This window comes from Arthrobacter arabinosi, from assembly GCF_054511115.1.
The window spans coordinates 1-57,671 of the sequence record NZ_JBTNDF010000005.1 but is presented as its reverse complement, the minus strand read 5'-3'; the positions used below and the strand labels follow the sequence as shown (position 1 = coordinate 57,671).

Here is a 57,671-nt window from a genome sequence, read left to right as displayed (position 1 = left end):
GCTGGTAGTGCAGCTCGAACTGGTTCTCGGCCAACGCAGTGCGCAGCTCCTGGAGGGTCCTCAGCTTCCGCGCGCCGCCGTCGTCGTCCATCGCGTCGTAGACGTGGTGACCGCTGCGGCTGGACTTGGCCCGGAACATGGCGATATCCGCCTTGCGCATCAGGAGTTCGATGTCCGTGCCGTTCTCCGGCGTGAGTGCGATGCCGATACTCACGCTGGTCTTCAGTGAGGCCGTGCCGATCCGGACCGGTTCCGAGAGTTCGGCCTCCAGGCGCCGCGCCACTTTGAGTGCCTGATCCGTCTCCACCCCGTCGAGGAACACAGCGAACTCGTCGCCGCCGAGGCGTGCGAGGAGGTCGTTCGGTCTCAGCGGCCTGGCGAAGCGCTCAGCAACCTGGACGAGGAGGGCGTCCCCGACATTGTGCCCCAGTGCGTCATTGACGTCCTTGAAGCGGTCGAGGTCCAGGAAGAACAGGGCGCCGGAGCGCCGTCCACCCAGCCGCCCGCGGAGATCGGTGACGAGCCCGCGGCGGTTCGGCAGACCGGTCAGATCATCCGTGGTGGCGAGGGCGGTGAGCATGCGGTTCCGGAACAGGAGAGGCACCGCGGCCAGCAGGAGGGCGAGGGCGGCGAAGGCCTGCGCGAGGGGCGCGATCGGGACCTGGCAGCCGATGAGCAGGACGGCGACGGCCGAGGTGGTGGACAGCAGCAGGGCGGTGGCAGCGGGGAGACCGCGGTTCCGTTGGCGGAAATCCGCGGTGCCGCTCCGCGCGACGCCGTCCACCCAGAGGGCGATGGCAGCGGCCCCCAGTATCCAGCCGGCGTCGACCACGGAGCCGACGGTGTACTCCTGGACGCCCGCGGCGTAGGCGATGTCCGCCGCGGCGAAGAGTGTCAGTCCGGCGACCAGCAGCAGCCAGCGTGGCCCGAGATCGAGCCCGCGGGAGGCCAGCAGGCCGCCGACAACGGTGATGAGCAGGAGATCGAGCAGGGGATAGATGACGACGACGACCACCCCGAACGTCGTGCCCCCTCCGGCCCCTGCGTGCAGGACCGGCGTGAGGATCATGGCCATGAGGGATGCGGCGGCCAGCGCTCCCACCAGGCTGTCCAGCAGCAGGGACCACGTCACGCGCTTGAGCTTCCGCACGATCACCGAGAGGGCGCCGAACATCAGCGGGTAGAAGGAGAAGTACGCGATATCGGCGGCGGATACGTCGGTGAGGGCCTGCTGCCCGTCCAGCACGGAGAGATAATAGACGTCGCCGACCGCGCGTGCAGTCACGGCCGCGGCGCCGAACACCACCTGCCACTGCGCCAGGCGTGTCCGCAGGAGCGCGCCGGCGCACACGGCGACGGCGGCGACTTCCACGATGATGCCGAGCCGTGTGCCGGCGATGTCGACGTGGACGAGGTCCCCGAGCAGGAGGCCCACGAGGTACAGCGCCGCCAGGACGATCGTCGCGATCACCGGGACCCGGGAGATCCCCATCCGGAACCGGCCAGTCCTGCGGGGCGCACGGGTGTCAGCACGCATCAGGTACTTCCTTTCCTTCACCATCAGGGCCCTGACCGTGGAAGCTCGAGCCTACGGCCGTCGCCGTGCCCCGAACCGCGATACGGGCTGCTACGGCCGAACCCACGGGGAAAACTGGCGATTTGCTGCGTCACACGGCACCTGACCGAGGGCGCCGCAAAAAAGTTCCGTCAAGTGCTAACACCCTGAGGGGTCCGTTCCGATAGCTACCGGTGCAGGCCCATGGATGGGCCGGCGATAGCGACCCTTTCACGGAGGAATACATCATGGGTTTCCAGATCAACACCAACACCGCGGCCAACACCGCATACCGCAACCTCTCCAGCACCCAGGGCGACATGTCCAAGTCGCTCGAGAAGCTGTCCAGCGGTCTCCGTATCAACCGTGCAGCCGACGACGCCGCCGGCCTGGCGATCTCCGAGGGCCTGCGCTCGCAGATCGGTGGCCTGGGGGTTGCAGCCCGCAACGCCCAGGACGGCATCAGCGTGGTCCAGACCGCTGAAGGTGCACTGTCCGAGGTCCACAGCATCCTGCAGCGTGTCCGCGACCTGGCTGTCCAGTCGGGCAACGACTCGAACAACGACAAGGCACGCGAGGCCATCAAGACCGAGGTCGATGCTCTGGGTGAGGAGCTCACGAGGATCGCGAAGTCCACCAACTTCAACGGGACGGACCTGCTGAGCGCGGCAGGCGCGACCGAGGGTGCCTTGACGTTCCAGGTAGGTGCGGGTTCGGACGCTGCAAACGATCAGATCACTGTCGCAAGGACCGACATCGAGGCAGTCGCAACGGCCGTCAAGGGCCTGACCTTCACCAGCGCAGCCGATGCGCTGACATCCATCGCGGCTCTCGACACCCAGATCGAGACTGTCTCGACGGAGCGCTCCAAGCTCGGTGCCGTGCAGAACCGCTTCGAGTCCGCGATCAACAGCATCAACGTCTCGCAGGAGAACCTCTCGGCGGCCAAGTCCCGCATCACCGACACCGACATGGCGAAGGAGATGGCGGACTTCACTCGTGCGAACATCCTCTCGCAGGCCGGTACCGCGATGCTCGCGCAGGCCAACCAGATGAACCAGGGTGTCCTTCAGCTCCTCCGCTAGACGGTGAGTATGTAGGCGAAGAGTGCACGGTGGCGGGACCGATCCTGGACCGAGAGGTCCCGCCACCGTGCATTCGCCTGCACGGCACCACCCCTCCGACAGGCTTCCAGCACAGACCCGTTCCACCCGAGAGGTAGACCCATGGCGTTCTCCATCGACGGCATCGCGAGCGGGCTGGACACCACGAACATGATCAACCAGCTCATGCAGCTGGAAGCCCGCCCGCAGACCATCCTCAGGGCGAAGGCCACCTCGACCCAGGGCTTCGTCACCGCCCTGCAGCAGCTCAACACCCGCCTGAGCTCCCTGACCGAGCTCGCCACGAAGACCGCGAAGCCCGCAGCCCTCGACCTCTACAAGGTCGCCAGCAGCTCCGACGCCGCCACCGCCACGGCCACGTCGTCGGCAGGCGCCGGCACCCTCGACTTCACCATCCGGCAGCTCGCGCAATCACAGTCCTCCGTCACTGTGGCCATGACGACCTTCTCGCCGGCCGCTTCCAGCCTGACCCTGCGGGCGAAGGACGGCACCACCACCGAGATCGCCACCAGCGGCACCCTCGACGACGTCGTCGCCTCCGTCAACAAGGCCGGCGTCGGCATCACCGCCACGAAGGTCAGCGCCGGGACCGACGCCGCCGGCGTCCAGCAGTACCGCCTCCAGTTCACGGCGCGGGAACCCGGCGCCGGGCACGGCTTCGCGGTCTTCCGCGGGACAGCCGCCGACGTCACCGCCGGCACCGCGACCGACCTCTTCGCCGAACCCGGCGCGGCCACCGTCCGCGCCGCACAGGACGCCGAGGTGGTCCTCTGGGGCGGCACCGCCGCCGAGCAGATCGTCACGTCGTCGTCGAACACCTTCACGGACATCCTCCCGGGCGTCTCCGTCACCGTCGCCAAGACCACCACCGACCCGGTGTCCGTGACGGTCTCCCGCGACGCCGAGGCCACCACCACGAAGGCGAAGGAGCTCGTGGACGCCCTGCGCAGCGTCTTCTCCTTCGTGGAGACGAACACGAAGGTCACACCGGGTGCGACGGCCAGTGCCGCCCCGACGTCGGGCCGGTTCACCGGCGACAGCGCCGTCCGCGGAATCACCCAGTCGATGCTCACCGCGGCGACGGCGCCCGTCAACAGCCGGTCGACGTCGGAACTCGGCATCACGCTCACGCGCTCCGGGACCGTCGAGTTCGACGCCGAGAAGTTCGCCGCAGCGCTCGCGAAGGACCCGGCGGCCGTGAAGGACGCCCTCACGCAGCTCTCGACGCGCGTCGCGGAGGCCGGCAAGGCAGCGTCGGACAAGTACGACGGCGAGCTCACACGGCGGATCAAGAGCCAGGAATCGACGGTCCGCAGCCTCAACGACCAGGTGTCCGGCTGGGACTCCCGGCTCGAGAAACGCCGGGCGACCCTGGAGCGCACCTACTCGGCGCTCGAGGTCCAACTCTCACAACTTCAATCACAGGGGGACTGGCTGTCGTCCCAGCTGGCAGGCCTCCCCACGGGAAGCGGGCTCTAGATGCTGCAGATGAACGGATACCAGGCCAAGCGCTCGCAGTACGTGCAGGACGCCGTGCTCTCGGCGACGCCCGCCGGGCTGCTGACCATGCTCTACGACCGGCTGCTGCTCGACCTCGCGCGCGCCGGCGTCGCTCAGGAGACGGGGGAATGGTCGGTGGCTTCGGAGAACCTGCTGCATGCCCAGGACATCGTCGGCGAGCTGATGTCCTCGCTGCGCACCGATGTCTGGGACGGCGCGGCCGGGCTCATGTCCGTCTACACCTATGTGCGGCAGACCCTGATCGAGGCCAACACCCGGCGGGACCGCACCAGGACGGCGGAGTGTGCCGAGATCCTCGAGCCGCTGCGCCAGGCCTGGCACGAAGCGGCCAGCACCGGCCAGGCTCCCGCCGGCACCGCACCACTGTTCCCTCAGGACCAGGACGCGCCCCGCTCCCTCGGAGTGCTCGGTGTCGGCTGAGCCCGACAACCCGACGGCGCCGGCTGACCCCGACAGCCCGACGGCGACCGCAGCCCTCACAGCCTGGACGGCCGTCCTCGACGCGCTCGAGGCCGCGCTCGGGACTGCACTCGACGCCGCGGGCGACGACACCGCCGCGGGAGACATCGCAGCCGGTGACATCAGACGCCAGACCGCCGTCCTCGCCGGCTGGACACCACCGCAGGTCGACGGCCCCATCCCCGCCGAACTCCTGCCGCGGGCTCGGCGCATCAGCGAACGTCAGCGGGCGGCTCTTGCACAGCTGACCGCAGACGCCGACACCCTGCGGCGCCACCGGTCCGCCCTCGGATCCGTGCAGGCGGCGACAGCGCCGCGGCAGTCCGCCGTCTACCTCGACGTCACGGGCTGAAAGCTTCTTCGCAAGCGCCTTACAACTGCCGGGCACATGTCCGATAGTTCCCGGTGAGCATGGATCGCTCACCCCCAGGCCATGGATCGGCCGCTCAGCCGTGCAAGAAGAGGTTCTGCCGCCGTGCTCGATTCCGTGTCCTCGCTCGCCCTGCGCAGCGCCCTCGACGGGCTCGCCCTGCGCCAGCGCGTCACAGCGAACAACATCGCCAACGTCAACACCCCCGGCTTCCATGCGCAGCGGGTCAGCTTCGAGGACGCCCTCGCACGGTCCGTGTCGATGGGCAACGGCAGCGTGCAGGCCACCACTGACACCTCCCTCGAACCCACCCGGCTCAACGGCAGCAACGTCAACATGGACACGGAGACCCTCTCCAACATCGACACCGTGCTGCGCTTCCAGTTCGCGGCCCGCGCCGTGGAGGGCCCCTTCACCAGCATCCGCACCGCCCTGAGGACCAACTGATGACCTTCGACGCCATCGGCATCTCCGGCACGGGGCTCACCCTGCACCGCAAGTGGCTCGACGCCGTCGCCGACAACATGGCCAACGCCAACACGGTCACCTCGACCGACGGCGCCGCCTTCCAGCAGCGCTACGTCACGGCGCGCGCCGACGGGAACGGGCAGGGCGCGTACGTCGCCGGGACCGAGTTCGGCAGCGCCGAGGGCCGCCTGGTCCACGAACCCACCCACCCCCTCGCGGATGCGGACGGCTACGTCCGCTACCCCGACATCGACATGAGCGCCCAGATGGGGCAGCTCATCATGGCGCAGCGCGGCTACCAGGCCAACGCCGCCGTCGTCGACCGCGCCAAAGCCACCTACGAAGCAGCCCTCCAGATCGGACGCTCCTGATGCCCGTCCCCGCCATCGGCGCCGTCCAGCCCGCCGCCACCTCCTACCTGCCGTCCGTCGGTGCCGTGTCCGACGCCGGCGGCGAGGGGTTCGCGACCTCCCTCACCTCCGCCGTCGACGACCTGCAGGGCCTGCAGTCGACGTCGAACGAGCTCGCCGTGCAGGCCGTCACCGGTGACCTCACCGACATCCACAATGCGACGCTCGCCTCGACACGCGCCCAGGTCACCCTGGAACTCGTCGCGGCCGTCCGGAACAAGGGCGTCGACGCCTTCAACGAGATCATGAGGATGCAGGCCTGATGCCCACGCCCCTGTCCGCCGCCGCCACCCGCCTGGGTGACGCCGTGAAAGCCTTCACCATCGCCCAGCGCACCATCGCCATCATCGGCGTCGCCGTGCTCGTACTCGGCGGGATCGCCCTGACCTCCTGGCTGTCCAAGCCCTCCTACACGCCGCTGTTCTCCGGTCTGAGCGGGGAGGACGCCAGCACCATCGTCGACCAGCTGCAGACCGACGGCGTGCCCTACGAACTGACCCAGGGCGGGGGCACCATCCTCGTCCCCGAGGGCGCCGTGTACGACCAGCGGATCAAGGCGGCCTCCGCGGGCCTGCCGTCGTCCTCCACCGGAGGCTACTCACTGCTCGACGACATGGGGGTCACGTCCTCCGAGTTCCAGCAGTCCACCACCTACAAGCGGGCGCTCGAGGGGGAGCTCGCCGCGACGGTCTCCGCGATCGACGGCGTCAAGGCTGCGACGGTCCGCCTCGCCATCCCCGAGGACACCGTGTTCGTGGCCGAACAGGGCAAGCCGACGGCGTCGGTCTTCGTCGAGACCAACCCGGGTGCCAGCCTGTCGAGCGACCAGGTGCAGGCGATCACGCACCTCACCTCCGCCTCGATCGACCGCATGGACGCCGCGGACGTCGCCGTGATCGACTCCGAGGGCCGGGTGCTCTCCGCAGTCGGCGTCGGTGCGACGGGCGGCAGCGACCAGCAGGCATCGGACTACGAGCAGCGCATCCAGGCGTCCGTGCAGGCCATGCTCGACCGCGTGGTCGGGGTCGGCAACGCCACCGTCGCCGTCGCCGCGGACATGAAGCGTGAGAGTGCCGAGCGCGTCGAGGAGAGCTTCACGACGCCGGAGAACGCACCCGCGCTCAACGAGTCCACCTCCACCGAGGAGTACGAGGGAGCCGGAGGCGGCCAGGCCGGTGTCCTGGGACCGGACAACATCGCCGTGCCGGAGGGCACCACCGACGGCGACGGCACCTTCAACTCCGTGACGAGCACGCGCAACAACGCGGTGAACAAGACCACGGAGTCCACCACGGTGCCCGCCGGCGGCGTCAACCGCCAGACCATCTCGGTCGCGGTGAACCGCGGCGCCACCGCCAACATGGACGTCGCGGCGCTCACCGCGGTCGTCTCGAGCGCCGCCGGGATCGACACGGCGCGCGGAGACGTGGTGACGGTCGAGGAGCTGCCGTTCAGCGACACCGGATCGAAAGCCGCCGCGGATGCTCTCGCCGACGCGAAAGCGGCCGACGCCGCCCAGCAGCGCGCCGACCTCATCCGGACCCTGTCCATCGTGGCGGCCATCCTCTTCGTCGCCATCGTGGCGCTCATCATCTACGCACGCCGGTCCCGCCGCCAGCGGCGCGAACCGCTCGACCTCGGGGAGCTGCAGGGCGTCTACCCGGCGATCCCTGCGCCGGCTGCGCCCGTGGTCGACCCCGCCATCGCCCTCCTCACCCCGCTGGAGCCGGCCCCGAACACCACCACGATCGATGTCGCCGCGGTGCAGAACGCACTGGCGGCCACCGCGGCGGAATCCGACCTCGAGCGCATGCGTGCGGAGGTCGACGCCCTCGCCTCCCAGGACCCGGCGAAGACGGCCGAGTTCCTGCGCAGCATGATGGATGACAGGCAGAGCGTATGAGCACCCTCGCCCGCACCTCCCTGACCGGGACCCAGAAGGCGGCGATGGTGCTCATGCAGCTGGACCAGCACCGGGCGGCGGACGTCCTCAAGCAGATGTCCGAGGCCGAGGCCGAGGAGATCGTCGCGGAGATCGTCCGCCTGCGCCGCGTCGAACCCGCCGCGGCCGAGGAGGCGCTCGCCGAGTTCCACGAGCTCTCCACCAGCGGCCGACGCCGGACGCGCGGCGGCATGGACGTGGCCATCGGCCTCCTCGAATCCTCGTTCGGCACGGAGCGCGCGGCAGGCGTGGTGGGGCGCCTGGCCTCGACGGCGGCCGGCAAGTCCTTCGAATTCCTCGACAGCGTGGAACCCGGTCAGATCCAGACGGTCCTCGAGGGCGAGCTGCCGCAGACCATCGCCCTGGTCCTCGCGCACCTCAAGCCCGAACGCGCGTCGACCGTCCTCGCCGGGCTGAACCAGGACACCGGAACCGACGTGGCCCAGTGCATCGCCACCATGGGTTCCGCGACACCCGAGGCCGTGGCCATCGTGGCCGACACCATCAAGATCAGGGCCGGCGCCGTCGCGGCACCGCGCCGGGGCACGACGGCGATCGGCGGCATCCAGCCCCTGGTCGACATCATCAACCGGGCCGACATCAGCACCGAACGCGCGCTGCTCGAGGGCCTCGAACACCGCGACCCGGCGCTGGCCGAGGAGGTCCGCGCCCGCATGCTGACCTTCGCGGACATCGTCAACCTCGAGCGCCGCGACGTCCAGCAGGTGCTCCGCGGCATCGACTCCGCGGTCCTCGCGCTCGCGATGAAGGGTGCCGCCGAAGCCGTGGTGACCGTGATCCGCTCCAACGTGTCGGAGCGCAACCGGGAGCTCCTCGACGACGAGATCCGTGCCATCGGGCCGGTCCGCATGTCGCAGGTCGAGGAAGCCCGTGCGGAGGTGGTGCGTGCCATCCGCGACCTCGAGGCACTGGGCACCATCACCATCCAGCGCGGGGACGAGGACGAATATGTCGACTGACGCCCTGACCCCCTTCGCCTTCCCCCGCCTCGGCACCGGCCAGTCCTCCCACGTGGCCGTCGCTCAGGGCCACGCCGCCGGTTACGCCGACGGGTTGGCCCTCGCCCGCGCCGAACTCGCGGAGCACCGGGCACGGCTCGACGCCGAGCAGGCCGCCGCCCGCGCACACGCGGACGCCGTCCTCGCGCAGCGCCTGGAGGTCCTCGACACAGCTGCGCGGGCCCTCGACGCGCGGATCGCCCCGGTCCTCGACGAGGCCCGCACCCGCATCCTCGACGCCGCTGTCCACATCACCGAGGCCCTGCTCGGCCGCGCCCTCGAGGACGGCCCGTCCTCGGCGCGCGCCGCCGTCGCGCGCGCCCTCCGGGGGGCGGACGGCGAGGAGGTGCGCGTTGTACGCCTGCATCCCGCGGACCTGGCCGTCCTCGCACCGCGCGACACTCCGGCTGCTGTCACCCTTGTCCCCGATGCGTCCCTCCAGCGGGGCGACGCCGTGGCGGAGTGCCCGAACGGGCATGTGGACGCCCGCCTGGGTACTGCCCTCGCCCGCGTGCGGTCGGCCCTCGCCGGGGGTACCGCGTGAGCCTCACCCTCGAGGACGCCGTCGGGCATGCGCTCGCCGCCGCCGCACCCCAGCGGTTCGGCAGGGTCGCCTCCGTGGTGGGCCTCGGCATCGACGTCGCCGGCCTCGACTGCGCCATCGGGGACGTCGTCACGATCGGCGATCCCGACGACGGTTCGGGAACCGTCGACGCCGAGGTGGTCGCCGCCTCGCTCACCGGCCTGCGCTGCATGCCGTACTCCCACCTCGCCGGAATCCAGGCGGGAGCCCCCGTGCGCGCCCACGGGGGGCCACTGCTGGTACCTGTGGGACCGGGGCTGCTGGGGCGCGTGCTCGACGGCGTGGGGCGGCCCATCGACGGGCGCGGCCCGCTGACCGACGTCATTTGGGTGTCCCTGGGCAACACCCCGCCGCCCGCCCTGGAACGCACGCGCATCACCGAACCCCTCCAGCTCGGCGTGCGGGTGATGGACACGCTCACCACGGTGGGACGCGGGCAGCGCATGGGTCTGTTCGCCGGGTCAGGGGTCGGGAAGTCCTCGCTGCTGTCGATGATCGCCCGGGGCACGGACGCCGCCGTCTCGGTGATCGCCCTGGTGGGCGAGCGCGGCCGCGAGGTCCGGGAGTTCCTCGAGGACGATCTCGGTGCCGAAGGCCTCGCCCGGTCGATCGTGGTGGTCTCGACGTCGGACGAACCGGCACTCCTGCGCCTGCGCGCGGCGTTCGTCGCCACACGGATCGCGGAGGCGTTCCGCGACGGCGGCGCCGACGTCATGCTCATGATGGACTCGCTCACCCGCGTCGCGATGGCGCAGCGTGAGATCGGACTCAGCGTCGGCGAACCCCCCGCGACCCGCGGTTACCCGCCGTCCACCTTCTCCCTCCTCGCGCAGCTCCTGGAACGCGCGGGGACGGGAGCATCAGGATCCGTGACCGGCATGTACACCGTGCTCGTGGACGGCGACGACCACAACGAGCCGGTCGCCGACGCTGCACGGTCCATCCTCGACGGGCATGTGGTGCTCGACCGCAAACTCGCCGTCGCCGGGCATTTCCCGTCGATCGACCCGCTGGCCTCGATCTCCCGGGTGGCGTCCCGCGTCACCACGCGCGAGCAGGCCGCGGTCGCCGGCCTGCTGCGCAGGACCCTCGCCGCGCGGAAGGCCGCCCAGGACCTCATCGACGTCGGTGCGTACGCCCGCGGGTCGAATCCGCTGGTGGACGCCGCACTGAACCACGAGGTCGGGATCAACGCGTTCCTGCAGCAGCGGATGGACGAGCAGACCCCGTCCGGCGACGCCTGGAACCGCCTGACACACCTCACCGCATCGATGGGAGTCTCCTGATGGCACGACAGTTCCCCCTCGCGGGCCTGCTCCGGCTGCGCCAGCTGCGCGAGGACGAAGCCGCGGGATCCCTGGCCGCAGCGAACGAACGCCTCCGGGCATCGCGCGACCGCGCGGATGTCCTCAGCGACGCCCTCGACGGCACGGACATCAGCCCCGCCGGCTCGGCGTCCCTGTATGCGGTGGCCGCGGCCCGGGCGTCGGCACGCAGCATGTTCGCCGACCTGCACGCCCTCGAAGCGCACCTGCAGGGTGAGCAGCACCGCGCCCAGGACCAGTACCGCGCGGCACGCGCGGCGACCATGGGCCTCGAGAAGCTCGAGGACCGCCACCGGGACACGGAGGCTGCCGCACTGATCGGTGCCGAACAGCGTGTCCTCGACGAACTCGCCTCGGTCAGCAGTGCCCGGCGCGGTGCAGGGGAGAGATCATGACCATCACCGACGCGGTAGGCCGCATCCAGCAGATCCAGTCCACGCTCACGATGCTCTCCGCCCCCGCGGCCCGGACGCAGGGCAGTGCAGCAGCAGGGGTGACGACGGCGGCCGGAGCCTCGGCGGGTTCGTCGAAGGCCGCATCGAGCACCTCCGCCGGCCTGTTCGCGGACGCACTCGCGGGTGCGTCCGCGGCGTCGGGTGCGTCAGGTACGTCAGGTACGTCAGGTGCGTCCGGTGCTTCGGGTGCGTCCGGTGCCGGGTCGCCCGCAGCGGCCGTCGAGGTCGCCGACGCGGCGCCGCCCGCCGTCGTCCCGGTCACCGGGTCCCCGGCGCCCGTCGTCGGCGCGGACACCACCCCGCTGCCTGTTCCTGCCTCGTCGGATGCAGCCCGTCTCATCGAGGCCGCGCGGTCCTACGAGGGCATCCCGTATGTGTGGGGAGGCACCGACCCGGCGTCCGGCCTCGACTGTTCGGGCTTCGTCCAGCGCGCATACGCGGATATCGGCATCCAGATCCCGCGCGTGACCTGGGACCAGATGAACGCCGGGACCCACGTCCCGTCACTCGCGGAGGCCCAGCCCGGCGACCTGCTGTTCAGCCTCGAGGGCGGCCACGTGTCGATGTACCTCGGAGGAGGCAAGGCGATCGACGCCCCGCAACCCGGCAAGACCGTCGCGGTCCGCGACATGTGGGAGACCGACGCGAACATCACCACCATCCGCCGCATCCTGCCTGCAGCTCCCGCCGGAGCCGCGTCAGTGGCGGCCCCGGTGGTCGCCGCCGCCGTGGCTCCGGAGCCTGCCGAACCGGCGTACGCGGGCCAGGCGGCCTTCCTCGCGAGCATGGCGCGATGACTCCCGTTCAGGGGCTTCCCGCAGCAGCCGTTCCGCGCGCGGCAACGGATCCGTCGCGCCCAAGTGCAGGTCCCCGCGACACGCATCCGGCGTCGTCCTTCGGCGATCTGTACCGGAGGCATGCGGGGGAGCGCCCGGGCGAGCGCGGGGCCGGCCGTGTCGGCGATGCCGCGGGCGGTGTCGCGGGTCGTGGGGCGGACCGCGCCGCCACCCCTGTCGTCGGCCGCACCTCCGGCCCTGGTCCTCACGGTGTCGCCGGTACTGCAGCAGGCACGGCAGCCGGACCGGGCCCGATCCCGGCCGGAAGCCGAGCTCGCCCGACCACCCACGCCGAAGCGGATCGCGCGGATCGCGACGGCAGGGGCGGCGTCCCTTCCACGATCCGTCGTGACGGCGCCACCTCGAGGGTGCCGGCAGCGTCCGCCGCGGAGGGAACCGACGCTGTCCCTGCGGGATCGGTTGCAGTATCGGTTGCGGGCGCCGGGTCCACGGAGGGGACGACGCCGAGCGTCACCGCCTCCCCGGCGGCGTCCGCCTCGGAACCCGGGCACGGACCGGTCACGCAGACACGCCCGGGGCCCGCGGTCCCCCCTGACGTCGATGCGGACACCGGCTCTTCGGTCCCCGGAGACGTGGCGTCGTCCGGCGGCGATGCCGTCCCGGTAGGCGCAGCGTCGTCCGGCGGCGATGCCGGCGTACCCGGAAGCACGGTGTCCTCTGCACAGGCGATGCCGGGAACGGTCACCGGGGCGGCGCCGACGGGGGCTGAGAGCGAGGCCACGCCGGTCCTGAGCGCGGCATCGGGGGTGCCTGCTGCACCAGCCGTTCCCGGTGCTGCGCCGTCGGGTACGGACACAGGGGCGCCCTCGACAGGCACAGGCATCATCACCGACACCGTCACCGCGGCGTCGTCGTCGTCGGATCTTCGTACTGCGGCGGGTTCCGCCCACATGGGCGCCGCAGCAGCTCCACCCGGTGCGGGCTCTGGGACTGCCCCACCCGGCTCGGGCGCCGCGCCTGCTCCTGCCGCTCCGGCGGACGGTGTCGTGACTGCATCCGATCCGATACCCGAGGCGACCGCCCCCGCGGCAGAGGCCGGCACGGAGGACACCACCGATCCCGGCACGCCGCCCCCGGCCGCTGACGGAACGGTTGCCGGCGGAAGGACCGCTGATGGAACGGCCGAGCAGTCCGGTTCGGCCCTGCAGCCCGTACACGGTCGCGCCGATCTGCCCGCACCCCTGCAGCTGGTGTCCGGCAGCGCCGTCGTCGGAGCCGCCGATGCGGTACCAGCGGCGCCGGTCCGGCCGGCTGCGGCACTCCTGCCGCAGCAGCTCGGCGGCCACGCGTTCGCGCTGGCACAGTCAGTGGCTGACGCGCCTGGCGGGACGAGCACCATCACCGTGACCGTCGCACCCGACGATCTCGGCCCCATCACCATCCGCGCCAGCTTCGCCCCGGACGGCACGCGGCTCGAGTTCTTCTCCTCCACGGACGGCGGGCGCGAGGCCCTCAAGCAGGCGATGCCGGATCTGCGGCGCGAGGCGTCGTCGTCGGGCCTGTCCGCGTCGCTCGATCTCGGGACCGGCACACCCGAGGACCGCCGGGACGGCCGGCGCGAGGAGCCGTCCGGCCACGCCGCCACAGCGGTCTCCCGACCCGTGCAGGGCACCGCCTGGACCCCCAGCCCCGCCGCGGGCTCCTCCACCCTCGATCTGTTCGCCTGATCCGGAAGGACACCATGCCCATCGACCCCGTCGCGTCCGCGACCTTCGCCCCCACCGAGACCCCGGCCACCGGAACCCGGAAGCAGACCATGGACTCCGAGGTGTTCATGTCCCTGCTCGTCAGCCAGCTCCGCAACCAGGATCCCAGCGCCCCCATGGACACCAACCAGATGATCTCGCAGACCACCCAGCTGGCCATGATGGAGAAGATCACGCAGATGACCGGCGTCAGCGAGGAGAACTTCCACCTCCAGATGCGCTCCTCCGCGGCCGCGCTGATCGGCAACGAGGTCTCCTACACGGCGGCGGACGGCGTCGAGGCCCGGGGCCTGGCGACCGCCGTCTCCTACAGCGGGCCGGTTCCCACCGTGACCATCGGGGGAAAGAGCATCGCCCTGGACCTCGTGTCCGGCGTGGGCACAGTCCCTGCGCCGGCGCCCGTTCACTGATCCCGCACCCCACATCCTGATCCGCCCGCTCCGCTTCCGAAAGGCATCATCATGCTTCGCTCGCTCTACTCCGGCATCTCGGGGCTCCGCTCCCACCAGACCATGCTCGACGTCACCGGCAACAACATCGCCAACGTGAACACCACGGGCTACAAGGCTTCCGCCACCCAGTTCCAGGACACGCTGTCCCAGCTGACACAGGGGGCAGGTGCCCCGCAGGAAGCCCTCGGCGGCACCAACCCCGCGCAGGTGGGCCTCGGCGCGCAGGTGGCGGGTATCGTCACCAACTTCTCGCAGGGCTCCACCCAGGCGACGGGCCGCGCCACGGACATGATGATCTCCGGCGACGGCTTCTTCGTGGTCCGCAACGGCACGGAGACGCTCTACACCCGTGCGGGCGCCTTCACCCCGGACGCGGACGGGAGGCTCGTCACACCGGACGGCTCCATCGTCCAGGGCTGGCCCGCTGTCAACGGCGTCCTTCAGGAGGGTGGCCCGGTCAGCGATCTGCGGATGCCCCGGAACGGCGAGGTCTCAGCGAACGGTACCCTCGAGTCCTTCACGCTCGGCCCCGACGGCACCCTGATGGGTGCGTTCAGCGACGGCTCCCGCCAGCCCCTCGGACGCGTGGCACTTGCCGGTTTCACGAACCCCGCGGGCCTGGAGAAGGCGGGTGGCTCCTCCTACCGCTCGACGGCGAACTCGGGAGCGGCGGAGATCGGTACCGCCGACAGCAACGGCCTCGGATCGCTCGACGCCGGATCGCTCGAGATGTCCAACGTGGACCTCTCACAGGAGTTCACGAACCTCATCGTCGCGCAGCGCGGTTTCCAGGCGAACGCGCGAATCATCACGACGTCGGACGAAGTGCTCCAGGAGCTCACGAACCTGAAGCGCTGATGAGTCGGACCTCCAGGCTGTCCTCCAGTCGCCTGGAGGTCCGTGACGGCCGCGCCGGCCTCACCCGCGGATACCCGCCGGCGGCGGAATCGACTGGATCATCACTCTGCGGTGTGGCGACCGAACGCAGCATCGGCGCGGGCGGACCCGATGCTGCGGTGATCAGTAGGAGAACGACCCGGCCGATTCGGCGACGGGTCGGACGACTCATGGGCCAGTGATGCGGTCCCCGCCTTCCCCGGGGGCACCGGCCCTTACGAAGCCGGCGGCCCTGCCGACAGTGGGAGGAAGAGGCCCCGCCGGGGTGTCCCGACCCCAGGATGTCCGATGATCGTGGTGACCCGGCTCAACGAGAGCCAGTTCGCGGTGAACCCTGACCTCATCGAGCGTATCCATGAGAATCCGGACACCACGCTCGTGATGGTCGACGGCGCGAAGTACATCGTCACGGAGTCCCTCGTCGAGGTGATCGGGCTCATCGCCGCGTACCGCGCGCGCATCATCTCGCTCGCACGGTTCATGCCCGGCGACCCGTCCGGTGACACGCCCGACGTCGGGGACCAGACAGCCCAACGTCCACTCGGCCTCGTGCGCGAGGCTCCCGCCGACGCGGCCGGCTCCAGCCAGAGCGGGCAGACCGGTGCCGACAGCGCAGGTCCGCCCATCCAGTTCAGACCAAGGACCACGTAATGGATCCCGCAACAATCATCGGTATCCTCGTCGCCTTCGGCGCGCTGTACGCGATGATCACCCTGGAGCACGCGAGCGTCGAGGCGCTCCTGCTGCCGGCGCCCATGATCCTCGTGTTCGGTGCCACGATCGCCATCGGGATCGCCGGTGGCACCTTCAAGGATTTCCTGGTCGCGGTGAAGGCCGTCCCGCCGGCGATGATGGGCAAGACGGTACCGCCCCAGGAGACGATCGACAGCGTGGTGGTCCTCGCCGAGAAGGCCCGCAGTGAGGGGCTGCTGGCACTCGAGGAGGAAGCCAACACCGTGAGTGATCCCTTCCTGCGCGGGGCTCTCCAGAACATCGCGGACGGGACGGACGGGGAAGAGCTGCGCGAGATCCTCGAGGACGAGATCGACTCCGCCTCCCAGACGCACCGCACCGCGTCGAAGTTCTTCGCGAGCCTCGGCGGGTACGCCCCGACGGTCGGCATCATCGGGACGGTCGTCTCGCTGACCCACGTGCTGGAGAACCTCTCCAGCCCCGACAAGCTGGGGCCCATGATCGCCGCGGCGTTCGTCGCGACGCTGTGGGGGCTGCTCTCGGCGAACTTCCTGTGGCTGCCCATCGGCACCCGCATCAAGCGCCTGGGTGAGATGGAGACAGCACGCATGACCCTCCTGATGGAGGGAGTCCTCGCGGTGCAGGCCGGTAGCCAGCCCCGACTGCTCGGTGAGCGCCTGAAGGCGATGGTGCCGCAGCACGCGCAGGGCAAGGGCGGCAAGGATTCCGGCAAGGGCGCGAAGGGCGCCGCCGACGGGACGGCCGCGCAGGGCAAGGCCGCGGCGTGAGCAGGCGCCCGCACCGCCGGCGGCACGGCGAGGAGCACGGGGAGGAGCATCCGGACGAGCGCTGGATGGCGTCCTACATGGACATGGTCACGGTGCTGATGTGCATGTTCATCGTCCTGTACGCGATGTCCAGTGTGGACCAGCAGAAGTTCGAACAGCTGCGTGCCTCGCTCGCCACGGGCTTCGGCGCGGTCGAGACCGCAACGGTGGACACGGCGGAGGGAACCGTCGTCGCCGCGGAGAACGTCAACGCGGAGGGGGAGTCCTTCACCGGGGGAGCCGCACTCGCGGATGTCGCCCCGGAGACGCCGAAGGACGAACCCGGCACCGCCGACGTCGCCGTCCCGACGCCACCGCCCGCGCCGTCCGCCGGTGGCGCATCCGCGACCACCGCGCCCACGCCGACGCCGTCGCCGTCGGCCGGCGGGGACGCTGCGGAGCCGACGACGGACCGCGAGCGCGCGACGGCGGAAGTGGAGAACCTCCGTGCCCTCCAAAAGCGGATCGATGCCGGGCTGCGCGAGCGGGACCTCGCGACGGCCGTCCGCTACGTGATCGACGAGCGTGGCCTCACCATCCGGCTCGTCGGTTCCGAGACCTTCTTCCTGCCGGACAGCGCGCAGCTGACCGAGCAGACGCAGCGCGTGCTCGAGAGCGTGGGGCCGATCCTGGCGACGATCCCCAACGAGGTGGGCGTCGAGGGACACACCGCGCGACTGCCCGACTCCGTGCCGCGGCCCCTCGACTGGGAACTGTCCACCGAGCGGGCCGTCAACGTGGTCCGGAACCTCATCGACACCGGCGGCGTCCCCGCGCCCCGGCTGTCGGCCATCGGCTACGGCGAGTCCCGGCCGCTGGCACCGGGCACCACCGAGGCGGAACTCGAACTGAACCGCCGCGTGGACGTCGTCGTGCACTCCGACGAGCCCGAGAGCGTGCGCGCCCTCATCCCGGGGATCGCCGCAGGCTGACCGACCGCTAACACCCGGCCGTCGTCGTCCGATAGTCGCTGGCGTGACGGTCCAGGAACAACTCTCCTTTGGCGTGCCCTCGGCACCCCCCAGGGCGGTGGATGTCTATGACTTCCGCCGGCCCACCACGCTCGCCCGCGAGCACTCCCGCGTGCTCGAACTCGCGTTCGAGACGTTCGCCCGCCAGTGGGGTACCCAGCTCACCGCGAAGGTACGCGTGATCTCGCAGGTGACGAGCGAGCAGGTCCTCATGCAGACCTACAACGAGTACGCGGCCTCGCTGCCGGCGACGACGGCGATGGTCCTGTGCACCATCCCGGATCATTCGAGCAAGGCCGTGATCCAGTTCCCCGCCTCAGCCGGCCTCTTCTGGGTCGACTCCATGCTCGGTGGCCACGGGACGGTGCCTGCGGGTGAGCGGAAGTTCACGCAGATCGAGCAGGCCCTGATCCGGCGGCTCATGGACGACGCCCTCGAGGGACTCCACTACTCGCTCGGATCCGTGCTGACGCACCAGTTGGGGATCGACTCCCTCCAGTACAACTCGCAGTTCGCGCAGGCGGCCTCCACCACGGAGCTCATGATCGTGGGCACCTTCGAGATCCGGGTCGGCGAGCCATCCTGCCCCGCGACGGTCGCCATCCCCGCGCAGCTCCTGCTCGCGCAGCTCGGTGACACGAATCCCACCGCCACCGGCGAGGACGCCCGCGAGCTGATCGAGCAGCAGGTAGCGCACGTGCCCGTCGATGTCGCGGTGCAGCTCGCCGCGCTGCCCGTCCTGCCCTCACGCATCCTCGACCTCGCCGTCGGGGACGTCCTGAAGCTGCCCCATCCGCAGCACCGGCCCTTCGAGCTCGCCATCAACGGGCAGCGGCTCGGCGAGGCCGCCCTGGGCCAGAACGGATCCCGTCTTGCCTGCGTAGTAGTGACCACCGAGGAGAACCCCGCACCATGAACACCATCACCGCCGAGCTCGACGCCGCCGCATCCCTCGCCGCGCGCCTGCCCCTCCCCGGGCCGCTCACGGCCCAGTCCTGCAACGCCTCCGAGGTTCCGTCCGCCAGCGCCTCGACCGCCGTCGTCGCGTCCTTCGTGGGGGCGTCCTCGGCCGACCTCGCCGTCGTCCTGATCGATACCCAGCCCCTCGCTGCGGCCGCCGGCACGTCGTCGCCCCTCGTCTCCCCGGCCGACGTCCTCGTGCCGGCACTCGAGGCCGCCTCCTCGTCCCTCGGCGACGGCGTGCTCGGCACCCCTGCCGTGCAGGACGCCCTGCCGCTGTTCCGCGACGCCGAGACCTCCGTATTCCGTCTCGCCGGGCCCTCGGGCACCGTGGGCTGGTTCGCCCTGCGCCTGCGCGGCGCGCGGCCCGGTGCCGCCCCCCGCCGCTCCTCCGCCTCCGCCGGTGCGGCCAACCTCGGGCGCATCAGCAACGTGGAGATGGCCATGACGGTCGAGATCGGCCGTACCCGCATGTCCGTGCGGGACGTCCTCGACCTCGAGCCCGGCGCCGTCATCGAACTCGACCGCTCCGCCGGCGCTCCCGCCGACGTCCTGCTGAACGGCCGGCTCGTCGCGCACGGCGAGGTCGTGGTCGTCGACCAGGACTACGCGGTGCGCATCACGCAGATCCTCGACGTCACCGACGGCGCCCTCTAGTGGACGTCGTGGTCCTCGCGCTGCGGGTGCTGCTGTCCCTCGGGGTCGTCCTCGCGCTGCTCTTCGTGCTGCACCGCAAGGTCTCGAAGCTCAACGGCAACCGGGCCGGCGCGGGGCTCGTGTCCGTCGTCGCCCGTCAGGGCCTCGGCCCGAAGGCCTCCCTCGTGGTGGTCGAGGCCGAGGGCACGCGGTTCTACCTCGGGGTCACCGAGCAGTCCGTGTCGGTCCTGCACTCCGCGGTCGCCCCGCGCGCACTGCAGGCCGTTCCCGCGTCCGACGACGCCGCGTCCTCGCGTCGCGCTGCCCGGTCCGGGTCCGACGGCGCGACCACCTCCTCCGGTCCGGCATCGTCCTTCGCCCCGGTCGACTCCGCCCGTCCGGCACCGTCCCTCGCCCCCACCCCCGATGCCGACTTCGCCGCATCGCTGCGTCTCGCCACTGCGGGGCACGACCCGGTGCCCGCCACGCGCCGCGCTGCCCGGGCCGCCCAGGCCGCAGGCACCGCGCACACCACCACTGCGCTGCAGGGCTCGATCCTCGCGCCCGCGACCTGGAAGCAGACCGCAGCGTTCCTGCGCCAGGGACGGGCCGGGTGACGACGGCGATCCTCCCCACTGCTCCGGCTCACCGGTCGGCACACGCGTCCCGGGCACTCGCGATCCTGGCGGCCCTGCTGCTCGCCGTCGTCGTCGTCCTCCTCGGTGCCACCGCCGGCCACGCGGGCGAACTCGACCCCGGCGTCCCCGCACCCACCGCGCCGTCCGCGCCCGCCGATCCCACCGCACCTGCGGCCCCGGGCGGCGACGACGGCCTGTCGGTCGAGATCAACGGCGTCAACGGCGCACCGAGCTCGGCGGTCCTGACCCTCATCGGCATCACCCTGCTGTCCGTGGCCCCGGCCCTGCTGCTGATGATGACGTCCTTCACGAAGATCTTCGTGGTGCTCGCGATGACACGGAACGCCCTGTCCCTGCCGTCCATCCCGCCCAACCAGGTGCTCGCGGGCCTCGCCCTGTTCCTGTCGCTGTTCATCATGGCGCCGGTCCTCACCCAGATCAACGACCTCGCCGTGCAGCCCTACCTCGACGGTGCGACGACGTTCACGGAGGCGCTCACGGACGGCGCCGTGCCGCTGCAGACCTTCATGCTGGCGCACACGCGCGAGGAGGACGTGGCCCTCATGACGCGGGCGGCCGGGCAGCCGAACCCCCAGGATGCCGCGAGCGTCCCGCTGACCACCCTGATCCCGGCGTTCATGATCTCCGAACTGCGGGCCGCCTTCATCATCGGCTTCGTGATCTTCGTGCCGTTCCTCGTGATCGACCTCGTGGTGTCCGCGGCGCTCATGTCCATGGGCATGATGATGCTGCCGCCGGTCATGATCTCGCTGCCCTTCAAGATCCTGCTGTTCGTCCTCGTCGACGGGTGGGGCCTCATCATCACGGCCCTCATCAACAGCTACCAGGGCGGCTGACGTGGATACCTCCGCCGTCCTCGACATCGGACTGGCAGGGATCTGGGTTGCCGCGAAGCTGTCCGCACCCGTACTCCTGACGGCCCTCGTGGTCGGGTTCGCGATCTCGCTGCTGCAGTCCATCACGCAGATCCAGGAGGTCACGCTCTCCTTCGTGCCGAAGGCCGCAGCGGTGTGCATGGCCCTGCTCGTCTGCGGCCACTGGATGATCTCCGAGATGATCTCCTTCACGCACGAGATGTTCGAGCGCATCCCCGGGCTCCTCGGGGGCGGCTGACATGGAGATCGTCCTGGACCAGTCCCGCATCGAGGCGATCATGCTCGCCGGCGTGCGGATCGTCGCGTTCCTCGTGATCGCCCCGCCCTTCTCCTACAAGGGCATCCCGGCGCGCGTGAAGGCGATGCTCGCCGTCGGGCTCGCCCTCGCGGTGTCCCCGACGGTCGACGCCGGTTACGCGACCGGCGGGACGGGCCAGTACATCGGCGCGCTGGTCCTCGAACTCGTGGTGGGTGCCGCGCTGGGCTTCCTCGTGCTGGTCGTGTTCTCCGCCGTCCAGTCCGCCGGCAGCCTCATCGACCTCTTCGGCGGCTTCTCGCTGGCCCAGGGGTTCGACCCGCAGTCGATGGTCAACGGCGCCCAGTTCACCCGCCTGTTCCAGCTGACCGCCCTGACGCTGCTCTTCACCTCCGACGGCTACCAGCTCATCATCGGCGGGCTGGTGCGCACCTTCGACGCCCTGCCGCTCGGCGGTGACCTGGACCTCGGGGAGCCCGCCGAAGCCCTCACCGGTGCCGTCACGGGACTCTTCCTCGCCTCGGTGCAGATCGCCGGGCCGCTCATCGTGGTGCTCTTCCTGGCCGACGTCGGGCTCGGGCTCCTCACGCGCGTCGCCCCCGCCCTGAACGCCTTCGCGCTCGGGTTCCCGCTCAAGATCTTCATCACGCTCAGCCTCGGCAGCGTGGTGTTCGTGGCCCTCCCGCGCGTCGTCTCGACCCTCGCGGAGGACGCCGCCGGCCTCCTGATGGGGGTGGGCTGACATGGCGGAGGACTCCGGGGAGAAGACCGAACAGGCCACCGACAAGCGGATGAAGGACGTCCGCTCGAAGGGTCAGCTCGCCAGGTCCGAGGACTTCACGGCGTGGATCGGCGTCGGGGCTGCAGCCCTCCTGCTGCCCTCCCTCATCTCCCGCTCGGCCGACGCCGCCACCGAGCAGCTCGTCCGGGTGACGGACACCATCGCCAGCCCCGACCCCGCGACCGCCCTGGACGCCCTGGCCGACGGCGGCACCTCCCTCGCCGTGACTCTCGGTCCCTTCCTCGGGGTGCTGCTGGTCGCCGTCCTCGGGACCGCCGCCTTGCAGGGCGGGATCCACGTCAAGAAGTTCGCCGGCAAGTTCGAGCAGTTCAACGTGGTCAACGGACTCAAGCGGATCCTCGGAGGGCAGGCATTGTGGCAGGGCGCGAAAGCGCTCCTGAAGACGGGCGTCGTCGGCCTGGTGCTCTTCGTCGTCGTGCAGAACCTGACGCCCGTGCTCATGGCGGCCGGCGGGCTGTCGGTGGCGGCCCTCCTGAACACCGCGGGCGAGGGGACGGCAGCCCTCCTGCAGGCCGCGGTCGTCGCCGGCCTCGCCCTCGCGGCGATGGACGTCCTCGTGGTCATGCGCCGCAACCGCAAGAAGACCCGCATGACGAAGAAGGAGGTCAAGGACGAGAACAAGAACTCCGACGGCGACCCCCTCATCAAGTCCCAGCGGCGCTCGCGGCAACTCGCGATGAGCCGGAACCGCATGATCGCCGCCGTGGGAGGTGCCGACGTCGTCCTCGTCAACCCGACGCACGTCGCCGTCGCCCTCACGTACGAACCCGGGCGGTCCGCGCCACGCGTCGTCGCGAAGGGCGCAGGCGTGATCGCCGCGAAGATCCGCGAGGAGGCGGAGAAGAAGCACGTCCCGATGGTCTCCGACATCCCCCTCGCCCGCGCGCTGCACGCCGCATGCGAGCTGGGGCAGGAGATCCCGTTCGAGAACTACGACCAGGTGGCCCGCATCCTGGCGTTCGTCATGTCCCTGAAGACCAGGGGGGCCGCACGCGGCGTCCACACCCTGCCCGTCCGTCCCGCAACCGCCGGAGGCCTCTAGACCATGCGCTCATCCGCCCCCAAGTTCCTGGTGCCCGTCGGGGTCGTCGGGATCATCCTGCTCCTCGTGGTGCCGGTGCCCTCGGTACTGCTGGACCTGCTCATCATCGTGAACATCCTGCTCGCGCTGGTGATCCTGCTGAACACCATGTTCATCCGCAAGCCGCTGGACTTCTCGGTGTTCCCGTCCCTGCTGCTCGTCGCCACGCTGTTCCGCCTGGGACTCAACGTCGCCTCGACGCGTCTCGTCCTCGGCGAGGGCTACGCCGGCGAAGTCATCGCCGCATTCGGGCACGTCGCGGTCGGCGGTTCGATCATCATCGGTGCGGTGGTCTTCCTCATCCTCGTGGTCATCCAGTTCGTGGTGGTCACCAAGGGCGCCGAGCGCGTCGCCGAGGTGGGAGCCCGCTTCACCCTCGATGCGATGCCCGGCAAGCAGATGGCCATCGACGCCGACCTCAACGCCGGGCTGATCACGGACACCCAGGCCCGCGAGCGGCGCGCCGAGGTGTCGGCGGAGGCCGACTTCTACGGGGCCATGGACGGCGCGTCAAAGTTCGTGAAGGGCGATGCGATCGCCGGCATCATCATCATCGTCATCAACCTCGTGGGCGGCATCGCGATCGGGATGCTGCAGGACGGCCTGCCGATCTCGGAGGCACTCACCACCTACGGCCTGCTCACCATCGGCGACGGCCTCGTCACCCAGATCCCGGCGCTGCTCATGGCCGTGTCCACCGGCATGATCGTCACACGCTCCAACGCCGAGGCGGACATGGGTTCCACCGCGGCGCAGCAGCTCGGCCAGTCTCAGAACGCGCTGCGGATCGCGGGTGCGGCGGCGGTCGTCATGGCGCTGATCCCGGGCATGCCGAAGCTGCCGTTCATCGTGGTGGGTGCGGGCCTGATCGTCATCGCGCAGAGCATCAGGAAGTCCGAGGCCGACGCCCGGACGGCTGCCGCCGCGCTCGAGGCCGAGCAGACCCGCCCATCGACCGACAGCACCGACGACCTGCTGGAGCAGATGCGCGTCCATTCCCTGGAGGTGCTGCTCGCACCCGATCTGGTGGACGTGGTCACCGGGGCACCGGACGATCTCCTCGGCCGTGTCCGCGCCCTCCGGCGCAAGATCGCCCTGGAGCTCGGCGTCGTGGTTCCTCCCGTGCGTACGCGTGACAGCGTGGAGCTGCCGCCCGCCACCTACGTCATCAAGATCGCCGGCGTCGAGGCCGGGCGGGGTGAAGCGCCGCGCGGGAAGGTCCTTGCGCTCGGCGACCACCTCACGCACCTGCCGGGCACCGCCGTCGTCGAGCCGGTCTTCGGCCTGGCAGGGAAGTGGGTGCCCGCCGAACTCCGGCACAACGCAGAGCTCGCCGGGGCCACCGTGATCGACCGCGTGTCCGTGCTCGTGACGCACCTGTCGTCGGTCATCACGGCGAACGCTGCGCGCCTGCTGTCCCGCGAGGACGTCCGGGTCCTCACGGACGGCGTCCGCCAGGTGAACCCGTCGGCCGTCGAGGAGCTCGTGCCCGGGCTGCTGTCCCTCGCCGAGGTGCAGCGGGTCCTGCAGGGCCTGCTGTCGGAACAGGTGCCGATCAACGACCTCGCCCGCATCTACGAGGCACTCACGCTCAGGGCCAAGGCGTCGTCGGATCCCGAGGGCCTCATCGAGGCGGCGCGGCTGGCCCTCGGTCCGGCCGTCGTCCAGCAGTATCTGGACGGCACGCTGCTGCGGGTCATCATGATCGACCCGCTGCTCGAGCAGTCGATGCTCGAGGGGCTCCGGCCCTCCGATCAGGGCACGCAGATCCTGCTCGATCCCGCGCGGACCGAAGCCGTGCTCTCATCCGTCCGCTCGACGGTCGCCGACATCGAGGGTGCCGGGAACTCGGCGGTGCTCGTGTGTGCGCCCGCACTGCGACCCGCCCTCCGGCGGCTCGTCGGACCGCAGGCAGCGAACCTGCCCGTGCTCTCCTACCAGGAGGTCACGAGCGCCGGCGTCGCGATCGAAACAGTAGGAGTGGTCCGTGGCACCGCAGTTATTTCATCTTGAAGGTTCCTCCCTCGAGGAGCTGAAGGCGAAGGCAGCGGCCCTGTACGGGCCGCGTGCCCTCATCGTGTCCGCGGAACTCGTGACCGTCGGGGGGATCCGCGGCGTCCTCGCCCGGAAGCACTACGAGATCGTGGTCGAAGTGCCGGAGCACGACGGCGACCGCGGCCGACACGGAGGCTCGGGTCTCTCCGAGGTGGCCGGCTCGCGGGACGCGTCCCGTTCCGGCTCGCGGGAAGCGTCCCGTTCCGGCTCCCGTCCGGGTTACCGGGACGGTTCTCCTGGTGGGGTCTCCGGGGGGTCCCTCGACGGGGCCACCGGGGGTCCTGTCGGCGGGGCCACCGGGGGTCCTGTCGGCGGGAACCGCGGGGGCTCGCCCGGTGGGCCCCCCGGAAGTTCCACTGGCGGTGCTCCCGGCACCGGCCGGCCCCGGGGGCGCCGGAGTGCGGCTGCCTCGGCGGCGGGCCTCGACGCGCTCCTCGAGCAGGCCGAACTCGACGAAGCCCACATCCTGCGAGGGACCGGCGTCGACCGGTCCCCGGAGCCCCGCACCGCCTTCGCGGCTACGGTGTCGACGGACTCCGGTCTCTTCGCAGCACTCATGGACGATCTCACCTTCGCCACTACCCCTGCACCCCCGTCGGCGCCGACGCCGGCTTCCACCCGGGCCGGGTCGGGTGCCGCCGGGGCCGCGGCTGCAGGGACTGCCCGCACCGACGACGCGACCCGGACTGCCGGGACCACCGCATCCGGCGCATCCGATGCATCCGGCGCATCCGATGTATTCGGCGCATCCACCGCATCCGGCGCATCCAATGCATCCGACACCGGGCCCGACTCCACGTTCCTCCGGGAGGGTCCGGGCGATCCGACCGACCTGCCCGATGTCCGGGGCCAGGTCCTCCGCGCACCCGCCGGCGCATCTCCCGCGCCGTCTGTGCTGCGGGCACCTGGCGATCTCGTCGTCGTCGTCGGAGCGCCCACTGTTGTCTGGCCGGTCGCATCCTCGATGGCCACCGTCCTCGGCCGGGGAGCACCCACGGCAGTGGCGGTCTCGGGGCCGCCGGGCTGGACGCACCCGGACGCTCGGTCGATCGACGACCGTCTCGCGGTGAACGCCGCTCGCGCCGCGGGGGTGGACGGCGGCCACGCCGTGTTCGTCGCGCTGTCGTCGGAGGAGCCCCTCGCGGACGGAGACGCCCTGATCGCACTGCGGCCCGATCAGGTGTGGCTCGCCGTGGACGCCGGACGCAAGGAAGCGGACACCGCAGCCTGGGTCGGGGCGCTGGTGCGCAGCATGGAGCGTGCAGGGCTCGCGCCGGCAGGGCTTGCCGTCGTCGGATCGGCGACGACGGCGACGCCGGAGACCGTTCAGGCGCTCGGCCTTCCCATCGGATGGCTGGAGGGTCGCCCGGCCGGACACACCCCGGCCGACGCCCCAGCGACCGCGACGACGACGGCACCCGGGCCGCGCAGGCCCGGCGGTCGACGTCGTGCCGTGCCTGTCGGGATAGAGTGACACGGTGCTTGTACTCACACGAAAGGTCGGCGAGCAGATCCTGATCGGCGACGACATCGTCATCACGGTGCTCGATTCCCGTGGCGATGGTGTGCGCATCGGCATCGATGCTCCCCGGGGTGTGAAGATCCAGCGCGAGGAGGTCCTCCGTGCCGTCACCGAAGCGAACCTCGCGGCGGCGGCAGCCGGGGCGGACGATGCCGATGCCCTGAAGGCCCTGCTGCAATCCGGTGCGACAGTCTCGACCGACAGCGTCGGCCAACCCGACAGCTGAGGCCCGTCCGGTTCCAGGGGGCGCCTCCCACCGTGCCTGCCCCGCGGGTGGCCGCTCGTTTCGTCCCGGACACGGAAAAGCCCCGGTGGTGAACCAACCGGGGCGATCGTGGAGCCTCCTGCCAGAGTCGAACTGGCGACCTTCTCATTACGAGTGAGACGCTCTACCGACTGAGCTAAGGAGGCAATGCTTCCTGGTCCCGAATGTCGCCCGGGGCCGATCCACAAGTCACAACTTTATAGGAGGGGTCGGCCGCGGTCAAAATGGCGTCGCGTCAGCAGAGTGCGCCCTGGTGCCCGCCGTCGTGTCGGCCCTCGCCTGCCACCTGCCCCGTGACGCGTTCCGGCGCCGGACGCGGCCCCTGTGTCAGGCCCCCGTCTCCGATCCGCGATCGACCGACCTGGGGTGGGGCGGTGTCCCCGATCACCGCGAGGGCGCGCTGCCGGCTCCTCAGCAGCGGGCGCCGTCCTCCGGGACTCTCCCGTCGACGAAGAAATCATCGACCAGGTCCAGGATGCAGCCGTTGGAGCGGCCGTACGCCGTGTGGCCCTCGCCTTCCCACGTCACGTGGACACCGGACTCGAGTTGGTCGGCCAGGGCCGTGGACCACTCGTACGGTGTCGCCGGGTCGCCGGTGGTGCCGATGACGACGATCGGGGCGGCGCCCGCAGCCCGCACGGGCGCGGGCCCGGGGACGGGCGGATACTTCCACGGGGCGCAGGTCACGCCGCCGAACGCCAGGAAACGGCCGAACGTGGGCGACGCCGCGACGAGTTCCTGTTCATCGGCGCGCATCTGCGCCGGGTCGCTCGTCATCGGGTAGTCGAGGCAGTTGACGGCGAGGAACGCGGCCGTCGAGTTGCCCGCGTAGCTGCCGTCCGGCTGGCGTTCCGACGAGAGATCCGCGAGGCGGAGGATGCTGGACACGTCGCCGTCGAGGGCATCCGAGACGGCCTGCGTGAGCATGGGCCAGTTGCCGTTGTCGTACAGCGGCAGGATGAAGCCCTGGACGAAAGTGGAGACGGGCACCCGGCGACCGTCGTCGGCCGTCATCGGCTCACGCTCGACGGCGGCGAACAGTTCCTGGATCTGCAGGACGCCGTCGTCCACCGTCCCGGTGTAGGGGCAGTCCCCGCCCTGCTGGCAGTCGGCGACATAGGCGCGCAGGGCCTTCTCGAAGCCGACGGCCTGACCGAGGGTGATGTCCTCGTTGCTCAGTGACGGGTCGATCGCGCCGTCGAGCACGAGCCGCCCGACCCGCTCGGGGAACAACTCCGCGTAGGTCGCCCCGAGCTGCGTCCCGTAGGAGAAGCCCAGGTAGTTCAGCTTCTGGTCGCTGACGAGCGCCCGGAGAACATCCATGTCCCGTGCGGCGGACACGGTGTCCACGAAACCCAGCAACTCACCCGTGCGCTCGGCACACACATCCGCGAACTCCCTGGCGTCCGCGGACATGAGGTCGAGGAGCTCGTCGGGGGAGGCCTCGGCCGGGTAGCTCTCCTGCCGCGCCTCGTCCTGCTCGGCATCGCTGTAGCACTCCACGGCACTGGACCTGTTGACGCCCCTCGGATCGAAGCCGACGACGTCGTAGTCCTCCCGCAGGCGGTCGCTGGTCACGTAGTCGAGGGAGTCCTTCACGATATCGAAGCCGGACCCGCCCGGGCCGCCCGGATTGATGAGGATCGTCCCCCGCGCCTCACCGGAGGCGTCGGCGCGGATCGCCGCGATCTCGATGCTGTCCCGACCCGGATCCGTGTAGTCCAGTGGCACGTCGATCGTCGCGCAGACGAAGGATGCCTCGCAGCTCTCCCACTGCACGTCCTGCGTGTAGAAGGGGCGGAGGTCTCCCGACACGTCACCTATGGCCGCAGGGTCCGCGGTGGCCACCTCGCCCGCGGGCGGCGCCGGGCGGCTCTCGGGCGCGAGCAGCGTACATCCGGAAAGCCCCAGCACGACGGCGGTGGACGCGGCGAGGAGTGCCGTGGCCCGGCGGAAGGGGCCGCGGCGGTCGCTCGAGCCGTCGCTGTCGGGGAGGCGGTACGGTCCGCCGGTCATCGGTCGAGGTCCTTCCGGGACAGGAGGCTCACCGTCATCGCCTCGATCGCGAGCAGCGGGGACACGTTGGTACTGACCAGACGCGTGCGGACCTCGTTGATGGACTCGAGCCGCAGCAGGGTGTCCTCGGGGCCCTCCCGGCGGGCGAACTCCTCGAGTTCCGGTCGCAGGGGCTCGTTGACGAGCATCTGTCCGCTGGAGACCTGGAGCATCAGCACGTCCCGGTAGAAGGAGATGAGGTCGGTCAGCGCGCGATCGAAGTAGTCGTTCTTCGAGCGTTTCGCCCGCCGCGTCTGGTCATCCTCGAGCCGCTTGATCTGTGCACGCATCGACGGCGGCAGGACACCCGTCTCGGGTGCGCCGAGGGTCGCGAGCAGCGCGGCCCTCTCCTCGGCGTCGCGCTGCTCGAAGGAACTCTGAGCTTCCGCTTCGGCGAGCTTCACGAGATCCGCTGCAGCCCGCATGGCGCCGGCCACCGAGCGAAGCGTCAGGGGGAGCCGGACGATCTGATTGCGGCGCTCGCGGGCGCCGTCGTCCGTGGCGAGCCTCTTCGCGATGCCGATGTGGCTCTGGGCGGCGCGGGCGGCAGCCTCTGCCGTCACTGCGTCGATCCCGTCGCGGGCGACGAGCAGGTCCGCGACGTCCTGGACCGGTGGCAGTCGGAGGCCGACCGACCGGCATCGGGAGCGGATGGTGATCAGCACGTCGCCCGGACTCGGAGCGCACAGCAGCCAGATGGTCCGCGGCGGCGGTTCCTCGATGGCCTTCAGCAGTACGTTGGTGCTGCGCTCCTGCATGCGGTCGGCGTCCTCGACGATGATGATGCGCCAGCGCCCTGTCGACGGCTTGTCCTGTGCCTTGCGGACGAGTTCACGCGCCTCGTCGATGGTGATCGTCACCTTCTCGGTGGTGACGTTGGTGAGATCGGCGTGCGCGCCCGAGAGGACGGTCCGGCAGGCCTTGCACGTGCCGCAGCCCCGCTCGGTGAGGGCTTCGCGCTCGCAGAGCAGGGCAGCGGCGAAGGCGCGGGCGGCGTTGGACCTGCCCGAGCCTGGCGGGCCGGTGAAGAGCCAGGCGTGCGTCGGCGTACCGGACTGTGCTGCACGGCGCAGTTGCTCGACCACCTGTTCCTGCCCCCGGAGTTCGGCCCACACACCGGTGGCGGGAAGGCCCGGCGTCGCGGTGCTCACGCCGACCTCCGGGCCAGTGCGCCGAGGATGGACCGGTGGAGATCCTCGGGTGTCCCGGCGGCGGCAAGGACCAGGTAGCGTTCGGGTTCCGCGCGCGCCAGGTCCAGGAACGCGGAGCGGATACTGGCGTGGAAGGTGTCGGGTTCCGCCTCGAGGCGGTCCTCCGCGGCAGCACCCCTCGTGCGGCGGCTTCGGCCCTCCTCCGGCGCGACGTCGAGCAGGACGGTGAGATCGGGGCGGAGGCCGTCGGTGGCCCACAGATTCACGTCGAGGACGGCCTGCGCACCCAGTCCGCGGCCGGCGCCCTGATAGGCGACCGAGGAGTCGACGAAGCGGTCGCACACGACGACGTCGCCCCGTTCCAGCGCGGGCACGATCACCTGATGCACGTGGGCTGACCGCGAGGCGGCGAACATGAGGGCTTCGGTCCGCGCGTCGATGTCGCCGTGGCCATGCTCGAGGACGAGCGAGCGCAGTTTCTCGCCGATGGGCGTGCCCCCCGGTTCGCGCGTGCGGATGACCGTGCGGCCGTCCTTCTCGAGGGCCTCGACGAGCAGTGCGGCCTGCGTGGACTTGCCTGCGCCGTCGCCGCCTTCGAGCGCGATGAAGAGCCCGGGAAGCCCGTGCGGGAGGGGAAAGGTCACGCGCCAAGACTACCGAGTGGCCGTGACATTGAGGCCATGGGGGAGCGCTGCGTGCTGCGCCGCGGATCCGGGAGCGCTGCCGGCGCACCCGATGCCCGCTGTGCTCGGAGTTATCCACATACGGACCTCCTCCCAGGTGTTCGAATACACGTACTAATACGCTCGTTCCATGGCCACAGACGTAGCGGAGGAGCAGTCGACGACGGTGCAGGCTCTCGGCCTCGTCCACTCGCACCTCGCGGGCATCGTCAAGCAGTTCGAGACCGACGCCCGCCTCGCCTCCACGGCCGATCTCGCCGCAGCCCTCGGTGCCGCGGAGCGTATCTTCCACCTGGTCGAGTACCTGCAGGTCGTGGGTGCGGCAGCGGCGGACCAGCAGGAGATCGCCAGGGTCGGGGAAACACGGAGGGGCCTGGACTGGAGTGGTCCTCTGGCCGTTCCCGAGGATGCCCACGAGTTCAAGGACACTGCCGAGTACCTCCGCGCTCGCCTGGGGATCACCCGGCAGGAAGCGCAGCGGCGGGTCCGCCTGGGGAAGTACGTGCTCCCACGGGCCGCAGTGACCGGCGAGCCATGCCCGGCTCTGCTCGAACTCGTCGGGGATGCGTTCGGGTCGGGTGCGATCAGCTCCCACGCCGCCGTCCGGATCAGCGATGCGGTGGAACGTGTACGGCCCTGTGCGTCGGCTGACCAACTGCAGTTCATGGAGGAGTCCCTGACGACCCAGGCCATGGAATCCGACGCCGACCTGCTGAACGTGATCATCCGACGCTGGGAAGCAGCGCTCGATCCCGACGGGGCCGAGCCCACGGAGGAATTGCTGAAGGCGCAGCAGGGCGTGTTCCTGAGGGGCAGGCGACGTGGACTGCACCGGTTGGAGATCGCTGCGGACGACGAACAGTTCGAGTACCTCCTCACCGTCATGAACACCGCGACCAACCCGCGCACCAACCTGCCCCTTGCTCGGGGCGGTGGTCCGGCAGGGGCGGACGCCCGGCGGGCCGGGAGTGACGGTGCCGGTGACGCCACCGATACCGATACCGACTGCGGCGGTGGCCTGTGCAGCGACGTGGACCCGAGCGGCACAGCGCAGAGTGATACGGACCCGGTCCATGCCACCCCGCGTGAGACGGTCGCCGATGGCGCCGACCCCTTCGATGCCGAGCGGAATGGCGCCGATCGGAACGGCATCGATCGGAACGGCATCGATCCGGACGAGGCCGACCACGGCGACGCTCAGCCGAGCTGGGAGCGCAGGACCCGGCCCCAGCGCCAGCTGGACGGGTTGGTCGGTGCCTGCCAGGTCGCCCTGGCTACGGACACTCTTCCTGCCACCGGTGGCCATCGGCCGCAGGTGATGGTCACCATCGATTACCGTGCCCTCGTCGAAGACCTGCGCCATGCGGGAGTCGCCCGGAGAAGAATCGGCGGATCGGGGATCCGCCCGTCCGGTATTCGCCTGTCGGGTGTATGGCGGGACGACCGCCGCGCGGAGGACGGATTGTCTGCGCAGAACGGGCAGCACGGGCAGCAGGCGCAGCAGGCGCAGCAGGCGCAGAACGGTCATCGAGCGTGGGACGGGCAGGCGCGGGACGGGCAGTGCTCCCAGGACGGACCGTCGGGTCAGGACGGGCGGCAGGCGCGGGGGGAGGAGTGGGGGGAGGAGTGGTCACAGCTCGGGTTGCTGGTGACCGACGCGGGGGCAGGTGCCTTCGGTGGCCCCTCCGGCGCTTCGAGGGCGCACCCCGCAGGCGGTTACAGCGTCTTCGGAGGGCCCGTCACCGCGAGGACCGTACGCAAGATCGCCTGCGACGCGGACATCATCCCCGTTGTCCTGGGGGACCGAGGGGAGGTCCTCGACGTCGGGCGCGCTCGCAGGCTCTTCGGTGTGGCGCAACGGCGGGCAATGGTTGCTCGGGACCGGGGGTGCGCGTTCCCCGATTGCACCGTTCCCGCCGTCTGGGCGGAAGCACACCACGTCACTCCGTGGGTCCTCGGCGGAAGAACCGACGTCTCCAACGGGTGCCTCCTGTGTTCCTTCCACCACCGGCTCATCGAGCGGGGTAACTGGATCATCGAGATGAAGCACGGGATCCCGTGGTTCACCCCACCGGCCTACATCGACCCCGATCGCACTCCCCGGCGGAACAGGCACCGGGAACTCCCCCAGTGCGGGGCGCCATGATGGCACTCGTCATGCCCGGGGGCACAGCGTCCGACGTCCGAGGGGCAGGCGATTGTGACACCCTTTTTCCGGGCACGCGCTGTCCGACCTACGCTGACCCCATGACGACATCTCGCGAGGACCCGCCGCACGCCGGGTTCGCCCCGGACACGCTCACCGTCGCCGCAGGTCGGCCTCCCCGCGAACACGACGCCCCGGTCAATGCACCGATCGTGCTCTCGACGACGTTCCACGAGACGGGCGCGCCCGTGCCCGGTGACCGCATCTATGCGCGTGGTTCGAACCCCACCTGGGATCCGTTCGAGGAAGCACTCGGTGCGCTCGAGGGGGCGGACCTACCGGCCCTCGTCTTCGGTTCCGGGCTCGGCGCGGCAGCCGCCGCGCTGTCGCTCGTCCCGACCGGGGGAGCGGTCGTGATGCCACGCCATGCCTACGCCGGGTCGATCAGTCTTGCCGCAGATCTGGCAGCACAGGGGCGGTTCGAACTGCGTACCGTCGATATCGCCGACACTGCCGGGGTCCTCGCCGAGCTCGACGCGCTCGCCGCGCGATTCGATGCCGGCCAGATGATGCTGTGGCTCGAGAGCCCCACCAACCCGATGCTCGAGGTCGCCGAACTGGCTGTCCTGACCGAGGCCGCCCACACGACGGGCGCGGTCGTCGTCGCCGACAACACCTTCAACACCCCCATCGTGCACCGGCCCCTGGAGTCCGGCGTCGACGTCGTCCTCCACTCCGTGACGAAGTGGTTGTCCGGGCATTCCGATGTCGTTCTCGGCGCGCTGGTCACCTCCGATCCGGCGCTTCGCGAGCGGCTGCTGGCGCACCGTACCCTGCATGGCGCGATCGCGGGACCCTTCGAGGTCTGGCTCGCGCTGCGCGGGCTGCGCACCCTCGCCCTCCGTATGGAGCGGAGCCAGGCCACCGCGGCGTCCCTCGCGCATCGCCTCGTCGGTCACCCGTCCGTCCGCCGCGTACGGTACCCGGGTCTGCCGTCGGATCCCGGGCACAAGCGTGCGGCTGACCAGTTCAACGGTTTTGGCGGGATCGTCAGCATCGAGCTCGACGACGTCGCCACGGCCGATGCACTCGTCGCCGCCGTCCGCCTCTGGCTCCCGGCAACCTCGCTGGGCGGCGTCGAATCGCTCATCGAACGGCGTCGGCGCCAGCCGGCCGAACCGAAGACTGTCCCGGAGGCACTTGTGCGCCTCTCCGTCGGGATCGAGAACCCCGAGGACCTGTGGGCGGACCTCGACCGCGCCCTCCGGCAGGCATCGGGCGGGTACCGGCTGGTCGCAGCTCCCACCACAGCGTCATCCGCGCCGGGCCCGGGGAGAGCCAGCTAAGCTGATCCTGTGGCTCTCGTTTACGCAATCCAGTACTACCTGTACCTCGCCCTCGGCGTCGTGGCCCTCGGTATCGAGTTGTGGGCCCTCTCCGACTGCGTGCGCCGTCCAGGTACGGCCTTCGAAGCCGCCTTCAAGCGGACCAAGGGCTTCTGGCTGGCGCTCACAGGGGGAGCGGTCGTCGTCGGCCTGCTGTCCGCGCTGAGCAGCCGGGGTGGCTTCAACCTCTTCCAGTTGGTCGCGATCATCGCGGCCTGTGTGTACCTCGCCGACGTCAAGCCTGCCGTCAGTCAGACCTCGGGCCGAGGCGGGAGCCAGGGTCCCTACGGCCCCTGGTAGCACTCTCACCGCGGAGCGACAGCGTCCCAGCCCACGGTGACCTCACCGAGGCGCCAGCGTGAAGGACCGTCGTGCAGCGGCCAGCCGGCGGCCTTCATCGCCGCACACGTCGCCACCCACCGCTGCTGGTTGCCGAAGGATGCAAGGGCAGCGGCATCGAGCCATGCCCGGTCCAGCGCCTGCAGGTAACCGTGCACCCGCTCGCCCTCCACGTTCCGGTGGATCAACGCCTTGGGCAGCCTCTCCGCCACATCGGACGGGAGGCTGAACGCACCGAACCGCAGCGAGATGCTGAGCGACACCGGTCCCGCCGGCGCGACGGCAGCCCAGGTGGAGCGCCGTCCGATCTCGTCACAGGTCCCGTCGATGAGCAGCCCATCCGGAGCCAGCCGCCCACGGACCTCGTCCCAGTACGCCCCGTACTCGTCCTCGTCGTACTGCCGCAGCACATTGAATGCGCGCACGACGACGGGGCGCCGGCCCGCGAGCGGCAACTCGAAACCGCCCTGCCGGAAGCTGAGGCCAGGGCGTGTCAGCGGTTCTGCGCCCGCCACCCGCGCCGGATCGATCTCCATGCCCACCACCTCGACGTCGTCGCGGACCGACCGCAGGCGGGTGAACAGTTCGACGGCGGTGACGGGAGCCGCTCCATAGCCGAGGTCGACCACGAGCGGGTCGGCGGCCCGACGCAGGCGCGAGCCGTGGGATCCGGCGAGCCAGCGATCGACGCGGCGCAGGCGGTTCGGGTTGGTGGTGCCGCGGGTGATGGTCCCCAGAGGCTTGGGGGGACGGGATCGCGAAGGCACCCATCAACACTAGGGCACAGCGGGAGGGCCGCCGCGCCGGGCGGCCGGACCCCGGTGCTGCAGCCACCCGGCTGTCCTCCGGCGTTCCGGTATGACCCGCCGCAGGGCGATACGGCAGACTAGGACCCATGACCTACACACTGATCCTGCTGCGCCATGGCCAGAGCGAATGGAACGAGAAGAACCTCTTCACCGGGTGGGTGGACGTCGACCTCACCGAGAAGGGACGCGAGGAAGCGATCCGCGGCGGTCACCTCCTGACGGAAGCCGGCATCCTTCCGGACATCGTGTACACGTCCCGGCAGAAGCGCGCGATCATCACCGCCAACCTCGCCCTCGAGGCAGCGGACCGCAGCTGGATCGACGTCAAGCGGAACTGGCGCCTCAACGAACGCCACTACGGAGCGCTGCAGGGCAAGGACAAGGCCCAGACCCTCGCCGAGTACGGCGAGCAGCAGTTCATGGAGTGGCGCCGGTCCTACGACACCCCGCCGCCCCCGCTCGACGACGCCAGCGAGTTCTCGCAGGCCGACGATCCGCGCTACGCCGACCTCGGCGACGCCGTGCCGCGCACCGAGTGCCTCAAGGACGTCCTCGAGCGCTTCCTGCCGTACTGGGAATCGGACATCACAGCGGACATCAGGGCCGGCAAGACCGTCCTCATCGCCGCCCACGGCAACTCGCTCCGCGCCCTCGTCAAGCACCTCGACGGCATCAGCGACAAGGACATCGCCGCACTGAACATCCCCACGGGCATCCCCCTCGTGTACGAGCTGGACGAGGACCTCAAGCCCGTCAAGGCGGGTGGCACCTACCTGGACGCCGACGCCGCCGCCGCCGCGATCGAGGCCGTCGCGAACCAGGGCAAGCACTAGTCGCACACCCGCACCGACAGAACGACGGCGGTCCCTGCGGGGCCGCCGTCGTCCTGTCGTGTCGGTAGGTCAGATCAGCGGCGCGACGGGGTGCCACTCTCCCGTGACGAGATAGGTGACCTTCCGGGCCACCGAGACGCCGTGATCCGCGAAGCGTTCGTAGTAGCGGCTCGCAAGGGTGACGTCCACCGTGGTGGGTGCACTCTCGGTCCAGCCCTCGGCCGCAACGGCCTTGAAGACACTCGCGTGGAGCTCGTTCACCCGCGCGTTGGCGGCACTGATCTCGTTGCTCAGGTCGAGGTTGCGCGTCTCGAGGAGCTCCTTGACCTTCATCGCGATCTGCACGTCGAGTTCCGCGAGTTCGTCGAACGTCGCGCGGATACTTTCCGGGATCACGTTCTCGGGGAAGCGCAGCCGGGCGAGCTGGGCCACATGGCGGGCGAGATCGCCCATCCGCTCGAGCGACGCACTCATCCGCAGCGCGCCCACGATCATGCGGAGATCGGATGCCACCGGCCCTTGGAGGGCGAGGATGTCGATAGCCCGCTCGTCGAGGGAGTTCTGCAGGAAATCGATACGTGCGTCGGCGGCGATCACTTCCTGAGCGAGCTCCGTGTCGGCACCCTGGAAAGCACTGTTGGCCTTCTGTATGGCTTCCGTCACCAGCCGCGAGATCTCGATGAGCTCCTCGCCGATCTGGTGGAGCTCGGCCTGAAAAACCTTACGCACGTGGGCGTCCTTCCCTGGAAGTTTCGATTCGAACCGTTCCCACAGTTCTGCCGACGACCCTTCCAGCCAGCGGTGAACTGTTTCTCCGCTTTGTGTGAACGTTAGTTGAACCCCCTGCCTATTGCCACCGGATCGGGTGGGGCTGGAAACGCCAGAGCATAAGCTAGGTCCGTGGACCCCCTTCTCCTGACGCTCGCGGCCGGGCTGGTAGGCCTCGCCCTCGGCGTGATCGGCATGGCGGCGTTCCGTGCGAGCGAGACGCAGCGGCTCCGGCTCCTCGACGAGGACGAGCCGTCCCTGCCCGACGGCGCCGCTGAGGTCCTCTCCATCATCGGCAGGGCATACGTGATCGTGGACGCCATCGACGGCGTCGTCCGGGCCAGTCCGGCCGCCTACGCGTTCGGCCTCGTCCGCGGACATACCCTGGTCCATTCCGAGCTCCTGGACCTGACCGCACGCGTCCGGCGCGACGGCGTGATCGAGCAGCAGCAGCTCGAACTCCCGCGCGGGCCCCTCGGCCAGGGCATGATCGTGGTCCAGGTCCGCATCGCAGCACTCGGCGCCGAGTACATCCTCATCCTCGCGGACGACCGCACCGAGATCACCCGCACCGAGGAGATCCGCAACGACTTCGTCGCGAACGTGTCCCATGAGCTGAAGACGCCCGTCGGTGCGATCTCCCTCCTCGCCGAGGCCATCGACGACGCCGCAGAGGACGAGGTGGCGGTCCGCCGCTTCGCCCAGCGGATGCACAAGGAATCCGGCAGGCTGTCCGCACTCGTGCAGGACATCATCGAGCTCTCCCGCCTCCAGGGGGCCGACGTCGTGCGCCGCGGCAAGCCGGTGGACATCGACTCCGTCGTCGCCGAGGCGGTCGACCGCAACAAGCTTCCCGCCGAGAGCAAGCAGATCGACATCGTCGTCGGCGGGTCGGCCTCCGCGCCCGTGCACGGCGACCGCGACCTCCTGATGACGGCCTTCCGCAACCTCATCGACAACGCCATCCGCTATTCGCCCGAGGGCACGCGGGTCGGTGTCGGGATACGGTCGCGTGACGGCCTCGTGCAGGTCTCGGTCACCGACCAGGGCGTGGGCATCACGCCGGAGGAGCAGGAACGCGTCTTCGAGCGCTTCTACCGGATCGACGCCGCCCGGTCCCGACAGACCGGCGGCACGGGCCTCGGTCTCAGCATCGTCAAGCACGTGGTGTCCAACCACGGCGGCGAGGTCACCGTCTGGTCGCAGCCCGGGCAGGGCAGTACGTTCACGGTCAGGCTGCCCGAGATGGAGCGCACGGTCGACGACGACGTCGCGTCGGACGGTCCCGCATCGAGCGGCGTGGTCGACGGCGCCGTGCAGTCGGTCGAACGGAAGTCAGGGAAGAAGGGCAGCAGCGCTGCCCAGGAACAGGGAGTCAAGGCTTGAGCCGTATTCTGATCGTTGAGGACGAGGAGTCGTTCAGCGACCCGCTGTCCTATCTCCTCGGCAAGGAAGGCTACGAGGTGTCCGTCGTGGACAACGGCCTCGATGCCCTCGTCGAGTTCGACCGCTCGGGCGCGGACCTCGTGCTGCTCGACCTCCAGCTGCCCGGACTGCCCGGTACCGAGGTCTGCCGGCAGCTCCGCCAGCGTTCCAGCGTCCCGGTCATCATGCTGACGGCCAAGGATGCCGAGATCGACAAGGTGGTGGGGCTGGAACTCGGCGCGGACGACTACGTGACCAAGCCGTATTCCTCGCGTGAGCTCGTGGCCCGTGTCCGCGCGGTACTGCGACGCCAGGCCGAACCCGAGGAACTCATCTCGAACACCGTCCAGGCGGGGCCGGTCCGCATGGACATCGAACGCCACGTGGTGAGCGTCGCCGGCGACCAGGTGGCGCTCCCGCTGAAGGAGTTCGAGCTGCTCGAGATGCTGCTCAGGAATTCGGGCAGGGTGCTGACGCGCGGACAGCTGATCGATCGGGTCTGGGGCTCCGACTACGTGGGGGATACAAAGACCCTCGACGTCCATGTGAAGCGGCTGCGCGGCAAGGTGGAGCCCGATCCCTCGAACCCCCGCTACCTCATCACGGTGCGAGGGCTCGGCTACAAGTTCGAGCCCTGAGTCCAGGCTCTCCCGGCCCACAACCCGCCGACATGACGCTGCCCCCGCCCGATCGATCGGGCGGGGGCAGCGTCATGTCGGGGAGGGCTACTCGCCCTCGGCTGCCTCTTCGGTCGCTGCAGGCTCGCTCGGACGCGGGGTGAAGCCGCCGGGTACGAATTCGCGGTACTCGGCGAGGGTTCCGTCGAGCACGGGTACCTGGAAGGTCGCCTCCTCGCCGTCGACCCCGAAGTCGACGTCGATCAGCGAACCAGGAGCGTCGTCCAGCCCCTCGAGGGTGCTGTCGTCCTCGGTCTCGTCCTCGAACCTGAACTCACCCTCTCCATCGACGGTGATCCTGGTTTCCGCGCCACCCGCCCGGATGGACAGGTCCACGGGCTGATCACTCGTGTTGAACACCGTGCCGACGAGCCGCCCTGAGCTCTCGCCGTCGCTGCCCACGATCAGGATGTTGCGCAGCAGGACAGGCCCGACGTCCTTCACGATGCCGTCCGAGGCGGCGTACTGCGTCGTCGTCGACTGCTCCGAGGTGAAGCTGCAGCCGGAGACGCCCAGCATGACCAGCACGGCGCCGGCAGCAACGGACAGCTGCACTCGGTTCTTCGGTGCGAAATTCACAGCACAAACTCCTGGGGTTCAACAGGCGGGACAGGACGTAATCCGGGAGGGGACCTACAGGACAGACTATCGGCAACGCCGCCCGATCGTGGTGTCGCTTCCGGCCCCGCCTCGGCGGCTGGATCACCTAATCCTGGGTCCGTCAAGAGGCGAATGATAGTCACTTGGGCTTGATTCGGGCCTCTGACCTGCGAAAACGCGCGGGTCGGCGTGTCGTTGCCGTGATAAACTGATTCCCGGGAAAGGGGAAAGTCCACATGGTTTTTGAGGTCGGCGAAACAGTTGTTTACCCTCACCACGGCGCGGCGAAGATCGAAGAGATCAAGATGCGCGTCGTCAAGGGCGAAGAGAAGATGTATCTCAAGCTCAAGGTGGCACAGGGTGATCTGACCATTGAGGTACCAGCAGAGAACGTTGACCTGGTAGGGGTCCGCGACGTGGTGGGCAAGGAGGGCCTCGAGCATGTGTTCGACGTCCTGCGCGCCGAATTCACGGAAGAGCCCACCAACTGGTCGCGTCGCTACAAGGCGAACCTCGAGAAGCTCGCCTCCGGCGATGTCATCAAGGTCGCCGAGGTGGTCCGTGACCTCTGGCGCCGCGATCATGATCGCGGTCTGTCGGCCGGGGAGAAGAGGATGCTCGCCAAGGCGCGGCAGATACTGATCTCCGAGCTCGCACTGGCCGAGAAGACCGACGAGGAGAAGGCTGCAAGCGTTCTCGACGAGGTACTCGCCTCCTAGGAGGCGGTCCAACAAGGAAGAGGGACCTCCGGGTCCCTCTTTTTTGTCGCACTGCCATAGGGTGACGGAATGTCCGAGATGAGTTCCCAGCGCCCAGCCCCGGTCGAGGTCGGCATCGTCATCGTCGCCGCCGGTTCGGGGCAGCGCCTCGGCCGCGGCATCCCCAAGGCGCGCGTCCTTTGCGGCGGACGCACCCTCCTCGACCACGCGATCGAGTCCGTCCTGCTGTCCGGCGTCGCCACCGCCGTCGTCGCGGTCCTCCCGGAGGACGACGACGTCCTGGCCGTCGTCGTCGCGGAAGCGGCCGCCCGCAGCGCTGCCGGAAGCATCGCCCGACCCGCAGCCGGTGCCGTGGACGAACCCGTCGGCCGACCCGCTGGCGGAAGCAATGCCGTGGCGGCGACGGGCGGCTCCGGCGCGACGCCGAGTGCAGCCGCAGGGATGCACGCTCCGGTCCGGATCTCGGCCGTCGCAGGAGGCCCCACCCGCACGGCGTCGGTGCGCGCCGGGCTCGACGCCCTGCCCTCGACGATCGACGTCGTCCTGGTCCACGACGCCGCGCGGGCCCTCACGCCCCCTGCCGTCTTCCGCCGCGTCGCCACCGCCGTCGCGGAAGGGGCGCCCGCAGTCATCCCGGTGCTGCCCGTGGTCGACACGGTCAAGGTCGTCGACGGCGACCTTGTCACCGCGACGCCTGATCGTGCAGGACTGAGGGCTGTGCAGACCCCGCAGGGTTTCGACGCCGGTGCGCTTCGTGCGGCCCACGCCGGAACCGCGGCGGCGCACCCGGGTGTCACCGACGACGCCATGCTCATGGAAGCTCTGGGCCACGCTGTCCGTGTGGTCGAGGGAGACCCCCTGGCATTCAAGGTCACGACGCCCCTCGACCTCATCATCGCGGAGGCGGTCCTCGCAGAGCGCCCGGTCCTCGGAACGCCCGGCGTCCGGGTATGCCCGCACGAGGTGAGCCCAGCCGGCCCCGGGAACGAATCGAACCCCGGGCCCGTCGGGGACCCGCCGGAATCGGCCGGACCGGTCCGGGAGCGAACGGACCTGGCCGGACCCGCCACGAGCCGACCGAACCCGGTCGGACCGTCGGAGGGCGGGCCGCACCCGTCCGGACCAGCCGAGGATGCACCGGCCGCGTCGGGCATCGTCCCGACCATCAGCAGGAGCAGCCGTGTACCTGAGTGAGCACCTCCACCTTCCCCGCACCGGTATCGGCGTCGACGTCCACGCGTACGTCCCGGAGCCCGCGACGAAGCCGGAGCCCGCGACGAAGCCGGAGCCCGGGACCGGGGCCGCACCGGCCCCGCTCTGGCTCGCCGGCCTGCTGTGGGAGGGCGAGCGCGGACTGTCGGGTCACTCCGACGGCGACGTGGTGGCCCACGCCGCAGCCGACGCCCTCTTCTCGGCCGCCGGCGTCGGCGATCTCGGGACGCATTTCGGAACGGATCGCCCCGAGTACGCCGGCGCCCCGGGCCACACCCTGCTGTCGGCGGCCGCGGAGATCGTGAGGGCGGCCGGGTTCGACATCGGCAACATCGCCGTCCAGCTCATCGGCAACCGGCCGAAGCTCGGACCGCGCCGGGCCGAAGCCGAGGCCGTGCTGTCCGATGCCGCCCAGGCCCCCGTGAGCATCTCGGCCACCACGACCGATGGGCTCGGCCTCACGGGCAGGGGAGAGGGCGTCGCGGCGATCGCCACCGCCGTCGTCGTCCGGGCCGGGGCCCGCCCGACGCCGTCCGGCCCGGAAGGCTGAAGCCCGACGCCGTCCGGCCCGGAAGGCTGAAGCCGCCGGGTAATCTGGACCGGTGAGCCTGCGATTCTATGACACCGCCCGCGCCGAGGTGCGCCGCTTCGAACCCCTCGAACCGGGCAGGGTGAGTCTGTACTACTGCGGCGCCACGGTGCAGGGCATGCCCCACGTGGGCCATGTGCGGTCCGCCATCGCCTTCGACCAGCTCACGCGGTGGCTCGAAGCGCGCGGCCTGCGCGTCACCGTCGTCCGGAACGTCACCGACATCGACGACAAGATCCTCGCCCGGTCCCAGGACTCCTTCCGCCCGGGGGCCACGGACGAGGACGCGTCCCTGAAGCCCGAGGAGGAGTGGTGGGCGCTGGCCTACCGCTTCGAGCAGGAGTTCCGTGGGGCGTATGCCACACTCGGGGTGCGGCCTCCCACCTATGAGCCACGGGCCACGGGACACATCCCCGAGATGCACGCCCTCATCCAGCGCCTCATCGACCGCGGTCACGCCTATCCGGCGCCGGACGGCTCGGGCGATGTCTACTTCGACGTCCGCTCCTGGCCGGCCTACGGCAGCCTGACGCGGCAGGACATCGACGACATGCAGGCCGCGCCCGACGCCGACCCGCGGGGCAAGAAGGATCCGCGGGACTTCGCGCTGTGGAAGGGCTCCAAGGAGTCCGACCCGCCCACGGCGTCCTGGTCCAGCCCGTGGGGTGCAGGCCGCCCCGGCTGGCACCTGGAGTGCTCGAGCATGGTGACCAAGTACCTCGGCACGGAGTTCGACATCCACGGCGGAGGGCTGGACCTGCGTTTCCCGCACCACGAGAACGAGATGGCGCAGTCCCAGGCGGCCGGCCATGCGTTCGCCCGCTTCTGGATGCACAACGGCATGGTCACCTACGGCGGCGAGAAGATGTCGAAGTCGATCGGCAACACCGTCAGCCCGCAGGAGATGATCGACGCCGCCGGTCCCCGCGTGGTGCGCTACTACCTCGGCCAGGCGCACTACCGCTCGGTACTCGACTACCGTGAGACGTCGCTGCAGGAGGCGGCCGCTGCCGTATCCCGCATCGACGGTTTCATCGCGAAGGCGTCCGCGCGGGTCGGTGCCCCGGGCCACGCGATCTCCGCAGCGGACCTGCCCGCGGCCTTCGCCGATGCCATGGACGACGACCTCAATGTGCCCCAGGCCCTCGCGGTGCTCCACACCACGGTGCGCAGCGGCAACACCCACCTCGCCGAGGGCGACGACGACGCCGTACGCGCGTGCCTCGCCGCCGTCGTCGCCATGACGGGCGTACTCGGACTCGACGACGCCGGAGCCCCGGTCACGATCCGCGACAGCGCGTCGGCCACGGCCCTCGACGTCCTCGTCGGCGACCGCATCGCCGAACGGAGTGCCGCACGCAGCGCACGGGACTGGGCGAGGGCGGACGGCATCCGCGACGCGCTGGCCGCCGCGGGCATCACGCTCGAGGACTCCGCCGACGGCGTCACCTGGTCACTATCGGGGGGCTAGCGAGGCGCCACCCGACGCCGCCGGCGTGCCTCCGCGTCACGGTCGGGAGAGCGCCGCGCGCCGGCCGGAAGACGGCCACACGATGCGTGCTGAGGCAGTGGACGCGCTCCGCGTAAACTGGAGTCCACTCTTCTTCTATTCAAAGGTGTTCTCCCATGGCCAGTCACGGACGTCCAGGCGCGGTTCGCAAAACGAAAAAGGGCCCCACCATCGGCACCGGCGGACACGGCCGCAAGTCGCTCGAGGGCAAGGGCCCCACGCCGAAGGCGGAGGACCGCCCGTACCACAAGTCGTTCAAGAACAAGGAGCTGGCCGAGCGCTCGGCGGCGAAGCGGGCCGGCGGCAAGAGCGCCGGCACCGGCCGCACGAAGGGCAAGGCGGCCGAGGAGGTCGTCACCGGCCGCAACTCGGTCGTCGAGGCGCTCCGCGCGGGTATCCCTGCGAAGGCGCTGCATGTCGCCATCCGCGTCGAGATGGACGACCGCGTCCGCGATTCCCTGAAGATGGCGGCCGAGCGTGGGATCCCCGTCATGGAGACCGGCAAGCCCGAACTGGACCGGATGACCGACGGCGCCGTGCACCAGGGCCTCATGCTGCAGATCCCGCCCTACGAGTACGCGGACGCACTGGACCTCGTCGACGAGACCATCGAGCGGTACCGGCGCGGGCACATCGGCAACGCCCCTCTCTTCGTCGCCCTGGACGGCATCACCGACCCCCGCAACCTCGGCGCGATCATCCGCTCGGCGTCGGCCTTCAGCAGCCACGGCGTCATCGTTCCCGAACGGCGCGCGGTCGGCGTGACGGCGTCGGCGTGGAAGACCAGCGCGGGTGCCGCGGTGCGCGTCCCGGTCGCCCGCGTCGGCAACCTGAACTCGGCCCTGAAATCCTTCAAGGCCAAGGGCATCTTCGTCCTCGGGCTCGACGGCGACGGTGACGTCTCCCTCCCGGAGCTGTCCCTCGGCCGCGACCCGATCTGCATCGTCGTGGGCTCCGAGGGCAAGGGCCTCTCCCGCCTCGTGCGCGAGAACTGCGACCAGATCGTATCCATCCCGATCGACTCCGCCATGGAATCGCTCAACGCATCGATGGCGGTGGGGATCACGCTGTACGAGGTCTCCCGCCAGCGCTCCGCCTGACCGGCGATGGTCGATCCCGCACCGTCGCCCCGCCCCTCCCGTGACTTCCCGCTCGGGCTCCACGCCATCACCGGCTCCTGGGGGCGGGACTCCCACGCCAACGCCGCGGTGTGGGCCCCGGCCATCCCGTCGATCGACGTGCACTGGCGCCGCGCCGACGGCTCGTGGACCTCGGAGACGCTGGTAGGACTCGACGGCGGCGTCCACCACGGCGTCGTCGGTCCGGTGTCGCCGGGTGCGCTCTACGCCTTCTGGCCCACGGGCAAGGAGCTGCCGGGGACGGTCGGCGAGGCACAGCTGCTCCTCGATCCCTACTCCCGTGCGATCGAGGTCGTCGACACGCCACCCGGAGCGGACGAGCCGACGTCGCGTTCCTACTACTCCGTGTTCCTCGAGCACGCCTTCGACTGGGGTGCGAGCGAGCGGCCCCACACCCCGTGGCGGGACACCGTCATCTACGAGGCCCACGTCAAGGGCCTCACGAAACTCCACCCGGACATCCCCGAGGAACTGCGCGGCACGTACGCGGGGCTGGGGCATCCGGTCATGGTGGGGTATCTCCGCGACCTCGGAGTGACCGCCGTCGAGCTCCTGCCCATCCACTTCCACCTCGACGAGCCGCACCTCGAACCTTTGGGCCTCAGCAATTACTGGGGGTACAACACCCTCGGGTTCTTCTCGGCGCACACCGACTACGCGACGGCCGCCGCACGGGCCGCAGGGCCCGCCGCCGTGCTCGACGAGTTCAAGGGCATGGTCCGCGCGCTCCACGAGGCCGGGCTCGAGGTGATCCTCGACGTCGTGTACAACCACACGGCGGAGGGTGAGCAGCATCGGCCGGACCTCTGCTGGCGCGGGCTGGGAGATCTCGACTACTACCGGCACGACCACGCCGGGCACTACGTGGACACGACCGGCTGCGGCAACAGCCTGGACTTCTCCCAGCCCCGGGTCGTCGAGTTCGCGCTGGACTCGCTGCGCTACTGGGTGGAGGAATGCCAGGTCGACGGATTCCGGTTCGACCTCGCCGTCACGCTGTCCCGCGACGAGCGCAACGCCTTCACGTCGCGGCACCCCTTCCTCGTCGCAGCCGGCGCGTCCAAGTCCCTCCGCGGCACGAAGCTCATCGCCGAGCCGTGGGACATCGGCCCGCACGGCTGGCAGACCGGCCGGTTCCCCCCGGGCTGGGCCGACTGGAACGACGGCTTCCGCGACACGGTGCGCGATTTCTGGCTCCGCGACGTCGCGTCCCTCGCCCATGGCGGCACCGGGTCCTCGCCCGCCCGCCTGGCGGGCTGCCTGGCAGGCTCGGCGGAGACCTTCGCACCATCCGGCCGCAGCGCCCTCGCCTCCGTCAATTTCGTCACCGCCCACGACGGCTTCACGCTCGCGGACCTGACGGCGTACGAGCGCAAGCACAACGAGGCCAACGGCGAGAACAACCGCGACGGCCACAACGACAACCGCAGCTACAACCACGGTGCGGAGGGCCGCACGGAGGACGAGGCGATCCTCGCGTCCCGCGAGCGCAGTGCACGCAACATGATGGCCTCGCTGCTCATCTCGCTGGGCGTCCCGATGCTCACCGCAGGCGACGAGTTCGGACGCACCCAGGCCGGGAACAACAACGCCTACTGCCAGGACAACGAGCTCGCCTGGGTGCACTGGCCCGACGACGCCGCGTCCCGGCGCCTGCTCGAATCGACACGCACGCTGCTGGCGATCCGACGCGCGTTCCTCGCGCAGCAGCCGCCGTCCTTCCCGTCCCGTGGCGACCAGTCGACCCTGCTGTGGTTCAACGCCGCCGGACTCCCGATGACCGCACAGGAATGGGAGGACCCGCGGACCAGGACCGTGCAGCTGATCCTCGGTTCGGCGGGCGGCACCGTCAACGGGCTCGTCGTGATCAACGGCTCGCTCGAGGACACCCGCATCCACCTGCCCTCGGCCTGGATCCTGCAGGGGCAGGGGATCGAACAGGACCAGCTGCGCTGGTTCAGTCGGATCTTCGATTCCGCCTCCCGCGAGCCGACGCCCGCCCGCGTACGGCTGTGGTCCGGCGACGCCGACACCGTCGCCGCCGACTCGGTCCGTATCTACTCCTGCTGACACCGCTCCAGGCACCGCCCGAACAGCACGAAGCCCGGGACCATCGGGTCCCGGGCTTCGTCGCGTCCTGCGTGGGGCGGCCGCGGGTCAGGCGTTGACGACGAGACCCAGTTCCGCCTTCGTGACGAGCGTTGCGTGCCTCGGCAGCACCCGCACCGTGTAGCCGAAGGAACCGGAGTGGTCGATCCTGATGCCGCCCCTGAACAGGTAGCGGCCACTGCCGAGATTCTCGGCGACCTCCAGGTCCTGGACGGTGACGTCGCTCAGCTCATCGGTCTCGAGGGCACGGCCGTAGGCGACCTCGACCGCGACGTCGTCCGGGTCGAGCCCTCCGAGGGACACGTAGGCGTCGACGGTCAGCGAGTCACCGATCTGCGGGTCCTCCGTGACGCCGGTGGAATCGACATGCTCCACCTGGACGGCCGGCCAGCTGCCCTGCACCCGGGAACGCCACGCGGCGGTCCTCTTGGCGAGCGAGAAGTTGTCGGCCGATGCCGCATGGCCGGCGCGCCACGCCGGGCGGTACAGCTTCTCCACGTAGTCCTGCAGCATGCGCTCGGCGGAGACGGCAGGACCGAGCGTCGCCATGGTGTGCTTGATCATCGCGATCCACTGGTGCGGGACGCCGTCGCGCGAGGGTTCCGACGGGCCGGCGGCCCCGGCTCCCTCGGCCGGCACCTGCGAGTAGAAGCGCGGAGCGACCTGCGTCTCGAGGAGGTCGTACAGGGCGGCCGCCTCGATGTCGTCCCGCTCGTCGGCGGAGGCGCCGTTGTTCGCGGTCGGGATCGCCCACCCGTTGTCGCCGTCGTACATCTCGTCCCACCAGCCGTCGAGGACGGACAGGTTGAGGCCGCCGTTGATCGCGGCCTTCATGCCGGACGTACCGCAGGCCTCGAGCGGACGCAGCGGGTTGTTCAGCCAGACGTCGCAGCCGGGGAACAGGGTGCGGGCCATCGCGATGTCGTAGTTGGGCAGGAACACGATGCGGTGGCGGACCTCGGGGTCGTCGGTGAAACGGACCAGGTCCTGGATCATCCGCTTGCCCTGTTCGTCCGCAGGATGCGACTTGCCGGCGATCACCAGCTGGATGGGGTGTTCAGGGTGCAGCAGCAGGGCCTTCAGGCGGGCCGGGTCACGCAGCATGAGGGTCAGGCGCTTGTAGGTCGGCACGCGGCGGGCGAAGCCGATCGTCAGGACGTCCGGGTCCAGCACGGAGTCCGTCCAGCTCAGTGCGGCGTCGGCCGCACCGCGCTTCTTCCACGACGAGCGCAGGCGCTGGCGCACGTCGTCCACCAGGTTGGACCGGAGGTTGCGGCGCAGCTCCCAGACGTCGCTGTCGGGCACGTCGTACACCTTGCCCCACTGCGGGTCGAGGACGGACTCGGCACCGAAGTGTGCGCGGGCGAAGTCCGCGATCTGCGGGTCGACCCAGCTCGGCACGTGCACGCCGTTGGTGACCGACGTGATCGGCACCTCCTGGGTGTCGAATCCCGGCCAGAGACCCGAGAACATGCCACGTGACACCTCACCGTGCAGCTTGGCCACACCGTTGGCGCGCTGTGCGAGACGGAGGCCCATGACGGCCATGTTGAACTTCGTGCGGTCGCCGTCGTCGTAGTTCTCGGCGCCGAGGGCCAGGACGCGGTCCGTGGGGACGGCCGGTGCGAGGCCCGCGTGGAAGAAGTGCTCGACCTGCGCGCGGTCGAACCTGTCGATGCCGGCCGGGACCGGGGTGTGCGTGGTGAAGACGGTCGAGGCCCGGCCTGCGGTGAGCGCTTCCTCCCAGCTCATGGGGGACTCGTTCGAGGGGTCCATGAGCTCCCGGATGCGCTCGATGCCGAGGAAGCCGGCGTGGCCCTCGTTGGTGTGGAACACCTCGGGGGCCGGTGTGCCGGTGAGGCGCTCGAAGATACGCAGCGCCTTCACGCCGCCCATGCCGAGGAGCAGTTCCTGCTGCAGCCGCTGGTCACCGCCCCCGCCGTAGAGGCGGTCGGTGACGTTGCGGGCCGCCTCGTCGTTGCCCGGGACGTTGGAGTCCAGGAGGAGGAGGGGGACGCGCCCGACGTCGGCACGCCAGATGTGCGCGGAGAGCTGCCGGCCGTTGGGTAGCGGCAGCACCACCTTCGCGGCCGAGCCGTCCGGCTCGCGGAGCAGGGTGAGGGGCAGGCCGTCCGGGTCGAGGACGGGGTAGGTCTCCTGCTGCCAGGCGTCACGCGAGAGGGACTGCTTGAAGTATCCGGACTGGTAGAGGAGACCGACGCCGATCAGCGGGACGCCGAGATCGGAGGCGGACTTCAGGTGGTCGCCCGCCAGGATGCCGAGGCCGCCCGAGTACTGGGGGAGCACGGCACTGATGCCGTACTCGGGGGAGAAGTAGGCGATGCTGCGGGGGGCGTCGTCGCCGAGCCCCTGGTACCAGCGCGGCTGGGTGAGGTAGTCGTCGAGGTCCGCGCCCAGTTCCTGGATGCGCTGGACCAGCTTCGTGTCGCCGGCGAGTTGCTCGAGCTTCTCGCGCGTCACCGAGCCGAGGAAGGACACCGGATCATGGCCGCTCTCCTCCCAGGCCGCGCGGTCGATCTCCTCGAACAGGCGCGAGGTCGGAAGATGCCACGACCAGCGCAGGTTGCCCGCGAGTTTGCCGAGCGGTGCGATCTTCTCGGGGAGGACGGTTCGGACGGTAAATCTGCGGATTGCCTTCACCCCGATCACGCTAGCGCACTTGCCGAGCGGTGTGGCGGAACCGTTGCGTAAACGCTTGCTCGATGTGTTATCGGCGCCGATGTTACGCAAAGCTCCCTTAGCAATTCAGCCCATTACTCGCTAACGTCGTACGGGTGACCACCACAACCGACCAGAACCGAAATGCCCCTTATCCCGAAGGACTGCGGTTCGGCCGCATCCCCATCACCGCGGTCAGTCCCGTCGTCGAGGACGGACGGTTCCCTGCCAAGGCGATCCCCGGCTCGGACATCGCCGTGGGCGCCACCGTCTTCAGGGAAGGACATGACCAGCTCGGTGTATCGGCGGTCCTGTACGACGCCCGCGGCAAGGAGGTGCAGCGTGTCCGCATGACACCGGTCGGCGCGGGGCTGGACCGCTGGGCCGGCACGCTCACCCCCCGCACGAAGGGCCTCCACACCTTCACCATCGAAGGCTGGTCCGACGTCTACGGGACGTGGGAGCACGACGCGACCATCAAGATCGCGGCCGGCGTCGACGTCGAGCTGATGCTGATGGAGGGCGCAGCCCTCTTCACCCGCGCCGCGGGGGAGCGCAACGCGCGCGACGCCGCCCTCTTCCGCCGCGCCGCCCAGGCACTCGCCGACACCTCCGCGACCGTCGAGGAGCGGCTCGCCGCGGGCCTGTCACCCCAGGTCCACGAGGCGATCGCCCGCCAGCCCATCCGCTCGCTGGTCACCGCCTCACGGGCGTACCCGATCCACGTGGAGCGGGAACTCGCCGGCCGCGCCGCCTGGTACGAGTTCTTCCCGCGGTCGGAAGGCGCCACGTACGACCCCGAGACGGCACAGTGGACCTCCGGCACGTTCCAGGAGGCCACGAAGCGCCTCGACGCCGTGGCCGCCATGAACTTCGACGTCGTCTACCTGCCGCCCATCCACCCGATCGGCCACACGCACCGCAAGGGCCCGAACAACACCCTCACGGCCGGCCCCGGCGACCCCGGCTCGCCCTGGGCGATCGGCTCCGCGGAAGGCGGGCATGACGCCATCCACCCGGACCTCGGCACCTTCGAGGACTTCGACGCTTTCGTCGCACGCGCCAACGAGCTCGGTCTCGAGATCGCGCTGGACCTCGCGCTGCAGGCCGCACCCGACCACCCCTGGGTCGAGTCGCACCCCGAGTGGTTCACCACGCGCGTCGACGGCTCCATCGCCTACGCCGAGAACCCCCCGAAGAAGTACCAGGACATCTACCCCATCAACTTCGACAACGATCCCGCCGGTCTGTCGAAGGAGATCCTGCGGATCGTCCTCATGTGGGTCCAGCACGGCGTGAAGATCTTCCGTGTGGACAACCCGCACACCAAGCCCGTGCAATTCTGGGAGTGGCTCATCGCCAGGGTCAACAGGAAGCACCCCGACGTCATCTTCCTGGCCGAGGCGTTCACGCGTCCGCCCATGATGCACGCGCTGGGCCGCGCCGGGTTCCAGCAGTCCTACTCCTACTTCACGTGGCGCAACACCAAGACGGAGCTCGAGGAGTACTTCACGGAGATCAGCCAGGTCTCGCCGTCGTACTTCAGGCCCAACTTCTTCGTCAACACCCCGGACATCCTCACCGAGTACCTCCAGTACGGCGGTCCGGCGGCCTTCAAGATCAGGGCCGTGCTCGCCTCCATGGCGAGTCCCCTGTGGGGGGTCTACTCCGGCTACGAGCTGTTCGAACACGTGGCCCGGCCGGGCGCCGAGGAGTACATCGACAACGAGAAGTTCCAATACCGCCCGCGGGACTACGCGGCCGCCGAGGCTGAGGGGCGCTCGCTCGCCCCGTTCATCACGAGGCTCAACGCCATCCGACGTGCGCACCCGGCGCTCGGGGACCTCGAGAACCTGACCATCCACAGCAGTACCGACCCGGCCACGCTGGTCTTCGCCAAGCACAAGGAGACCGCGGGGGGCAAGGACACGATCATCGTCGTCGTCACCGTCGACCCCCACAGCACGCGGGAGAGCACGGTCTCGCTCGACCTGTCGAAGCTGGGTGTCGATGCGGCCGACCTCGACGGGAACGGTACGTTCCTCGTCGACGACCTCATCACCGGGCAGACCTTCGCCTGGGGCGAGCACAACTACGTCCGGCTGGACGCCCACGTCGAGCCGGCCCACATTCTCTCAATCAGGAGGCAGCACTAGTGCCCTACCCCTTCCAGCTCAATGCACCTGGACTGGCCCACGACCCCCTCTGGTACCGCAAAGCGGTCTTCTACGAGGCACTGGTCCGCGGTTTCGCCGATGCGAACGGGGACGGCTCCGGTGACCTCTCCGGCCTGATCGAGAAACTGGACTACCTGCAGTGGCTCGGCGTCGACTGCCTCTGGCTGCCTCCCTTCTTCAAGTCACCGCTGCGCGACGGCGGCTACGACATCTCGGACTACTACGACGTCCTCGACGAATTCGGCTCCCTCAGCGACTTCAAGCGGCTCGTCGCCGAGGCGCACGCGCGCGGCGTCCGGGTCATCATCGACCTGCCCGTCAACCACACCTCGGACCAGCACCACTGGTTCCAGGAATCGCGCCGCGACCCCGAGGGGCCGTACGGGGACTTCTACGTCTGGAGCGACACCGACGAGAAGTACGAGGACGCGCGCATCATCTTCGTCGACACCGAGGAATCCAACTGGACGTTCGATCCGGTGCGCCGGCAGTTCTTCTGGCACCGGTTCTTCAGCCACCAGCCGGACCTCAACTTCGAGAACCCCAAGGTGCAGGAAGCCATCTTCGACGTCGTGAAGTTCTGGCTCGACCAGGGCATCGACGGTTTCCGCGCCGACGCCATCCCCTACCTGTTCGAGGAGGAGGGCACCAACTGCGAGAACCTGCCGAAGACGCACGAGTTCCTCAAACGGCTCCGCGCGATGGTCGACGAGACGTACCCGGGCCGCGTGATCATCGCCGAGGCGAACCAGATGCCGGACGAGGTCGTCGAGTACTTCGGCGACAGCGACGGCGCCGAGTGCCACATGGCGTTCCACTTCCCGATCATGCCCCGGCTCTTCTACGCGCTGCGCGACCAGAAGGCCGCACCGATCATCGAGACGATGAGGGACACCCCCGACATCCCGGCCGGAGCGCAGTGGGGGACCTTCCTCCGCAACCATGACGAGCTCACGCTCGAGATGGTCACCAGCGAGGAACGCGAGGCCATGCTCGGCTGGTACGCGCCCGACCCGCGGATGCGGGCGAACGTCGGTATCCGCCGCCGCCTGTCCCCGCTGCTGGACAACTCCCGGGCCGAGGTGGAACTCATCCACGCCCTCCTGCTGTCCCTGCCGGGCAGCCCGTTCCTCTACTACGGGGACGAGATCGGCATGGGCGACAACATCTGGCTGGAGGACCGCGACGCATCACGCACGCCGATGCAGTGGAACCCCGACCGCAACGCGGGCTTCTCCCCGGTGGATCCCGGAAAGCTCTACCTGCCGGTCGTGCAGTCACTCGTCTACCACTACAACCACGTGAACGTCGAAGCGCAGATGGCGACGTCGAGCTCACTGCTCCACTGGGTGCGGCAGATGCTCGCAGTGCGCAAGGCCCACCCCGCGTTCGGGCTGGGCTCCTACCGCCATGTCGCCGTCGAGTCCGAGCACGTACTCGGCTTCCTTCGCGAGATCCCCGAGGGCAATGCCGAGGGCGAGCAGGCCGAGTCCGTCCTGTGCGTCTTCAACCTCTCGCAGCACCCGGTCGCCGCGAGGATGCGCCTCCCAGAGTTCGCGGGCCGCGGTCTGCGGGACCTCTTCGGAGGGTCCGTCTTCCCCGCGTTCGGCGAGGACGGAGAGGTCACCCTGACGCTCGGCAGTCACGACTTCTTCTGGCTCCGCATCCGCTCCGCCAGTTCCAACACGTCCTCACCGAACACCCAGGCGATCCCGGTCATCCCCGTCCCGGAGGCGATCCGATGACGGCGGCGCACACCCCGTTCATCCCGGAGGTCCTCACGCAGTGGCTTCCCACCCAGCGGTGGTTCCCGGCGCGGGGGCAGTCCGTCGACCTGACGGTCGTCGGCGGCACGGTCCTCGAGGACCCGGCCGGCGCCGCAGCCTTCGAGGTGCACTTCCTCGCCGTCGATTCGGGGCGGCGCACCGACGTCGTCAGCGTGCCGATCAGCTACCGCGCCGAACCGCTCGACGACGCCGGGGCCGGCCTGATCGGCCGGGTCGAACACCCCGCCCTGGGCGCCCGGTGGGCATACGACGCCACGCACGATGCCGACTTCGTGCGTCTCTGGGTGGACTTCATGCTCGGCGCGGGCGGCACGCCCGACGGCCGCCTGAACGGCGTCGTCATCAAGGCGCCCGCCCACCAGGAGCCCGGTGCCGCCCAGCCCGTCAAGGTCCTGCAGGGCGAGCAGTCGAACACCTCCGTGGTCTACGGCTCCGGCCCCGGCTCCATGATCGTGAAGTTCTTCCGGGTACTCGCCGCAGGCGACAGCCCCGACGTCGAGATCAGCGCCCAGCTCACCGCGGGCGGCTCCACCGACACACCGGACACCTTCGGCTGGGTCACCGGCACCTGGCAGGACGCCGGGGCTGAGCCGGGCCGGCACGTGACAGGGCATGTGAGCGTGCTGCGCGACTTCGTGGAGGGCAGCACCGACGCCTGGCGCACGGCGTCCGTCGCGGCCTCCACCGCCGCCGATTTCACCGCGGAGGCGCGGGGGCTCGGCCGCGCCGTCGCGAGGATCCACCGCCAGCTCGACGCCGCCTTCGGTCACCGCACGGCGACCGAAGCCGAGCAGGAGGACTTCAAGAAGGCCCTCACGGCACGCATCCGCTGGGCCTGGGAGGAAGCCGGTGACGCCGTCGGGCCGCTCGGCGCGGAGGTCGAGACCATCCTCCAAGCCGTGGAGACGCTCGGGGACATCCCACCATTGCAGCGGATCCACGCGGACCTGCACCTCGGGCAGATCCTCCAGGCGCCCGACGGCACCTGGCTCGTCATCGACTTCGAGGGGGAGCCCCTCCGGCCCACCGCCGAGCGGAGCGTCCCCGACGTCCCGGTGCGCGACGTCGTCGGCATGGTCCGTTCGCTCGAATACGCCGCGGCGTCCCGTGGCGCCGCACCCGTGGGCTCGCCCGCGGCGGCCGAGACGGAGCGGTGGTCCGACGCCGCCCGCGAGGCCTTCCTCGCCGGCTACGCGGAGGAATCGGGAGCACCCGTCGACACCGCCGGTCCGCTCTTCCGGGCACTCTGGCTCGACAAGGCCCTGTACGAAGTCGTCTACGAGATCCGCAACAGACCGGACTGGGTCGAGATGCCCGTCCGGGATGTCCGACGCGCGCTGGGTGCACAGCCCGGCGCGGACGCCACGAAAGCAGCTGACATGAATCCCCCCAAGAAGGCCGGGCCCGGCAAGGGTGCAGGCAAGGAATCCCTCGCGGGCAAGGCAGCGAAGGCCGTCACGGAGACCGCGAAGGCAGTAGCCGACAAGGCGAAGAGCGCGACGACGGAGATCGCCGCCAAGGCGAAGGACGCAGCCTCGGGCGCGGAGGGTTCCTCCAAGGCCGCAGCCACCGACGTCACGCCCCTCGCCGACCTCACCCCCGTCGCCGTCGACCCGTCGGTGCTGCAGCAGGTGTCCGAGGGCTCCTACCACCAGCCACACGCGGTGCTCGGCGCCCATCTGACCAGCGACGACGTCGTGACCATCCGGACGCTGCGTCGCCTCGCACGGTCGGTCGTCGTCGTGACGCGCAGCGGACGCACGGAGCTGACCCACGAGCACAACGGCATCTGGGCCGGCGCCCTGCCGGCCGAGGACCCGGGGCATGTCCCCGACTACCGGCTCGAAGTGACCTACGACGGCGACCCCCTCACGGTCGACGACCCGTACCGGTTCCTGCCGACCCTCGGCGAGATCGACATGCACCTCATCGGTGAGGGACGGCACGAGACGCTGTGGACCGCCCTGGGCGCGCACGTCCGCCACTACTCGTCCGTCCTCGGCGACATCGAGGGCGTGTCCTTCGCGGTCTGGGCTCCCAACGCCCGGGCGGTCCGCGTCATGGGTGATTTCAACGGCTGGGACGGCAGCGTCAACGCGATGCGCGTGCTGGGCAGCACCGGCATCTGGGAGATCTTCATCCCCGGGGCCGGTGCCGGCAGCTGCTACAAGTTCCAGATCCTCGGTAGTGACGGCCAGTGGCGTGAGAAGGCCGACCCGATGGCGAGGGGCACCGAGATCCCGCCGCTCACCGGTTCGAAGGTCGTCGAATCGACCTACGTCTTCGGCGACGACGAGTGGATGGCGGCGCGCGCCGCGACCGATCCGCACAACGGGCCCATGAGTGTCTACGAGGTGCACCTCGGGTCCTGGCGCCAGGGCCTCAGCTACCGGGAACTCGCGGAGCAGCTCGTGGAGTACGTCTCCTGGCAGGGCTTCACCCACGTGGAACTCATGCCCGTCGCCGAGCACCCGTTCGGCGGGTCGTGGGGCTACCAGGTCACCTCCTACTTCGCCCCGACCTCCCGTTTCGGCTCACCCGACGACTTCAGGTACCTCGTCGACAAGCTCCACCAGGCCGGTATCGGCGTCATCATGGACTGGGTCCCCGCGCACTTCCCCAAGGATGCGTGGGCGCTGGCCAACTTCGACGGCGGGACCCTGTACGAGCACGGCGACCCGTTCCTCGGCGAGCACCGGGACTGGGGGACGCTGATCTTCGACTTCGGGCGCCGGGAGGTCCGCAACTTCCTCGTCGCGAACGCCCTGTACTGGCTCGAGGAGTTCCACATCGACGGTCTCCGGGTCGACGCCGTCGCGTCGATGCTGTACCTGAACTACTCCAGGGAGGAAGGCCAGTGGCGTCCGAACAAGTTCGGCGGCCAGGAGAACCTCGAGGCCATCTCGTTCCTGCAGGAGGTCAACGCGACCGCCTACAAGCGGGCACCGGGGATCGTCATGGTGGCCGAGGAATCGACTGCGTTCGACGGCGTCACCAGGGCGACCAGCGCGGGCGGCCTGGGGTTCGGCATCAAGTGGAACATGGGCTGGATGCACGACACCCTCGAGTACATCGCCGAGGAACCCATCAACCGGATGCACCATCACGGCAAGGCGACCTTCTCCATGGTGTACGCGTACACGGAGAACTTCATGCTGCCCATCAGCCACGACGAGGTCGTGCACGGCAAGGGTTCCCTCCTGCGCAAGATGCCCGGCGACCGTTGGCAGCAGCTCGCCAACGTCCGCGCCTACCTCGCCTTCCAGTGGGCGCACCCGGGCAAGCAGCTGATCTTCATGGGCACGGAGTTCGGGCAGGAGGCCGAATGGGCCGAGCACCACAGTCTCGACTGGTGGCTCACCGACACCCCGTCGCACAAGGGTGTCCAGCAGCTCGTCCGATCACTGAATGCCGTGTACCGCGAGACGCCGGCGCTGTACGCCCGGGACAACGAGCCCGCCGGTTTCCAGTGGATCGACGAGAACGACGGCGAGCACAACACGCTGTCCTTCATCCGCTGGGACCACCAGGGGAACCCGCTCGTCTGCATCGCGAACTTCGCAGGCGGCCCCCACGAAGGGTTCCGCGTCGGGCTGCCCTGGGCGGGGGAATGGACAGAGGTGCTCAACACCGACTCCGAGGAGTTCGGCGGTTCCGGTGTCGGCAACTCCGGCATGGTGACCGCCCGCGAGGGAGCGCACAACGGGCAGCCGGCGTACGGGGACGTACGCGTCCCGCCGCTCGGCGTCCTGTACCTGAAGCCTGCTACTTCCTGATACCCGCACCACCACGGCAGCGGCGGACCCCCGGAGCGGGGGTCCGCCGCTGTTTTGCATCCGTCCAGGACCGGTGCTATCGTTTATATCCGCGCCGACGAAGTGATCTGGTCGGCCGACAACCACAGAACCAAGGCTCACCTCCTGTCCGTATGGATCGGGACGGGGAGCGGGGACAGCGGGAATCGGCAGATTTGCGGTTGTGGGGTTGGTGCGGGTAGGCTTGAAAAGTTGCTTCGGAGCGAGGATACGGCGTTTTGGTCGTGTTTGGTGCCGGTAGCTCCTGTTGTTTGAGAACTCAATAGTGTGCCAAGTTTGTTGATACCGATTGTTTTTTGATTGGTTGAATTTGCTGGTT

53 protein-coding genes and 1 tRNA gene (1 of these 54 running past the window's edge) are annotated in these 57,671 nt (G+C 69.9%); 44 read left to right on the top strand and 10 right to left on the bottom strand.

Annotated elements, in window-relative coordinates; all coding sequences use genetic code 11:
- Window positions 1-1,537 carry the 5' portion of a putative bifunctional diguanylate cyclase/phosphodiesterase gene (locus ACX80P_RS13270; RefSeq protein WP_459278582.1) on the bottom strand. Its footprint begins 725 nt before the window's first position, so only the first 1,537 of its 2,262 coding nucleotides appear in the window; the start codon lies at window positions 1,535-1,537; its stop codon lies beyond the left edge, outside the window.
- A 266-nt stretch (window positions 1,538-1,803) separates the two neighbouring features.
- Here ACX80P_RS13270 and ACX80P_RS13265 point away from each other — a divergent pair, with 266 nt between their 5' ends.
- The 13 genes from ACX80P_RS13265 (at window position 1,804) to ACX80P_RS13205 (ending at window position 12,028) form a co-directional block, all read left to right on the top strand.
- Window positions 1,804-2,640 (top strand): flagellin N-terminal helical domain-containing protein, encoded by an 837-nt coding sequence (locus ACX80P_RS13265; RefSeq protein WP_459278581.1) that lies wholly within the window; start codon window positions 1,804-1,806, stop codon window positions 2,638-2,640.
- A 141-nt stretch (window positions 2,641-2,781) separates the two neighbouring features.
- The gene (fliD, locus tag ACX80P_RS13260) at window positions 2,782-4,158 is read left to right on the top strand and encodes a flagellar filament capping protein FliD (RefSeq protein WP_459278580.1); all 1,377 of its coding nucleotides are present in this window, start codon (window positions 2,782-2,784) and stop codon (window positions 4,156-4,158) included.
- Window positions 4,159-4,620 (top strand): flagellar export chaperone FliS, encoded by a 462-nt coding sequence (gene fliS / locus ACX80P_RS13255; RefSeq protein ID WP_459278579.1) that lies wholly within the window; start codon window positions 4,159-4,161, stop codon window positions 4,618-4,620. It begins immediately after the preceding gene.
- A complete protein-coding gene (locus ACX80P_RS13250; RefSeq protein WP_459278578.1) occupies window positions 4,610-5,011 on the top strand; it encodes a hypothetical protein in 402 nt (133 codons plus the stop codon). Before fliS ends, ACX80P_RS13250 begins: the two co-directional genes overlap by 11 nt.
- A gap of 123 nt (window positions 5,012-5,134) precedes the next feature.
- Window positions 5,135-5,476 carry a flagellar basal body rod protein FlgB gene (locus ACX80P_RS13245; protein ID WP_104166945.1) on the top strand — a complete coding sequence of 114 codons (342 nt, stop codon included), beginning with the start codon at window positions 5,135-5,137 and terminating at the stop codon, window positions 5,474-5,476.
- Window positions 5,476-5,868 (top strand): flagellar basal body rod protein FlgC, encoded by a 393-nt coding sequence (locus tag ACX80P_RS13240; protein WP_459278577.1) that lies wholly within the window; start codon window positions 5,476-5,478, stop codon window positions 5,866-5,868. Before ACX80P_RS13245 ends, ACX80P_RS13240 begins: the two co-directional genes overlap by 1 nt.
- Window positions 5,868-6,170: a flagellar hook-basal body complex protein FliE gene (gene fliE, locus ACX80P_RS13235; RefSeq protein ID WP_459278576.1), complete on the top strand. Its 303-nt coding sequence runs from the start codon at window positions 5,868-5,870 to the stop codon at window positions 6,168-6,170. The genes ACX80P_RS13240 and fliE overlap by 1 nt, the downstream gene beginning before the upstream one ends.
- Window positions 6,170-7,810 carry a flagellar basal-body MS-ring/collar protein FliF gene (fliF, locus tag ACX80P_RS13230; RefSeq protein ID WP_459278575.1) on the top strand — a complete coding sequence of 547 codons (1,641 nt, stop codon included), beginning with the start codon at window positions 6,170-6,172 and terminating at the stop codon, window positions 7,808-7,810. The genes fliE and fliF overlap by 1 nt, the downstream gene beginning before the upstream one ends.
- Window positions 7,807-8,829 (top strand): flagellar motor switch protein FliG, encoded by a 1,023-nt coding sequence (gene fliG, locus ACX80P_RS13225; protein ID WP_459278574.1) that lies wholly within the window; start codon window positions 7,807-7,809, stop codon window positions 8,827-8,829. The genes fliF and fliG overlap by 4 nt, the downstream gene beginning before the upstream one ends.
- Window positions 8,819-9,412 carry a FliH/SctL family protein gene (locus ACX80P_RS13220; RefSeq protein ID WP_459278573.1) on the top strand — a complete coding sequence of 198 codons (594 nt, stop codon included), beginning with the start codon at window positions 8,819-8,821 and terminating at the stop codon, window positions 9,410-9,412. Before fliG ends, ACX80P_RS13220 begins: the two co-directional genes overlap by 11 nt.
- A complete protein-coding gene (locus tag ACX80P_RS13215) occupies window positions 9,409-10,737 on the top strand; it encodes a FliI/YscN family ATPase (protein ID WP_459278572.1) in 1,329 nt (442 codons plus the stop codon). Before ACX80P_RS13220 ends, ACX80P_RS13215 begins: the two co-directional genes overlap by 4 nt.
- Window positions 10,737-11,171 carry a flagellar export protein FliJ gene (locus ACX80P_RS13210; RefSeq protein ID WP_459278571.1) on the top strand — a complete coding sequence of 145 codons (435 nt, stop codon included), beginning with the start codon at window positions 10,737-10,739 and terminating at the stop codon, window positions 11,169-11,171. The genes ACX80P_RS13215 and ACX80P_RS13210 overlap by 1 nt, the downstream gene beginning before the upstream one ends.
- Entirely contained in the window at window positions 11,168-12,028 is an 861-nt protein-coding gene (locus ACX80P_RS13205) for a C40 family peptidase (protein ID WP_459278570.1), read from the top strand. Before ACX80P_RS13210 ends, ACX80P_RS13205 begins: the two co-directional genes overlap by 4 nt.
- A gap of 244 nt (window positions 12,029-12,272) precedes the next feature.
- On the opposite strand, the gene ACX80P_RS13200 is transcribed toward ACX80P_RS13205, so the two are convergent.
- The gene (locus tag ACX80P_RS13200; protein ID WP_459278569.1) at window positions 12,273-12,914 is read right to left on the bottom strand and encodes a hypothetical protein; all 642 of its coding nucleotides are present in this window, start codon (window positions 12,912-12,914) and stop codon (window positions 12,273-12,275) included.
- 160 nt (window positions 12,915-13,074) lie between these two features.
- Here ACX80P_RS13200 and ACX80P_RS13195 point away from each other — a divergent pair, with 160 nt between their 5' ends.
- The 16 genes from ACX80P_RS13195 (at window position 13,075) to csrA (ending at window position 26,706) form a co-directional block, all read left to right on the top strand.
- Window positions 13,075-13,755 carry a flagellar hook-length control protein FliK gene (locus ACX80P_RS13195; RefSeq protein ID WP_459278568.1) on the top strand — a complete coding sequence of 227 codons (681 nt, stop codon included), beginning with the start codon at window positions 13,075-13,077 and terminating at the stop codon, window positions 13,753-13,755.
- Window positions 13,756-13,769: 14 nt separating this feature from the next.
- Window positions 13,770-14,204, top strand: a complete 435-nt coding sequence (locus tag ACX80P_RS13190; protein ID WP_459278567.1) for a flagellar hook assembly protein FlgD — start codon at window positions 13,770-13,772, stop codon at window positions 14,202-14,204.
- 51 nt (window positions 14,205-14,255) lie between these two features.
- Window positions 14,256-15,104, top strand: coding sequence for a flagellar hook-basal body complex protein (locus tag ACX80P_RS13185; protein ID WP_459278566.1), 849 nt, complete (start codon window positions 14,256-14,258; stop codon window positions 15,102-15,104).
- 327 nt (window positions 15,105-15,431) lie between these two features.
- On the top strand, window positions 15,432-15,794 hold the full coding sequence (locus tag ACX80P_RS13180) for a flagellar FlbD family protein (protein ID WP_459278565.1): 363 nt from the start codon (window positions 15,432-15,434) through the stop codon (window positions 15,792-15,794).
- Window positions 15,794-16,624, top strand: coding sequence for a motility protein A (locus ACX80P_RS13175; protein WP_459278564.1), 831 nt, complete (start codon window positions 15,794-15,796; stop codon window positions 16,622-16,624). Before ACX80P_RS13180 ends, ACX80P_RS13175 begins: the two co-directional genes overlap by 1 nt.
- Window positions 16,621-17,595, top strand: coding sequence for a flagellar motor protein MotB (locus ACX80P_RS13170; protein WP_459278563.1), 975 nt, complete (start codon window positions 16,621-16,623; stop codon window positions 17,593-17,595). The genes ACX80P_RS13175 and ACX80P_RS13170 overlap by 4 nt, the downstream gene beginning before the upstream one ends.
- A 43-nt stretch (window positions 17,596-17,638) precedes the next feature.
- A complete protein-coding gene (locus tag ACX80P_RS13165) occupies window positions 17,639-18,550 on the top strand; it encodes a flagellar motor switch protein FliM (protein WP_459278562.1) in 912 nt (303 codons plus the stop codon).
- A complete protein-coding gene (gene fliN, locus ACX80P_RS13160) occupies window positions 18,547-19,251 on the top strand; it encodes a flagellar motor switch protein FliN (RefSeq protein WP_459278561.1) in 705 nt (234 codons plus the stop codon). The genes ACX80P_RS13165 and fliN overlap by 4 nt, the downstream gene beginning before the upstream one ends.
- Window positions 19,251-19,847, top strand: coding sequence for a FliO/MopB family protein (locus ACX80P_RS13155; protein WP_459278560.1), 597 nt, complete (start codon window positions 19,251-19,253; stop codon window positions 19,845-19,847). The genes fliN and ACX80P_RS13155 overlap by 1 nt, the downstream gene beginning before the upstream one ends.
- Window positions 19,844-20,725 carry a flagellar type III secretion system pore protein FliP gene (gene fliP / locus ACX80P_RS13150; protein WP_459278559.1) on the top strand — a complete coding sequence of 294 codons (882 nt, stop codon included), beginning with the start codon at window positions 19,844-19,846 and terminating at the stop codon, window positions 20,723-20,725. The genes ACX80P_RS13155 and fliP overlap by 4 nt, the downstream gene beginning before the upstream one ends.
- A gap of 1 nt (window position 20,726) precedes the next feature.
- Window positions 20,727-21,002: a flagellar biosynthesis protein FliQ gene (gene fliQ / locus ACX80P_RS13145; RefSeq protein WP_104122291.1), complete on the top strand. Its 276-nt coding sequence runs from the start codon at window positions 20,727-20,729 to the stop codon at window positions 21,000-21,002.
- A 1-nt stretch (window position 21,003) separates the two neighbouring features.
- Complete coding sequence (locus ACX80P_RS13140) at window positions 21,004-21,762, top strand: flagellar biosynthetic protein FliR (RefSeq protein WP_459278558.1); 759 nt, start codon at window positions 21,004-21,006, stop codon at window positions 21,760-21,762.
- Between the two features lies 1 nt (window position 21,763).
- A complete protein-coding gene (locus tag ACX80P_RS13135; RefSeq protein WP_459278557.1) occupies window positions 21,764-22,864 on the top strand; it encodes an EscU/YscU/HrcU family type III secretion system export apparatus switch protein in 1,101 nt (366 codons plus the stop codon).
- A 3-nt stretch (window positions 22,865-22,867) separates the two neighbouring features.
- Window positions 22,868-24,916 (top strand): flagellar biosynthesis protein FlhA, encoded by a 2,049-nt coding sequence (locus tag ACX80P_RS13130; RefSeq protein ID WP_459278556.1) that lies wholly within the window; start codon window positions 22,868-22,870, stop codon window positions 24,914-24,916.
- Window positions 24,891-26,432: a hypothetical protein gene (locus ACX80P_RS13125; protein WP_459278555.1), complete on the top strand. Its 1,542-nt coding sequence runs from the start codon at window positions 24,891-24,893 to the stop codon at window positions 26,430-26,432. Before ACX80P_RS13130 ends, ACX80P_RS13125 begins: the two co-directional genes overlap by 26 nt.
- Window positions 26,433-26,436: 4 nt before the next feature.
- The gene (gene csrA / locus ACX80P_RS13120; RefSeq protein WP_459278554.1) at window positions 26,437-26,706 is read left to right on the top strand and encodes a carbon storage regulator CsrA; all 270 of its coding nucleotides are present in this window, start codon (window positions 26,437-26,439) and stop codon (window positions 26,704-26,706) included.
- 109 nt (window positions 26,707-26,815) lie between these two features.
- Here csrA and ACX80P_RS13115 read toward each other — a convergent pair.
- The 4 genes from ACX80P_RS13115 to tmk all read right to left on the bottom strand — a co-directional run bounded on the left by ACX80P_RS13115 (window position 26,816) and on the right by tmk (window position 30,595).
- A tRNA-Thr gene (locus tag ACX80P_RS13115) sits at window positions 26,816-26,891 on the bottom strand.
- Window positions 26,892-27,156: 265 nt separating this feature from the next.
- A complete protein-coding gene (locus ACX80P_RS13110) occupies window positions 27,157-28,761 on the bottom strand; it encodes an alpha/beta hydrolase (protein WP_459278553.1) in 1,605 nt (534 codons plus the stop codon).
- Window positions 28,758-29,951, bottom strand: coding sequence for a DNA polymerase III subunit delta' (locus ACX80P_RS13105; RefSeq protein WP_459278552.1), 1,194 nt, complete (start codon window positions 29,949-29,951; stop codon window positions 28,758-28,760). Before ACX80P_RS13105 ends, ACX80P_RS13110 begins: the two co-directional genes overlap by 4 nt.
- The gene (gene tmk, locus ACX80P_RS13100) at window positions 29,948-30,595 is read right to left on the bottom strand and encodes a dTMP kinase (protein WP_459278551.1); all 648 of its coding nucleotides are present in this window, start codon (window positions 30,593-30,595) and stop codon (window positions 29,948-29,950) included. Before tmk ends, ACX80P_RS13105 begins: the two co-directional genes overlap by 4 nt.
- A 169-nt stretch (window positions 30,596-30,764) precedes the next feature.
- Between tmk and ACX80P_RS13095 the strand changes: the two genes are divergently transcribed.
- The 3 genes from ACX80P_RS13095 (at window position 30,765) to ACX80P_RS13085 (ending at window position 34,465) form a co-directional block, all read left to right on the top strand.
- Entirely contained in the window at window positions 30,765-32,780 is a 2,016-nt protein-coding gene (locus tag ACX80P_RS13095) for an HNH endonuclease signature motif containing protein (RefSeq protein ID WP_459278550.1), read from the top strand.
- A 101-nt stretch (window positions 32,781-32,881) separates the two neighbouring features.
- Entirely contained in the window at window positions 32,882-34,126 is a 1,245-nt protein-coding gene (locus ACX80P_RS13090) for a trans-sulfuration enzyme family protein (protein WP_459278549.1), read from the top strand.
- A 9-nt stretch (window positions 34,127-34,135) separates the two neighbouring features.
- The gene (locus tag ACX80P_RS13085) at window positions 34,136-34,465 is read left to right on the top strand and encodes a DUF2516 family protein (RefSeq protein ID WP_459278548.1); all 330 of its coding nucleotides are present in this window, start codon (window positions 34,136-34,138) and stop codon (window positions 34,463-34,465) included.
- 5 nt (window positions 34,466-34,470) lie between these two features.
- Here the strand turns inward: ACX80P_RS13085 and ACX80P_RS13080 are convergent, their stop codons facing one another.
- On the bottom strand, window positions 34,471-35,271 hold the full coding sequence (locus ACX80P_RS13080; RefSeq protein ID WP_459278547.1) for a class I SAM-dependent methyltransferase: 801 nt from the start codon (window positions 35,269-35,271) through the stop codon (window positions 34,471-34,473).
- A 128-nt stretch (window positions 35,272-35,399) separates the two neighbouring features.
- Here ACX80P_RS13080 and ACX80P_RS13075 point away from each other — a divergent pair, with 128 nt between their 5' ends.
- Complete coding sequence (locus ACX80P_RS13075; protein WP_459278546.1) at window positions 35,400-36,146, top strand: phosphoglyceromutase; 747 nt, start codon at window positions 35,400-35,402, stop codon at window positions 36,144-36,146.
- Between the two features lie 69 nt (window positions 36,147-36,215).
- On the opposite strand, the gene phoU is transcribed toward ACX80P_RS13075, so the two are convergent.
- Window positions 36,216-36,875, bottom strand: a complete 660-nt coding sequence (phoU, locus tag ACX80P_RS13070) for a phosphate signaling complex protein PhoU (protein WP_459278545.1) — start codon at window positions 36,873-36,875, stop codon at window positions 36,216-36,218.
- A 171-nt stretch (window positions 36,876-37,046) separates the two neighbouring features.
- Between phoU and ACX80P_RS13065 the strand changes: the two genes are divergently transcribed.
- The gene (locus ACX80P_RS13065; protein WP_459278544.1) at window positions 37,047-38,300 is read left to right on the top strand and encodes a sensor histidine kinase; all 1,254 of its coding nucleotides are present in this window, start codon (window positions 37,047-37,049) and stop codon (window positions 38,298-38,300) included.
- Window positions 38,297-38,977 (top strand): winged helix-turn-helix domain-containing protein, encoded by a 681-nt coding sequence (locus tag ACX80P_RS13060; protein WP_459278543.1) that lies wholly within the window; start codon window positions 38,297-38,299, stop codon window positions 38,975-38,977. Before ACX80P_RS13065 ends, ACX80P_RS13060 begins: the two co-directional genes overlap by 4 nt.
- Window positions 38,978-39,064: 87 nt before the next feature.
- Here ACX80P_RS13060 and ACX80P_RS13055 read toward each other — a convergent pair whose 3' ends face one another.
- On the bottom strand, window positions 39,065-39,595 hold the full coding sequence (locus ACX80P_RS13055; protein ID WP_459278542.1) for a hypothetical protein: 531 nt from the start codon (window positions 39,593-39,595) through the stop codon (window positions 39,065-39,067).
- A gap of 257 nt (window positions 39,596-39,852) precedes the next feature.
- On the opposite strand from ACX80P_RS13055, the gene ACX80P_RS13050 reads away from it, so the two are divergent.
- The 6 genes from ACX80P_RS13050 (at window position 39,853) to glgX (ending at window position 46,855) form a co-directional block, all read left to right on the top strand.
- Window positions 39,853-40,335, top strand: a complete 483-nt coding sequence (locus ACX80P_RS13050; RefSeq protein WP_043443336.1) for a CarD family transcriptional regulator — start codon at window positions 39,853-39,855, stop codon at window positions 40,333-40,335.
- A 69-nt stretch (window positions 40,336-40,404) separates the two neighbouring features.
- Window positions 40,405-41,529 (top strand): IspD/TarI family cytidylyltransferase, encoded by a 1,125-nt coding sequence (locus ACX80P_RS13045; RefSeq protein ID WP_459278541.1) that lies wholly within the window; start codon window positions 40,405-40,407, stop codon window positions 41,527-41,529.
- A complete protein-coding gene (ispF, locus tag ACX80P_RS13040) occupies window positions 41,516-42,097 on the top strand; it encodes a 2-C-methyl-D-erythritol 2,4-cyclodiphosphate synthase (RefSeq protein WP_459278540.1) in 582 nt (193 codons plus the stop codon). The genes ACX80P_RS13045 and ispF overlap by 14 nt, the downstream gene beginning before the upstream one ends.
- 52 nt (window positions 42,098-42,149) lie before the next feature.
- Window positions 42,150-43,607: a cysteine--tRNA ligase gene (cysS, locus tag ACX80P_RS13035; RefSeq protein WP_459278539.1), complete on the top strand. Its 1,458-nt coding sequence runs from the start codon at window positions 42,150-42,152 to the stop codon at window positions 43,605-43,607.
- A gap of 155 nt (window positions 43,608-43,762) precedes the next feature.
- On the top strand, window positions 43,763-44,746 hold the full coding sequence (gene rlmB / locus ACX80P_RS13030; RefSeq protein ID WP_459278538.1) for a 23S rRNA (guanosine(2251)-2'-O)-methyltransferase RlmB: 984 nt from the start codon (window positions 43,763-43,765) through the stop codon (window positions 44,744-44,746).
- A 6-nt stretch (window positions 44,747-44,752) separates the two neighbouring features.
- On the top strand, window positions 44,753-46,855 hold the full coding sequence (gene glgX, locus ACX80P_RS13025; protein WP_459278537.1) for a glycogen debranching protein GlgX: 2,103 nt from the start codon (window positions 44,753-44,755) through the stop codon (window positions 46,853-46,855).
- 87 nt (window positions 46,856-46,942) lie between these two features.
- Here the strand turns inward: glgX and glgP are convergent, their stop codons facing one another.
- Entirely contained in the window at window positions 46,943-49,555 is a 2,613-nt protein-coding gene (gene glgP, locus ACX80P_RS13020) for an alpha-glucan family phosphorylase (protein ID WP_459278536.1), read from the bottom strand.
- A gap of 134 nt (window positions 49,556-49,689) precedes the next feature.
- Between glgP and ACX80P_RS13015 the strand changes: the two genes are divergently transcribed.
- Genes ACX80P_RS13015 through glgB form a run of 3 tightly spaced genes read left to right on the top strand, consistent with a single transcriptional unit; the run spans window position 49,690 to window position 57,313 of the window.
- The gene (locus ACX80P_RS13015; protein ID WP_459278535.1) at window positions 49,690-51,729 is read left to right on the top strand and encodes an alpha-1,4-glucan--maltose-1-phosphate maltosyltransferase; all 2,040 of its coding nucleotides are present in this window, start codon (window positions 49,690-49,692) and stop codon (window positions 51,727-51,729) included.
- Window positions 51,729-53,495: a maltose alpha-D-glucosyltransferase gene (gene treS, locus ACX80P_RS13010; protein ID WP_459278534.1), complete on the top strand. Its 1,767-nt coding sequence runs from the start codon at window positions 51,729-51,731 to the stop codon at window positions 53,493-53,495. Before ACX80P_RS13015 ends, treS begins: the two co-directional genes overlap by 1 nt.
- Complete coding sequence (gene glgB, locus ACX80P_RS13005) at window positions 53,492-57,313, top strand: 1,4-alpha-glucan branching protein GlgB (RefSeq protein WP_459278533.1); 3,822 nt, start codon at window positions 53,492-53,494, stop codon at window positions 57,311-57,313. The genes treS and glgB overlap by 4 nt, the downstream gene beginning before the upstream one ends.
- Window positions 57,314-57,671: the final 358 nt, after the last annotated feature.

Coding starts and splice junctions, on each gene's coding strand:
- ACX80P_RS13265 (WP_459278581.1), top strand. CDS start 1,804: ATGGGTTTCCAGATCAACACCAACACCGCGGCCAACACCGCATACCGC.
- fliD (WP_459278580.1), top strand. CDS start 2,782: ATGGCGTTCTCCATCGACGGCATCGCGAGCGGGCTGGACACCACGAAC.
- fliS (WP_459278579.1), top strand. CDS start 4,159: ATGCTGCAGATGAACGGATACCAGGCCAAGCGCTCGCAGTACGTGCAG.
- ACX80P_RS13240 (WP_459278577.1), top strand. CDS start 5,476: ATGACCTTCGACGCCATCGGCATCTCCGGCACGGGGCTCACCCTGCAC.
- fliE (WP_459278576.1), top strand. CDS start 5,868: ATGCCCGTCCCCGCCATCGGCGCCGTCCAGCCCGCCGCCACCTCCTAC.
- fliF (WP_459278575.1), top strand. CDS start 6,170: ATGCCCACGCCCCTGTCCGCCGCCGCCACCCGCCTGGGTGACGCCGTG.
- fliG (WP_459278574.1), top strand. CDS start 7,807: ATGAGCACCCTCGCCCGCACCTCCCTGACCGGGACCCAGAAGGCGGCG.
- ACX80P_RS13220 (WP_459278573.1), top strand. CDS start 8,819: ATGTCGACTGACGCCCTGACCCCCTTCGCCTTCCCCCGCCTCGGCACC.
- ACX80P_RS13210 (WP_459278571.1), top strand. CDS start 10,737: ATGGCACGACAGTTCCCCCTCGCGGGCCTGCTCCGGCTGCGCCAGCTG.
- ACX80P_RS13205 (WP_459278570.1), top strand. CDS start 11,168: ATGACCATCACCGACGCGGTAGGCCGCATCCAGCAGATCCAGTCCACG.
- ACX80P_RS13200 (WP_459278569.1), bottom strand. CDS start 12,914: ATGATGCCTGTGCCTGTCGAGGGCGCCCCTGTGTCCGTACCCGACGGC.
- ACX80P_RS13190 (WP_459278567.1), top strand. CDS start 13,770: ATGCCCATCGACCCCGTCGCGTCCGCGACCTTCGCCCCCACCGAGACC.
- ACX80P_RS13185 (WP_459278566.1), top strand. CDS start 14,256: ATGCTTCGCTCGCTCTACTCCGGCATCTCGGGGCTCCGCTCCCACCAG.
- ACX80P_RS13180 (WP_459278565.1), top strand. CDS start 15,432: ATGATCGTGGTGACCCGGCTCAACGAGAGCCAGTTCGCGGTGAACCCT.
- ACX80P_RS13175 (WP_459278564.1), top strand. CDS start 15,794: ATGGATCCCGCAACAATCATCGGTATCCTCGTCGCCTTCGGCGCGCTG.
- fliN (WP_459278561.1), top strand. CDS start 18,547: ATGAACACCATCACCGCCGAGCTCGACGCCGCCGCATCCCTCGCCGCG.
- ACX80P_RS13140 (WP_459278558.1), top strand. CDS start 21,004: ATGGAGATCGTCCTGGACCAGTCCCGCATCGAGGCGATCATGCTCGCC.
- ACX80P_RS13135 (WP_459278557.1), top strand. CDS start 21,764: ATGGCGGAGGACTCCGGGGAGAAGACCGAACAGGCCACCGACAAGCGG.
- ACX80P_RS13130 (WP_459278556.1), top strand. CDS start 22,868: ATGCGCTCATCCGCCCCCAAGTTCCTGGTGCCCGTCGGGGTCGTCGGG.
- ACX80P_RS13110 (WP_459278553.1), bottom strand. CDS start 28,761: ATGACCGGCGGACCGTACCGCCTCCCCGACAGCGACGGCTCGAGCGAC.
- ACX80P_RS13095 (WP_459278550.1), top strand. CDS start 30,765: ATGGCCACAGACGTAGCGGAGGAGCAGTCGACGACGGTGCAGGCTCTC.
- ACX80P_RS13090 (WP_459278549.1), top strand. CDS start 32,882: ATGACGACATCTCGCGAGGACCCGCCGCACGCCGGGTTCGCCCCGGAC.
- ACX80P_RS13075 (WP_459278546.1), top strand. CDS start 35,400: ATGACCTACACACTGATCCTGCTGCGCCATGGCCAGAGCGAATGGAAC.
- ACX80P_RS13050 (WP_043443336.1), top strand. CDS start 39,853: ATGGTTTTTGAGGTCGGCGAAACAGTTGTTTACCCTCACCACGGCGCG.
- ACX80P_RS13045 (WP_459278541.1), top strand. CDS start 40,405: ATGTCCGAGATGAGTTCCCAGCGCCCAGCCCCGGTCGAGGTCGGCATC.
- rlmB (WP_459278538.1), top strand. CDS start 43,763: ATGGCCAGTCACGGACGTCCAGGCGCGGTTCGCAAAACGAAAAAGGGC.
- glgX (WP_459278537.1), top strand. CDS start 44,753: ATGGTCGATCCCGCACCGTCGCCCCGCCCCTCCCGTGACTTCCCGCTC.
- glgB (WP_459278533.1), top strand. CDS start 53,492: ATGACGGCGGCGCACACCCCGTTCATCCCGGAGGTCCTCACGCAGTGG.